The sequence below is a fragment of the Paraburkholderia sediminicola genome (genome assembly GCF_902859805.1).
GTDB classification, from domain to species: domain Bacteria; phylum Pseudomonadota; class Gammaproteobacteria; order Burkholderiales; family Burkholderiaceae; genus Paraburkholderia; species Paraburkholderia sediminicola.
Window position 1 is genome coordinate 230,687 of record NZ_CADIKC010000007.1, and the last position, 56,287, is coordinate 286,973.

The window sequence follows — 56,287 nt, forward strand, 5'->3', positions numbered from 1 at the left end:
GCAGGCCGTCAATCAATACCGGAGCCGAGGTTAATCATGGCAATCCGGGGACTTCTATGGCTCGCGTTGCTGTTCGCCGTCGCGGTGGTGCTGGCGGTGGTCGGACGCTTCGATATGGGGCAGGTGCTGCTGATCTATCCGCCGTACCGTGTCGACATCTCGCTGAATCTGTTTGTGGTCGGGCTGGTGGTGCTGTTCATCCTGCTGTACGCGCTGCTGCGCATCGTGCGCAACATCTGGCGCATGCCGCAACGCGTGGCTGCCTACCGTGCGCGCTCGCGTGTCGCGAAGGCGCACGCTGCATTGCGTGACGCGATCGGCAATCTGTACGCCGGGCGTTTCTCGCGCGCGGAAAAGGCCGCGAAAGATTCGCTCACGAATGGCGACAACAAGGGCGCGGCCGGTTTGATCGCGGCTACCGCGGCGCACCGCATGCATGAATATGCGCGGCGCGACGAGTGGCTCGCCCAGATCGACGAAGCCGACTGGCAGGACGCCCGTCTGATGGCCACCGCGGACATGCGTGCCGACGGCCGCGACGCGGACGGCGCACTCGCCGCGCTGACTGAAATGCAGTCGCAGGGCGCTCGGCGGATCCACGCGCAGCAGATCACGTTGCGTGCGCAACAGCAATTGAAGAACTGGGGCGAAGTGCTCAAGCTCGTCAAAACGCTGGAAAAACGCGAGGCGATCCATCCGGCAGTGGCGGTGCGTTTGCGCCAGCTTGCGGCGGAAAACCTGCTGCGCGACCGGCGTCATAACGCCGATGCGCTGCTGGAGTTGTGGAATTCGCTGTCGGCGACCGAGCGTCATTCGCCGCGTCTCGCCGATCTCGCCGCTGAACTGCTGGTAGCGCTGAATCGTCCGCAGGAAGCGCGCAAGATCGTCGAAGAAGCGCTGGCGCAGAACTGGGACGCGCGTCTGCTGCGCCGTTATCCGGACACGACGGGCGGCGACGCGTTGCCGCTGATCCAGAAGGCCGAAGGCTGGCAAAAGGATCGCCCGGAAGATGCGGACTTGATGTTTGCGTTGGGCCGTTTGTGCCTGCATCAGCAGTTGTGGGGCAAGGCGCAGTCGTTCCTCGAGCGTGCACTGAAACTGGCCGACAACGAGACGCTGAAAATTCGTTCGCATCGCGCGTTGGCGCGTTTGCATGAACAGATCGGCGATTCCGCCAAAGCGAGCGAGCACTATCGCGAGAGCGCGTTGGCGATGAATATCGTTTGATGCGTTGAGCGCTGCGGCACTTGTTTGATTGGGCGCTGCAGTAGATAAAAAAAGCCCCCGGCTTCGATGGATGCCGGGGGCTTTTTCGTTGGTGGCGCGACGCGTGACGCGCATTGCGTGAAACGTCAGCCGGGGCTCGTGCCCCGCAACTCATGACTCATGACTCAAGCCTCGTAACGAGCGGTGTTTGACGGCGCTTCCAGCCTCACGTCACGAAGCGAGCCGCCTCATTTATTGACCATCTTCGCCGGCACACTGATCGCCAGCAGGCCGCCGAGGATCATGAATGCCGCCAGCATATACATGCCAGAGTCGTTCGCGGCAGTGGCCTGCTTCAGCCAGCCGACCGCGTACGGGCTGAGAAAGCCCGCGAGATTGCCGATCGAGTTGATCATCGCGATGCCGGCGGCCGCGCCCGTGCCGGCGAGGATCGCCGTCGGCAAACTCCAGAACAGCGGCAGGGTGGTCAGAATGCCCATGGTCGCGAGCGTGAGCGAGGCCATCGCCAGCACCGTGTTGTGCGCCCACACCACGGAGAGCACGAGGCCGATCGCCCCGGCGAAGGCCGGCAATGCGATATGCCAGCGCCGCTCGCGTTTGCGGTCCGCGCTGCGCGACACGAACACCATTGCGACTACCGCCGCGGCAAACGGAATCGCAGACAGGATGCCGATCATGAATGCGTCCGTCACACCGGTCGCCTTGATAATGGTCGGAAGCCAGAAGCTCACGCCATAGAGGCCCATCACGAACGAGAAGTACGTGAGGCTCAGCATCAGCACGCGGCCGCTCGAGAGCACCTGACGAATCGGCATATCGTGCTTGGTGGCTTCTTCAGCCGACACCTGGCGCTCGAGCAGTTCCTTCTCTTCCGCGGTGAGCCACTTCGCCTTCGAGACGCGGTCGTCGAGCATCACGAACACCAGGACCCCGACGATCACCGACGGAATCCCTTCGAGCAGAAACAGCCACTGCCAGCCGTGCCAGCCGTTCATGCCGTTGAAGCTCTTCAGGATGTAGCCCGACACCGGGCCGCCGATCACGCCGGACAACGCGATTGCCGTCATGAACCAGGTGGTCATGCGGCCACGGCGGTGCGCCGGATACCAGTACGTGAGATACAGGATGATGCCGGGGAAGAAGCCCGCTTCGGCGAGACCGAGCAGGAAGCGCATCACGTAGAACATGGCCGGCGTGGTGACGAACATGGTCAGCATCGAGATCACGCCCCACGACACCATGATCCGCGCGATCCACACCCGCGCACCCACTTTGTGCAGGATCACGTTGCTCGGAATTTCGAAGATGAAATAGCCGACGAAGAAAATCCCCGCGCCGAAACCATAGACCGCGTCGCTCAAGCCCAGGTCGGTGGTCATCTGCAGCTTGGCGAAGCCGACGTTGACGCGGTCGAGATACGCGACCACGTAGCAGAGCATCAGGAGCGGCGCGAGCCGCCAGCTGACTTTGCGATAGGTCGCTTCTTCGAACGTGGAAGGTGGCGCCCCCGCGCCGGGATGGTGGAGCGGATTTGCGGGACTAGCCATGGTGTCTCCTTTTTTCTTGTGGAAATGAAGTACCGCCGTCGATCGCGATTCTAGCCGTGCTGGGCGATTTGCCTGACATGGCGTTTACACGCAGCGCCCGCCGTCCACTTCGAGGCACACGCCGGTGATGAACTCGGCCTCGTCCGAGGCGAGATAGAGCGCCGCGTTGGCGATATCCTGCGGCGTCGAGAAACGCCCGAGCGGAATGCCGGCGAGAAAGCGCTTGCGGTTCTCCGGCGTATCTTCGACCCCCATGAATTCGGTCAGCAGCGCCGTCTCGCCCATCACAGGATTTACGCAGTTCACCCGGATGCGGTCCGGGCCCAGTTCGACGGCAAGCGACTTGCTGGCGATGATCACCGCGCCCTTGCTGCCGTTGTACCAGACGAGCCCTGGGCGCGGCCGCACGCCCGCCGTCGAGGCGATATTGATGAAAACACCGCCGCCTTGCTGGCGGAAATACGGCACGAATTCCTGCACGCTCCAGTAGATGCTTTTGACGTTCACTGCATAGACGCGGTCGAACTCGGCTTCCGTCACGTCGAGCACCGGTTTGTTGCGATGCGTGGTGCCGGCATTGTTGACGACGATCTGCACGCTGCCGAAGTCTTCGAGTGCGGCCTCGCGCAGTTTTTGCCAATCTTCTCGTAGCGCAACGTTGCCGGCCACCGCGATCGCCTTGCCGCCGGCGATGGCGATTTCGCTCGCCACGCGTTCAGCCGCGGCGCCATTCAGATCGTTGACCACCACGTTCGCACCTTCGCGCGCGTAGGTCTTCGCGATGCCTTCGCCGAAACCCGAGCCGCCACCCGTGACGATGGCTGTTTTACCTGTCAACCGCATGATGTCTCCGTTGTTTGTTGTGGATGGTGATGCTTTGACTAATTTCGCTGCGAATTCAACCGCGTTAACTCAGCCTGCCTAACCATGACGGATCGCGATGGTTTTCAACACCGTGAAGCCATACAGCGCTTCGAAACCCTTTTCACGGCCGTGGCCCGAATGCTTCACGCCGCCGAACGGCAATTCGACGCCGCCGCCCGCGCCATAGTTGTTGATGAACACCTGGCCGGAGCGCAGGCGCCGCGCAAGACGCATCTGACGGGCGCCGTCGCGCGTCCAGATACCCGCGACCAGGCCGTACTGTGTGCCATTGGCGAGCGAAAGCGCCTCGTCTTCGTCGGCGAACGACATCGCGGCGAGGACGGGGCCGAACACTTCGTCGCGCGCGAGACGGTGGCTTGCGGGCACGTCGCGCAGCAGGGTGGGCGCCTGATAGAAGCCGCTTTCGGGCGCTTCGGGGATGACTTCGCCGTGGGCCGCCATCGGGATGCCGTCGTGTTGAGCGTCGGAGAGGAAATCCCACACACGCTGTTGCTGCTTCGCATTGATCAGCGGACCGCAATCGAGATCAGCGTGCGACGGCCCGACCCGCAGCGCGTGGAACGCGCCGCTCAGCCGGTCGAGCAACGGCTCGTAAATCGCCCGGTCGATCAGCACGCGGCTGCCCGCCGAACAGGTTTGCCCGGCGTTCTGCACGATCGCCGATACCAGCACGGGCAGCGCTGCGTCGAGATCCGCATCGGCGAACACGATTTGCGGCGATTTGCCGCCCAGTTCCAGCGTGACCGGCACGTGGTTCTCCGCGGCCATTTGCGTGACGAGTTTGCCGGTTTCGGGCGAGCCGGTGAACGAAATGTGATCGATGCCGGGATGACGCGCGAGCGCCGCGCCCGCTTCATGCCCATAACCGGTGACGATATTCAGCGCGCCCGCCGGCAAACCCGCCTCGGCCGCCAGTTCGGCGACGCGCAAGACCGAGAGGCACGCGTCTTCCGCCGGCTTGACGACGCACGCATTGCCGGTGGCGAGCGCCGCGCCGACGCTGCGGCCGAAGATCTGCATCGGATAGTTCCACGGCACGATATGGCCGGTGACGCCGTGCGGCTCGCGGATCGTCAGCACCGTGTAGCCGGCCTGGTAGGGCAGCGTTTCGCCGTGCAGCTTGTCCGCCGCGCCGGCGTAAAACTCGAAATAGCGCGCGAGCGCGGCCGAATCGGCGCGCGCCTGTTTGAGCGGCTTGCCGGTGTCGCGGGCTTCGAGTTGCGCGAGTTCTTCCTGATGGATGGCCACCAGCATCGACAGCCGGTACAGCACGCGGCCGCGTTCGGCGGCGCTTGCTGCGCCCCATGCGCCTTCGAAGGCGCGGCGGGCGGCATGGACGGCGGCGTCGATATCCGCCGCGGTGCCACGAGCCAGCAGAGTGAACGGCTGGCCGTCCGAGGGGTCGAGCACGGCGATCGTTTCGCCACCTGATGCAGCGGACCATTCGCCGCCGATGAAATGCCGGGCTTCTTCCATGCATGCTCCTTGAGGTGTCACGCAGCCATGATTCAAGCCGTGCTTCAGGCCGAGGTCAGATACGCGGTGTTCACAAACGAGAGGCACAATCGGGGAACGCCAGACGATTATCGCGCCGATCCAACCAGAGGTGCCATCGGCCGATTGGCTATAATGGCGTATTCCGTACTGTCCGGCCGTAGCGCCTCGGGCTGGCGAGTTTCACGCCGCTCGAGTTCACGCGCCGCACGCCGTGTTCCGAATTCCATCTGATCAGAGAGCGCTCATGAGCTTCAATAACGTCCCCGCAGGCAAAGACCTTCCGCAAGATTTCAACGTCATCATCGAAATCCCGGCGCAAAGCGATCCGGTGAAGTACGAAGCTGACAAGGAAACGGGTCTGCTCCACGTCGACCGTTTCATCGGCACGGGCATGCGCTATCCGGCGAACTACGGCTACATTCCGCAAACGCTGTCGGGCGACGGCGACCCGGTCGACGTGCTGGTGATCACGCCGTTCCCGCTGCTGGCCGGCTCGGTGGTCCGCGCACGCGCACTCGGCATGCTGCAAATGACCGACGAATCGGGCGTCGACGCCAAGCTGGTCGCCGTCGCGCATGACAAGGTCTGCCCGATGACCGCCGATCTCAAGTCGATCGACGACGTTCCGGCGTACCTGAAAGACCAGATCAAGCACTTCTTCGAGCAATACAAGGCGCTGGAAAAGGGCAAGTGGGTGAAGGTCGAAGGTTGGGCGGGCATCGAAGCCGCACACAAGGAAATCACCGAAGGCGTGGCGAACTTCAAGAAGTAAGCTGCCTTACATCGGTACTTGATGAAAAAACCGCGTGAGCCTGCAAGGGCCACGCGGTTTTTTCATGGGCGGCGTTTTCAGCGATTCCGCGCCCTACCCAGCGGGTCTTGCCGTCAGCGTGCCTGTCTGGCCGGGCGTTGCGGCGCATAGACACAACGCATCGAACGGATGAACCGAAGGCATTTTTATATATGAGTGTTAACCCTTATCATTCGGCGGCCGCGGCAGGTTTTCCGTCGTCGGCGTATTAATGCGCTGAGGTAGCGCCAACGTGCGTTTTTTGGAAGCCCACCGTCCGGATGCTGAATCGCAAGTCCAACCCTTCGTCGTTGCGCTGGCCGAGCCGCCTGTACGCGAGCCTGTACGCGCTCGTCACCGCGGTCTACCGCAAACGGCCGGTATGGATGGTGTCGTTTTCGACGAGCGAGGCCAATCTGTCGGAAGGGCTGAGAGCGGCCTGCGCATCCACCGCCATGCTGGTGCTCGGCAATCTGCTGCACGATCCGGTATTTGCATGGGCCGCGATCGGCGCTTTCTGGACCTGTCTCGCGGATGCGGCGGGCTCGAATCGCGCGCGCTTCGCCTCGATGATGGGCTTCGCGCTGCTGTCCACCGTGTGCGGCGGCGTGACCGCCTTCGCGTCGGGCGAGGGGACAGTGTTCGCCGCGCTAGCCATTCTGATATTCACGACGCTCGGCGCGTTCGGCAGGATCTGGGGCGCCGCGACGTCACAGGTGACGATTCTCGCGGCGACCGCCTGCGTGGTGATGGTCGACCGGCCGATGCACAACGTTCGCGAAGGGGCGGCCTTTCTCGGCGTCTATCTGGCCGGATGCCTGTTCGCCGTTGTGCTGAGCTTGACCGTCTGGCGCATTCATCCGTTCGGCACGAGCCGCGCTTCGCTGCGTGCGGTGTATCTGCGTCTTGCTGATATCGCCCTCGACAGCGCGCGCCTGCTCGAAGAGCGCGCAGCGCCTGGCGAGTGGGCCACGCATGCCGCGAAATTTCGCGCCGATGCGCGCGCTGCGCTGGAGCGCTCGCGCAAGGCGCTGGCGAACGTGCCGGGCTCGAGAACGGCCGGCCGGGAAGACTACGACAATTTGCTCGCCCTCCTGACTGAGAGTGAAGCGCTCTTTGCTTACCTGATTGCGGTCACCGGCGCCTGCGAAAAAACCCCGGAAGACGCACGTCGCGCGAGACGCGCGGCGCGGCTGCTGATCGGGCTCGGCGAGGTTCTGCGAAGAATCGGCACAGCCACCAACGACGCGCAATGGAACCGTCTCGCTGATCTGCAAGCCCGTTTGCGGCGCCTCGCGCGGCGACTCGAATCTGCGCTGATGGAACCTGTGACATTGAAGTTCGACTTCGAACTGGTCGATTTCGCGCCGACGACTGCCCAGCCGCTCGGGTGGTCGGACAGTGCCGCGAGACTGCTGACGCGGACGTGGTCGACCCTCAAGGCAAACTTTTCCGTTCAGTCGGTCGGCTTGCGCCACGCCGCCCGCGTGGGCGTCACGACCACGGCGGGTTTTCTGGTCATCCGGGCGCTCGGGCTTCCCTTCGGCTACTGGGCAACCATGGCGACGCTGCTGATCCTGCAACCGTCCATTGCCGCGACCTGGCCGCGGAGTATCGAGCGCGCTGCCGGGAGCATCGTCGGTGGTCTGCTGGCGGCGGTGATTGGCTATGCGATTCATTCGCCTCTGGGCATTTCGCTGGCGGTGTTTCCGCTCGTGGTGGCCACGATGGCGCTGCGTCCTGTCAGCTACAGCCTCTTCGTACTTTTCCTGACGCCGACCTTCGTGCTCGTAGCCGACTTCGCGACGCCCGGCGCCAGCGAATTCGCTTTCGCGCTCACGCGGCTCGGCAACAACGTACTCGGTTGTGTATTGGCGCTGCTGGCCACGTTCTATCTGTGGCCGACGCGGGAAAAGGTCGACTATCGCGCCTATCTGAGCGACGCGGTGCGGGCCAATCTTGCGTATCTGAGGGCGGCACTGGAGTCGCCGGACCGAAGCGAGAAAGACATGGAGCGCCTGCGCCGGGCGGCGGGTTTGGGCAGCAATAACGCCGAGGAGGCCATCGGCCGCATTCGCCTCGAAAAGCTCGAGGACTCAATGGTCGACACGGTGACGCTGACAGTGCTGAGCGTGTTGCGAAAAATGGCGGGAACGGCGACCCAACTGCGCTTAAGTACTAACCGGCGCAGCATGCACGATGATCTCGGCGCATGGATCGACACCACGAGTGCGGACATCGACGCGGCTTTGAACAGGACGTTGCGGCCGATTCGGCACGACCTTCCCCCGCGGGAGCGGTTGACGTCGCTCGAGGCGGACGCAGTGGGTGAAATCGCGCTGATGCATCGGCTGCTGACCGAGCGGATGCGTGAGGCGAGAGGTTAGGTGGAGGGTGGCTCGTCTGCGGCAACCGGCTCTGGTTCTGGGTCGGGCTCTGGATCGGGCACGGGTGCGGGCAGCACCGATTCGAGCGTGCGCAATCCTGCTCCTAGCGCACGCTTTTCGGCCGGCGGTAAACGCTTGACCCAATACTCGGCGCGCGAAGCGCTTGACCGGTCGGCCAACTCAAACGACACCAGCACCTGCACCGGCTTGCGCGAACGCGTATAGCGCGCGCCTTCACCGCTCACATGTTTGTCGAAGCGCGCCTGCACATCGGTGGCAATGCCGGTATAGACGCTGCCGTCCGAGCATTCGAGCAGATACAGAAACCACGCCATGGGGATGCTTCAGCCTTTGAACGGATTGTGTTCGCGCAGCTCGTCCACATACGCGTGGATGCTGTTCTTTTCGTTGTCGAGGAAGTGGCCGACCGCATCGGCGAAGGCCGGATGCGCGAGCCAATGCGCCGAGCGTGTCACAGTCGGCAAAAAACCGCGCGCCATTTTATGCTCGCCCTGGGCGCCGCCTTCGAACGCGCCGAGCTTTTCTTCGATGCAGAATTCGAGCGGCTGGTAGTACGCGGTTTCGAAGTGCAGGCAGGGCACGTGTTCCAACGCGCCCCAGTAACGGCCATAGAGCGTGCCGCCGGTTTTCCCGTCGCGCTGATAGACCACGAGCGAGCTGGCAATCGGCTTGCCTTCGTATTCGGCGATCACCAGCAGCAGATTTTCCGGCATCGACGCGCCGATCATCCGGAAGAAATCGAGGTTCAGATACGGACTCGAAAAGTGCTCGCGGTAGGTCTGCCGATAACACTTGCTGAAGAATCGCCAGTCGGCGTCCTGGATATCTTCGCCGCGAATCCGGCGCATCGTCACGCCGGCTTCCTGCACCTTGCGACGCTCCGCGCGGATGTTCTTGCGCTTCTTCTGTTCGAGCGTGGAGAGGAAATCGTCGAAGTCGCGATAGCCGTCATTCAGCCAGTGAAACTGCACGCCTTCGCGCTGCATCATGCCCATGTCGGTCAGCGCGTTTGCCTCCGTTTCGGTCGGAAACAGCACGTGCAGCGACGACACGTCCGCCTGCTCGGCGAACGCCATCAGCGTCGCGGCCAGATGCCGGAGCGCATGCGTATCCGCCGATAACAGCCGGTTGCCCTGCACTGGGGTGAATGGCACGGCGCACAGCAGCTTGGGGTAATACGGCAGACCGTTGCGTTTGTACGCGTCGGCCCAGGCCCAATCGAAGACATATTCGCCGTACGAGTGTCCCTTCAGATACACGGGCGCGGCGGCCGCGAGCTTGTCCGTGCGCGGGTCGGTGAGCGTGACGAATTGCGGCGCCCAGCCGGTATCGGCGACCGCGCAACGGGTCGCGTGCAGTGCGCTCAAGAACTCGTGCCGCAGAAACGGCGTGGGCTGCGCTTGCTGGGCGAGGAGGGCATTCCATTCTGCGGCGTCCACCTCGGAGGGCGACGCCAGAATGCCCGTGCGATAATCAAAGCGTTCCTGGTTCAATCTGTGTGACTGTTCCCAATGAGCGACGCGCAGCATGTAGCGGTGCGTCGTTCGTTTATCCGATTTGTCCGTTGCCGTCGAGCTAACCAGCCGCGGTACTCGCAAGCCGTCTGGCTTGCCTGTCGATCCTGCCATGAAGACCCGAATCGCTCTTGCTCAAATCAATGTCACCGTCGGCGACTTCGCCGGCAACGTCGCGAAGATTGTCGCTGCCGCGCGCGCCGCGCACAACGATGGTGCGAAGCTGCTGATTGCGCCTGAACTCGCGCTCTCCGGCTATCCGCCCGAAGATCTGCTGCTGCGTCCCGCGTTTTACACCGCGAGTGCGGCGGCGCTCGCCGATCTGGCCGCGCAACTGAAGCCCTTCGCCGGTTTGCATGTGATCGTCGGCCATCCGCTTCGGGATGTAGCGCACGGCCATGGTAATGCAAACGCGCCGATCGAGCGCGGCGTCCCGCCGGTCGATACCTTCAACGCGGCCTCGCTGATCGTCGACGGGGAAGTGGCCGGCACCTATCGCAAGCAGGATTTGCCCAACACCGAGGTGTTCGACGAGAAGCGTTACTTCGCTTCCGACCCGAAACCGTTCGTGTTCGAACTGGACGGCGTGAAGTATGGCGTGGTGATTTGCGAGGACGCGTGGCACGCGTCGGCCGCGCAAATGGCAAAGGCGGCAGGCGCACAAGTGCTGCTGATTCCGAACGGCTCGCCGTATCACCTGAACAAGGAAGCGGTGCGCTTCGACATTTTGCGCGCGCGGATTCGCGAGACCGGCTTGCCCATGGTCTACGTGAACATGGTCGGCGCGCAGGACGAACTGGTGTTCGACGGCGGCTCGTTCGTGCTAGATGAACAGGGCGACCTGGTCGCAAAGATGGCGCAGTTCGAAGAAGGCAACGCGATTGTCGAGTTCGACGGCGCCAAGCCGGTGCCCACGGCAATCGCGCCGGAGCTCTCGCTCGAAGCGCAGGTGTATGCCGCGCTCGTGATGGGCGTGCGCGACTACATCAACAAGAACGGCTTTCCGGGCGCGCTGATCGGCCTGTCGGGCGGCGTGGATTCGGCGCTGGTGCTGGCTGTCGCGTGCGATGCGCTGGGCGCCGACCGCGTGCGCGCGGTGATGATGCCGTCGCGCTACACCGCGGACATTTCAACCACCGACGCCGCCGAGATGGCGCGCCGCGTCGGCGTGCGCTACGACGAAATCGCGATCGCGCCGATGTTCGACGCGTTCCGCGGCTCGCTCGCCGAGGAATTTGCCGGCCGCGCCGAAGACGCCACCGAAGAAAACATTCAGGCGCGCATTCGCGGCACCTTGCTGATGGCGCTGTCGAACAAGTTTGGCTCGATCGTGCTGACCACCGGCAACAAGAGTGAGATGGCGGTGGGCTACTGCACGTTGTACGGCGACATGGCCGGCGGTTTCGCGGTTATTAAGGACATCGCCAAGACGCTGGTCTACAAGCTGTGCCACTACCGCAATCAGGCCACCACCTTCAGCAAGCAGAACGTGATCCCCGAGCGGATTCTGACGCGCGCGCCGTCGGCTGAGTTGCGCGACAACCAGACCGATCAGGACAGCTTGCCGCCGTACGAAGTGCTCGACGCGATCATGCGCATGTACATGGAAGAGGACCGCTCGCTGGCCGAAATTATCGCGGCGGGCTACGCGGTAGAAGACGTGAAGCGCGTCACGCGCCTCATCAAGATCAACGAATACAAACGCCGTCAGGCGCCGATCGGCATTCGCGTCACGCATCGCGCGTTCGGCCGCGACTGGCGTTATCCGATTACGTCGCGCTATACCGAGCCGGTGGAGTGATCTCCAGGCGAACGGCTGCGGACTTACTGACTTACCCCATAGCAGACCAGAAGCACGCGCCGGATTGCCGCAACGCATCCGGCGCGGCGTAGAATAAAAATCATCCATTTCCCTTTCAACCTTCCAATCACGAGATGAGGTCCGCCATGAAGCGCATCACTGCAGTCATCAAACCGTTCAAACTCGACGAAGTGCGCGAGGCGCTTGCTGAAGTCGGCCTCACGGGGTTGACCGTGACGGAAGTCAAAGGCTTCGGTCGGCAAAAAGGCCACACCGAGCTCTATCGTGGTGCAGAGTACGTGGTCGATTTTCTGCCGAAAGTGAAGATCGAAGTCGTGGTTGCGGACAACCAGTGCGATCAGGTGATCGACGCGATCATCGGTGCGGCGCGCACGGGCAAGATCGGCGACGGCAAGATCTTCGTCGCGGACGTGGAGCGTGTGATCCGCATTCGCACGGGTGAGGAGAACGAAGCGGCAGTTTGAGCGGTTCGACTCGCACTGTTGAAACGCAGAGTTAAAGCGCCGGTATTGACATCCGCGGCACGCACGCACCGATCAGGTGCGCCGGGGCAGTGGTAAAACCGTGCGCGCAAATAAAAAACGGTGCGATACCCTTTCGGACATCGCACCGATACGCGCCTCTCGCAGCAGCGTGAAAAAGATTCTCTTGAAGAACTTGTTGCTACGCCCCGAAGGAACTCCCCTCGGGGCACACTGTTCGATTAGAACGAGTGTTGAATACCTGCGTACACGCCGGTCTGGCTGTGACCCGGCAGCGGGTTCTCGTCGTACGAGCCTGCAGGCGACACATTCGGGTTGCCCGTACCACCAACACCTGCGGTGTTCGCGTCGAGGCCGAAGTTAGCCGTCTTGCTGTTACGTACCGTTGCAACCTGGATGTCCAGCAACGTGCGCTTGGACAGGTTGTACGAACCGCCGATCGTGTAGATCGTTGCGTTACCCGCGCCCTTGTTCGCGTTCACGTGATAGACCGCTGCGATCAGTGCGGCAGCCGGCGTGGCTTGCCACGTCACGCCACCCCATTCGTGATCGAGCGAGGTCGGTGCTGCGCCTGCTGCGGTGGCTGCGGCCGACGTGCGGATCGCCTGGTACGCGCCCTGGATCTTGAACTGACCGAGGAACACGTTGACTGCGCCCGTGTATTCACGCGAGAAGTTGAACGGGTCGGTGAATTGACCGTTTGCGCTGTTGCGGATTTCGTCGTACATACCGCGCAACTGGAACAGCGAGGAGGTGTACGTGAGTTGCAGACCGGCTTCGCGGCCTTGCGGCGTCGTGCCGTTACCGTTCCAGTTCGTTGCGTTCGACAGGGCGTACTGGCCGTACACGTCAAAGCCGTAGAGCTTCGGCGACTGGTACGAAATGTTGTTGCTCGATTGCGGCCAGTTGCGGCCACGCACCAGCGAAGCCGACGACCAGTTCGATTGACCGAACGGGTCGAAGTCCCACACGCCGTTCGAGATGAACAGTTCGCGACCCAACAGCAACGTACCGTATGCGTCGTTCGACATACCGACCGTTGCCCAACGATTGAAGAGACCGCCGCCGCCAGGACCCTGACCGTTCATGGTGTTGAACGAACCTTCCAACTGGAACAGGACCTTGTTGCCGCCGCCGATGTCTTCGACGCCCTTCATGCCCCACAAGCTCGTACCCCAGTCACCGCTTTCCGCACGGAAGCGCGACGTGGAACCGGTATAGCTGTTGTTCGGAAGGCCGCTGATGTACTCCAGGCCAGCGTCAAGGCGGCCGTACAGCGTCACGCTGCTTTGGGCGTGCGCAACTACACCGGCTGTCATCAACGCAGCGGCGAGCAAAGCTTTCTTCATCTTCTCCTCCATACCCTGTCAAAAAGTGAAACCTAGTACTGCGAATGGTGTTCGGACGCAAGCGCGCCGAACAGAAATCGGTACCAGGGAGATTAGCGGGTGGATTGGGTCTCCTGCCGTGACGGATAGCCTCAGCGGGCTATTCTTCGCGCCATGCCGATCCCTCGCCGACCGGTTCTCCTCTGTTGCTTTGAAGTGAAACTACTTTTAATGAACTTTGTTTTGCTACTTTGGTTACTAATTTATCAAAAATACCCTGGGGTGGGAGAAGAAATTAGTACCGGCTTGGGCCGGTGTCTCCAAATTGCAATACGAATGTGTGCAAGGAATCGTTGCGATGTCCCAAAAAAGGCGGGAAACCCTTATGCCGCAAGGGAATCACGGATTGGGACGGGCAGCGTTAAGGATTGCCACTATTGACGCTTCAAATGCGGCAGAGTAAGGCGGAAAGAGGGTGGTTCAGGACAGCTTCGTGCCCATTTTCGAGGCCAGAACGGCCCGAATGCAGAGGTGAGCGAAGTAAAAAAGGCGCTCGTAAGCGCCTTGTAATGTTACTTTGACTACAGCCCAAATACCAGGCTTTACGACAGTCTTATTTGAGGCTGCCGGAGAGGAACTGTTTGAGCCGTTCGCTCTTCGTGTTTTTGAAGACTTCGTCCGGATGGCCTTCTTCTTCGACCCGGCCTTGATGCAGGAACATCACGTGATTCGACACGTTGCGCGCGAACGCCATTTCGTGAGTGACGACGATCATCGTGCGGCCTTCTTCGGCGAGCGTCTGCATGACCTTGAGCACTTCGCCGACCAGCTCGGGATCGAGTGCCGAAGTCGGTTCGTCGAACAGCATCACGTCAGGGTGCATGGCCAGCGCGCGTGCGATCGCAACGCGTTGCTGCTGACCGCCCGACAGATGCGACGGGTACTGCTTCTCGAGACGCGGCGCAAGGCCCACTTTCTCCAGATACTCGCGCGCGCGCTCTTCGGCTTCCTTGCGCTTTAAGCCCAGCACGTTGACCGGCGCCTCGATGATGTTCTCGAGCACGTTCATATGCGCCCACAGATTGAAGTGCTGGAACACCATCGACAGCCTGGTGCGCACGCGCTGCAACTGCTTCGGATCGGACACGCGCAAAGCGCCGTTCTTCCCGATCTGCGTGCGGACTTCTTCGCCGTCGACGAAAATGCGTCCGGAGTTCGGCTGCTCGAGGAAGTTGATGCAGCGGAGCATCGTGCTCTTGCCTGAGCCGGATGAGCCGATCACGCTGATCACGTCGCCGGCGTTGGCCTTCAGCGACACGCCCTTGAGGACTTCGTTGTCGCCGTACTGTTTGTGAAGCTCGTCGACGAAGAGCTTTTGCTTCTTGGTGTTCATCGGGATCCTTGGCGGGCTTACTTGCTTGGGGGCGCAGCGCCCTTCTTGTTTACTTGCCTTGCGGCCGCAGGTAAGCGAGCCAGCGGCGCTCAGCGCGGCGGAACAGCCACACGAGCGCAAAAGAAATGCATAGATAGAGCAGGGCGGCGATACCGAACGCATTGAACGACTGATACGTGGCCGAGTTCACGTCGCGGGCAATCTTGAGAATGTCCGGCACGGTCGCGGTGAACGCGACGGTGGTGGCGTGCAGCATCAGGATCACTTCGTTGCTGTAGTACGGCAACGCGCGGCGCAGCGCCGACGGCAGAATCACGCGGCGGTACAGCGTGAACGACGACATGCCATACGCACGCGCCGCTTCGATCTCGCCATACGGCGTGGCCTTGATCGCGCCCGCGAAAATCTCGGTGGTGTACGCGCAGGTGTTCAGCGTGAACGCGAGCAGCGTGCAATGCATGCCGTCGCGGAAGAACGCGTTGGTCAGCTCGTGATTGCGAATGATCTCGAGACTGTACAAGCCGGTGTAGCAGAGCAGCAGTTGCACGTAGAGCGGCGTGCCGCGAAAAATGTACGTATACAGCCACACCAGACCTGCGAGCCACTTCTTCTTCGACACGCGCGCGACCGCGAGCGGAATCGACAGACAGAAACCGAGTCCGATCGACACCACCAGCAGCCACAGCGTGATCACGACGCCGGTGAGGCGGTAGCCGTCGGTATAAAGATAGTTGCGCCAGAATTGCTGAATGATCTCGATCATAGATCCGCCTTTCGTACGCCGGTCGAGTAACGCTTTTCGAGGTACATCAGCACGAAGTTGGACACTGTGGTGATGACGAGGTAGATCGCCCCTGCGAGCAGGGTGAAGAAGAAGAACCGCAACGTGCCCTTGCCCGCGTCCTGCGAGGCCTTGACTACATCGGCGAGGCCGATGATTGACACCAGCGCTGTGGCTTTCACCATCACCTGCCAGTTATTGCCGATGCCAGGCAGCGCGAAGCGCATCATCTGCGGGAACATGATTCGCGAGAACACTTGCCAGCCTGTCATGCCGTAGGCCGCGCCCGCTTCGAGCTGGCCGCGCGGCACCGCGAGGAACGCGCCGCGGAAAGTCTCGGTGAAGTACGCGCCGTAGATGAAGCCCAGCACCGCGACGCCGGCCACGAATGGGTCGATGTCGATCTGGTCCCAGCCGAGCAGGTCGGTCAGGTTATTGAGCCAGATCTGGATGCTGTAGAACAGCAGCAACATCAGCACCAGGTCGGGCACGCCGCGCACGAGCGTCGTGTAGACGGTGCCGGCGCCATAAGAGAAGCGGTTTTTCGACAGCTTCGCCGCCGCGCCGAGCAGGCCCAGCACGAAAGCGAACGCCAGTGACAACACCGCCAGTTTGACGGTTTGCCAGGTGCCGTTGAGAAGCAGCGGGCCGTAGCCTTGAAGGAACATATGGGGTCCTTGACGATGCGCTTGTGACGCACCGCGAAAGACGCGGCCAGCTCTGCACCGCGTTTGCGGCGAGCCTGGGCTCGCCGTTTCCTGCGGCGCACAGCGCACCGCTGTGCAAATCATGACTGCATGGCCGTTGCCGGTCTTGCAGCGCGCTTTTCGATTCTCGTTGTGAATCGGGGTTGAAGCTGCGTCTGAAACTGCCTGTTGAAGCTATCAGCGACTGTATTACGAAGCCTCGGGAAAGCCCATGCGGGCGAGCCCCGAGGTAATGAGCAACTCAACGACCAGGATAGATATCGACGTCGAAGTACTGCTTTTCCAGCTTTCTGAACGTGCCGTCCTCGCGCACTTGCGCCAACGCCTGGTTGAACATCGCTTTCAGCGCGACGTCATCCTTGCGCAGGCCGATGGCCGTGCCTTCGCCGATCGTCTTTGGGTCTTTCACTTCCGGGCCGGCCCATGCGAAGCCTTTGCCGCGCGGCGTCTTCAGGAAACCGGCGTCGGCCTGCAATTCGTCCTGCAAGGCGGCGTCAAGACGCCCCGATGCGATGTCGGCGTACACCTGATCCTGGTTCTGGTAGGACACCACGGTCACGCCTTTGGGCTCCCAGTAAGCCTTGGCGTAGGCTTCCTGAGTCGAGCCCTGCTCGACGCCGACATGCTTGCCCTTCAGCGATTCAGCCGTGGGCAGCAGCGGCGAGCCGGCTTTGGCGATCATGCGGGCCGGCGCGTCGAACAGCGTGTCGGAGAAATCAATCTGGTTGCGGCGCTTATCCGTGACGGTCAGCGACGACACGATCGCGTCGAACTTCTTGCCCTTCAACGCCGGGATGATCCCATCCAGGTCCTGCTCGACCCACACGCACTTGACGTTCATTTTCGCGCACAGCGCTTTCGTCAAATCGACGTCGAAGCCGACGACCTGGCCGCTGGCCGCCTTCGATTCGAACGGCGGGTAGCTGGCGTCCACCCCGATGCGCACGGTTTTCCACTCTTTCGCCATGGCGCCGGTGGCCATGACGGCAAGCGTCACGCACAGTGCGGCCTTCTTCATGTTTCTCCTGGATCAAACTGATCGTCGTGGTGTGCCGATCTCGACGATCGCCGGCTCGTGGCCGGCCGTCGCTATTCTAGGCGGTCAAAATTGTCGTGCCGCGTGCGCGTGTCGCTCCGGGCCCGGCTGGCGCGCCTTTGACGCCCACGCGCCTCGAAAAGGGCGGTATTTTACCCGATCAGGGGCCGCGCGCCAGTGCGGGACGCCGTCGGCGGCCGGTGGGCGCAGCATGCGTTGTGCATGCGCGACGGTGCCGGGGCGCGATTGCACGGATTTATAGAACGATCCAGTGCGTCGTTGCCGATTGTTTAGTGCGCCTCGCGCCCATACATTCTGTGCATCGCTAATTACTCACCGGGAGATCCCCCATGATCGAGATTCGCCGTTCCGACGAACGTGGCCACGCCAATCACGGTTGGCTCGACTCGTATCACAGCTTCTCGTTTGCCGACTACCGCGACCCGCAACACGTGCATTTCGGACCGTTGCGGGTGATCAACGAAGACCGCATCGCCGGCGGCCAGGGCTTCGGCACGCACGGCCATCGGGATATGGAAATCGTCACGTATGTGCTCGAAGGCGCGCTCGCGCACCGCGACAGCATGGGCAACGGCTCGACCATCCGTCCCGGCGATGTGCAGCGCATGAGCGCCGGCACGGGCGTGCAGCACAGCGAATTCAACGCATCGCAGGACGAACCGGCGCACCTCTTGCAGATCTGGGTGATCCCGCAGCGTGCGGGTGACCAGCCCGGCTACGAGGAAAAGCGCTTCGACGACGCCGACAAGCGCGGGCGTCTGCGCGTGGTCGCCTCGCCCGACGGCCGCGACGGCTCAGTGACGATTCACGCGGATGCATCGATATACGCGGGGCTGATCGACGGCGCGGAGCAGGCCACGTTTGCGTTGCCGAAAGGCCGGCTGGCGTATGTGCACGTGGCGCGGGGTGCGCTGACCGTGAATGGCCAGGCGCTTCAGGCCGGCGACGCCGCCAAGCTCAGCGAGACCGATACGGTGACGCTCGAAAAGGGCGATAACGCTGAAGTGCTGCTGTTCGATCTGGGTCCGCTCAACGGGTAAGGGCGGATCATCGGGCGTCACACAGCGCCCGTTGCTTGAGGGTGGCTGGTTGCAAGCGCAACGAGTCCCCTGGCTTGAAGTGTGAGCGGCACGCAAACAAAAACGCCACGGAAGTTTTTCCGTGGCGTTTTTTCATCCGGACGACGGTTGCGCGAGCCGCCTTCCGTCTGCGTCGACCCGCTTACTGATTCGCAGCCGGCGCCGACGCTGCACCCTTATTATGGTGTTCCCAGCGGTCACGCATCTTTTCGTGACGCGCTTCCATCTTCGCAAAACGCTGCTTCAGCGCCGTGCTGACGGTGGTCTTCTGCTGGTCGTTCAAGCCGTTATAGAACTTGAGCCATGCGTCCGAGGTTTGCTGACGCAGTTGCGCGTCTTTCTGCTCGACCTGCTGGTGCGCGGCAGCCATGGCGCTCAGATCCAGAATCGGCTGTTGCTGCGCCGCCTTCATCTGGTTCTTGATCTGTTCATGATTGGCGCGCATGGCCTCATGGTTCTGTTTCATGGTGTCGAGCGCGGCCTGCCATTGCTTTTCCTGATCCGCGTTCAGCTTCAACTGATCGTGCAGTTGCGTGAGTTCCTTCATGAAGTGGCCATGCCAGCCACCGGGGCCGCCGTGATCGGCGGGTTGAACGGCATAGGCAGCGCCCGCGCCAATGGCGAGGGCAGTGGCGGCAACGGCGAGAACGCGCGACATTTTTTTGGTGGACATGTAAGACTCCCTGTAATGGAATAGCCGACGATGCAACCGATAATGTGGACGGCCTGCATTCGGTAAGTCACAGCGTAGAGAACTGCGTCCGGCGCTGTGTTACGTGGCTTGATGCGGCTGTTACGGGTCATTACGTACGGCTTTCACCGTAACACCCGGTAACCCTTGCGGGCCGTCTGAAATCGAAAACCCTTCCTGCTGCGCGTTAAACTTCATCCCATGGCTACTCAAATACTGGTTGTCGACGACGACGTCGAATTGCGTGATCTGCTGCGCGACTATCTGGCCCGTCAGGGCATCGAAGTTTCGGTGCTGCACGACGCGGGCACGCTCGAGCGCAGGCTCGAACGCGAGCGTCCGGATCTGATCGTGCTCGATCTGATGATGCCGGGCGTAGACGGGCTGACCGCGCTGCGCAAACTGCGCGCGTCGGGCGACGACATCCCGGTGATCATGCTGACCGCACGTGCTGACGACGTGGACCGCATCGTCGGTCTGGAACTCGGCGCAGACGACTATCTCGGCAAGCCGTTCAACCCGCGTGAGCTGTTGGCGCGCGTGCAGGCGGTGCTGCGGCGGCGCCGCACGCTGCCGTCGGCGGCGGCGCCGGAGCAGCGCGAGCCGTTCAACTTCGGCCGCTTCACGCTGGATTTCCAGTCGCGCACGCTGCATCTCGAAGACAAGCCGCTCACGCTGTCGGGCAGCGAATTCGCGCTCCTGAAGATTTTCGTCAATCACCCCATGCGCACGCTCACACGTGAGCGCCTGCTCGAACTGCTGCATGGTCCGGAATACGACGGCACCGACCGCGGCATCGACGTCCAGGTGTGGCGTTTGCGTCGCATTCTCGAAACCGACCCGTCCACGCCGCGTTTCATTCAAACGGTGCGCGGACGCGGCTACGTGTTCGTGCCGGATGGCGAACAGCATGCGCCGGCCCATTGATTCGCTGTTCGGGCGCCTGGCGCTGCTAGTTATTGCGGTGCTGCTGCTGTCGCATTTCGCGTGGTACGCGTTGATGCGGCTCGAGCGCAGCCAACTGCAAACGCGCTACGCAGTCGAGGAAGCCACCTTCCTCGTCGACGCGGTGCGCCAGCACGTCGCCCGTACGCCGGACCAGCCCTTGCCGTCGCGCGTCAGGCTGGTCGATCCGTCGAGTCCGGATGTGCCGCCGGATAGCACCGCTCTGCCGGCGCCGCTCGAACGCTTCGTCGAGGACGTGCGCGATCGCATGCCCACCGGTACGCTGGTGCGGATCGGCCAGCCTGGCCGTCCGCCCACGCTATGGGTGCGCGCCACCACGGATCGAAGTTGGATCGTCGTGCCGGTGCAGCCACTGCGCACGCCTCGTTCCCTCGATCGCACGGTGCTGTGGCTCGCGATTATCTTTTCGTTCGCGGTGATGGCGGCGCTTTTTGCCGCGTGGGCGCTACAACAGCCATTGCGCTCGCTTGCCCAGGCGGTGGCGCGCTTTGGCCGCGGCCAGCCGGTACCGCCGGTGCCTGAGCGCGGTCCGCGCGAGTTGCGGCAGTTGACGCACGGCTTCAACCAGATGGTTCAGGAAGTGGCGCGCACCGAAAACGACCGGGCCGTGATGCTGGCCGGCGTCGCGCACGATCTGAAAACGCCGCTGGCACGCTTGCGGCTGCGCGCCGAAATGATGGAAGAAGTGAAGATGCGTGACGGCGTGGTGCGCGACGTCGATTCGATGACGCATATCGTCGAACAGTTTCTGGTGTTCGCACACGACGGCGCCGATCGCAGCGAGGCGGTCGAAGTGGATGGGCAGTGCGAGCGCGTGGTCCGTAGTTATCGTGCGGTCGCGTCCGGTGCGCCCACGGTGCAGACCGAACTCAACGCAGGGCCGGGTTTCCTGTTGCCGGCGGCAACGCTCGACCGGATCCTATCGAACCTGTTGGACAACGCGCATGCCTACGGCGCGCCGCCGATCGTCGTCGCCACGGCGCGCACGGCGCAAGGCTTCACGCTTTCGGTCAGCGACAACGGTGGCGGTATCGCCGCGCAAGACCTGATCAATGCCAGCCGGCCGTTCGTCCGGCTCGACCCGGCACGTGGCGGCAACGGTCATAGCGGGCTGGGGCTCGCGATCGTCGAGCGTCTGGTGCGGCGTGCGGGTGGGGAGTGGGAGATCGGCAACCACGAAGGTCGTGGCTTGCGGGTCTTGATGAGCTTTCCCTTCGACGTGGTTCCGCGTGCCGTGGCGGCTTCGGAAAGCGCCTGGGGTTGAGCGGGGCAAGGGCGGTAAGCGCCTGCCCCGCTATATATATGTCGCTATATGCCGCGATGAGATGTCCGAACGCAAGGTTCGGAATGCGGCGTCTGAGTCGCAATGCCGGATGCGCTGTCTGGAATGCGCTTCCGGCAAACTCTGCGCTAGTCTGAAAACAGCGTGTTCAACGCATTTGCCGCGTCACCATCCACCGTATTCCACGTTACCGTTTCGGCCTCGAAGATGTAGTGCGTGGTGTACTTGCCGAGACGCGTGAGTATCTCTTCCTGAATCAGTTCCGGTGCGACCTCCAGCTTCAGATACCACGTGGTCGACGACAAGCGCGTCTGGAACGCGCCATACTCGGCCAGCAGATGGTCGAATGCGTCAGCATCCTGATCGCGACAGACGATGACCAAATTTCCCTTCATGCGAATCTCCCGTTAGAGCGGTGGCGGCAACCTCAATGTCAGGGTTGATGATACCTGCTTCGTTGCGGGACGCCCGAGGCCGGGACTTGCTTTGCATCAGCGACCGTACGCATTGGGTTGCGGACGGCGCGCCGCGCGAATTGAATTTGGAGGCGACCGGCGCATTACCCATTACCTGGCGCTAGCCGGCGTCGCCAGTCATCACCAGGCGTTGACCACCGTCCGCGCGGGCGGTGCGGTGTCGTCGGGCGGAAGGGCTTCGGTGCGGTCGCGGCCGCCCGTCTTTGCCGCATAAAGCGCCGTGTCGGCGCGGCTCATGATGCGCTCGGGCAGATCGTCGGACGAGAGTTCGGTGATGCCGATGCTCACGCTCAAGCCCACCGAGGCCGGCAACTTCGGCGAAGGAATGGCCTTCAGGCGCAGGCGCAAGCGTTCGACAACTTCACGGCCGCCCGCCAGATCCGTGGCCGGCAACAGCAAGCCGAACTCTTCTCCACCGAGCCGCCCGATCGCATCGGTGCCGCGCAACTCGGCCCGGCAGGTATCGACGAAATGTTCGAGCGCGCGGTCGCCGGCGGCGTGGCCGAAGCGGTCGTTGATCTGCTTGAAGTGGTCGAGGTCGGCGATTGCCATGCACAGCGGCTCATTGCTCGCATGCGCGCGTTCGATCTCGTGGCGCAGCAGGTCGAGGAAGTAGCGCCGCGACAGCGCGCCGGTCAGCGCATCGTGGCGCGCCTCCGCCGAGAGTAGCGTGTTGGCCGATTGCAATTGTTCTGCAAGGTCGCGCGTGGCGCGATGGTGGCGCCGCTCGCGCACGTACGACACGGTGATGACCCACGCGAGCGCGACCGTGCCGGCCAGCGTCAGAAACACCAGCAGATGGTCGCGCTTGTGATTGCGCAGCAGTTCGGGCCAGGCCGCGAGCGGATCGACCAGATGCGCCGAGAGCCCCGAGTTCAGGCCGCTACGTGCCTGATACAGCGATGGCGACGGCTGCTCGCTCATGCCGAACAACTGTTCGGCGACACCTGCGGGTACCCAGTGCGCCTGTTCGCGCACGCGCGTATCGACCTGAATCTGGATGTCGGGGAGGATCTCGCGGCGATAGATGGTCAGGCGCTCGGCGGCGCTCATCTTTGTTACGCGCGAGTTCGGCAGTGCGTGGCCTTCGAGCGTGCTGTTGTGCGCCATGATAATGACGCCGTTTTCATCGGCGACGAAGGTGCCGGCATGCGCAACCCAGTGGCGTAACCGCGCGATCCCCACCTTGGCCACCACGACCCCCACCAGCATACCGTCGGCGTACACCGGCGCCGCGATGAAGATGCCCGGCTCACCGCTCTGGCGGCCGACGCCATAGGCTTCCGAAAACGCACCGAGCAAGGCATTCGTCAGGTAGCCGCGCATGCGCATGTCCGCGCCGATGAAGGTGTGCTCTGCCGCAAGCGGTCGATTGACGGAGTTGCTCGAAGCGACGCAGATGCCGTTGGTATTGACGAGCCAGATCTGGTCGAGCCCGGAGAAGCCTTGGGCGTCGTGCAGGAAATTGCTCACGGTGAGCATGCGCGGGTCTTTTAACAACGCGGCGCGCAGGGCGGGTTCCGCCGCTTCGCCGTTCGCGGCATAATTCTGCGATTGCACCAGCGCGTGCTGGACCACGTCCATTTCGGCCATGGTTGCGGGGATGGCGCGAGACATGGCGAGGTCGCTGGCGATCACCTCCGCCATGTTGTCGACGATCGACGTGGACATCTGGCGTTGCGTGCGCAAAGCCGCGTCCAGCTCTTGCTGTACCATCCGGTCCGCGACCATGCCGGCCACGAACCAGCAAACGAGCACGATCAGCGCGAAGCTGATCGGTCCGGTTGCCTGGCGCAAGGTTGTCCTGTTCATCGACCCTCTGATTCGTCTGGCTGTGACATGCAACTAGCTCATTCGTGGCAGCGCCCCGGCGCTGTTTCGCACCTGTGGAAACTGCTGGCGATACGCCCTCGGTGCGGGCCGCGTTGTAGACCGGCAAAACCGCAAAGAAGCATGCCGTCTCTTGATTTTAACCGTCATGGGGCCTGACGCCACCGTTATTGCGGGAATGCGAAGTGCATCCGCTTTGCCCATCAGGTTCTTAACGGCAGCGCATCAGCTTTCTGAATGGCTGCGTGGGTTTAACAGGTGTTTGAAACCCGATCCGCGCGGTGATCGCGATTGATGGGAAAGTGGCTGGCCGAAAGTAGATGGTTCGCTATACGTGCTTCAGCGTCGCCGGCGGAGGGTGGTTGCGGGGGTGTTCGGCGCTATTTGTTGCTATTTGCCGTGAAAGGTTGTGCCTGAAACATAGGATGGTGTAGTGTCGTGCCGTCCAAAACAAGGAAAGCCCGCCAGCCTTCGGGCGGCGCCTGCGGCGACAGGAGCCCGGCTTGACGGTTGCGGTCCCGGGCAGTCTTGCCCACGGCCCCGTCTGTCACCGGTCCACGTGTCTCCAACGCTAACGATTTACCGCGCACATGCGTTTTGCCATGCCTGATTTCCGCTGTCTGGACCGATCTACAGACTGCCGCGCCGAAGCCGCGGCCCCCTGCGTGCGTTTGAATACCTGTATGAATAGGGAGAGCGTCTGATGGATTTCAGCTTCAACCTGAAGCGCACCGCCAATGCCTCTGCATGGCGGGTGTTGCCTAATCGTTGGGACTTCGTCGCCTTTCCGCTGATCATCTGCATCATTGCGATGGCGGCGATCGGCTTTCACGAGACGCTGGCGCCGATGTCGACGCTCAAGACCCAGGCGATCTCGCTCGACCCGACGAATCTGCCCGAGTACGCCATGCGCACCACACTGCGCATGCTGGCGGCGATGGTCGCCTCGCTGATCTTCACGCTGGTGTATGGCACGCTGGCTGCCAAGAGCCGCCGCGCCGGCATGGTGCTGGTGCCGATTCTCGACATCCTGCAGTCGGTGCCGGTGCTTGGCTACATTTCGTTTACGGTCACGTTCTTCCTCGCGCTGTTCCCGGGCCGTGTGCTCGGCGCCGAGCTGGCGGCGATCTTCGCGATCTTTACGAGCCAGGCGTGGAACATGACGTTCAGCTTCTATCAGTCGCTGCGCACGGTGCCGCGCGATCTGGACGAAGTGTCGCGCGGCTTTCATCTGACTTCATGGCAGCGCTTCTGGAAACTCGAAGTACCGTTCTCGATGCCGGGCCTCATCTGGAACATGATGATGTCGATGTCGGGCGGCTGGTTCTTCGTGGTCGCGTCCGAAGCCATTACGGTCGGCAACAATACGATCACGCTGCCGGGGATCGGCGCCTATCTCGCGCAGGCGATTTCCGACAAGAACTTGCACGCAATCGGCTGGGTGATTCTGGCCATGACGGTCGTGATTCTTGCGTACGACCAGTTCATGTTCCGTCCGCTCGTCGCGTGGGCCGATAAATTCCGTATGGAAACCACCAGCTCGGGCAATGCGCCGGAATCGTGGCTGCTCGACCTGATCCGCCGCACCCATCTGATTCACCGTCTGCTGGTGCCGCTCGGCTGGATGTTCGCCAAGGCTGCGCGCGTGAACTTCACGCTGCCGGCGTTTGGCGGCCCGCGGTTCCATATTCCGCAGCGCGAGAAGACTTCGCGCATCGGCGACATTGTCTGGGCGGCGGTGGTGCTGATCGCCACGGTCTTCGTGGTGTACCGCGTGATCACGTACGTGCGAACCGGCGTGTCGCTCGACGAAGTCTGGCACGTGCTCGTATTGGGGCTCATCACGCTGCTGCGAGTGGTGGTGCTGATCGCGATCGCTTCCGTGATCTGGGTGCCGATCGGTGTGCTGATCGGCCTGCGGCCGGCGCTGGCCGAGAAGATGCAGCCGATTGCGCAGTTCCTCGCTGCGTTCCCGGCGAACCTGCTGTTCCCGGTGTTCGTGATCGCCATCGTGCGCTTTCATCTGAACCCGGATATCTGGCTGTCGCCGCTGATTGTGCTCGGCACGCAGTGGTATATCCTGTTCAACGTGATTGCCGGTGCGAGTTCGTATCCGAACGACTACCGGGAAGCGGCCAAGAACTTCCACATTCGCGGCTGGCAATGGTGGCGTCAGGCGATGCTGCCGGGCATTTTCCCTTATTACGTGACTGGCGCGATCACCGCGTCGGGCGGCGCGTGGAACGCCAGTATCGTTGCGGAATTCGTCCAGTGGGGCGATACCAAGGTTGCCGCGCATGGCTTGGGCGCTTACATCGCACAGACCACCGCAGCAGGCGACTATCCGAAGATCATTGTGGGCATCGCCGTGATGTCCCTGTTCGTGACCCTGTTCAACCGCCTGCTGTGGCGTCCGATGTACGCCTATGCCGAAGCGAAGCTCCGGCTTGATTGAGAATAAAGGCTAAACGCGATGCAAAATCCTAAAGCTGCTATGACCGCCGCGCCGATCCAGACCCCGCCGATGCCGCCGCGCCTCGGTGAGGAGATTCTGCGCGTCAAGGACGTGTGCCGCGGGTTCAACAAGTCGCAGGGCGAGCTGCTCGTCCTCGACGACGCGAATCTGTCGTTGCGCGAAGGCGAGATCGTCGGTTTGCTGGGCCGCTCGGGCTCGGGCAAGTCGACGCTGTTGCGCATCATCGCCGGGCTGATCGAGCCGACCGGCGGCGAAGTCACGTACATGGGAAAGCCGCTCGACGGCCCGGCCAAGGGTGTGGCGATGGTGTTCCAGACCTTCGCGCTGTTCCCGTGGCTGACCGTGCTGCAAAACGTGGAAGCGGGTCTCGAGGCGCAGGGCGTCGCCGCGAGCGAGCGACGCACGCGCGCGCTGGCCGCGATCGACCTGATCGGTCTCGACGGTTTCGAAAACGCGTATCCGCGCGAGTTGTCGGGCGGCATGCGTCAGCGTGTTGGTTTTGCGCGCGCGCTGGTGGTCGACCCCACGCTGCTGCTGATGGACGAGCCGTTCTCCGCGCTCGACGTGCTGACCGCCGAAACGCTGCGTACCGACTTGCTCGACCTGTGGACGCAAGGCCGCATGCCGATCAAGGCGGTGCTAATCGTCACGCACAACATCGAGGAAGCGGTGTTCATGTGCGACCGGATTCTGGTGCTGTCGTCCAATCCGGGCCGTGTGATCGCCGAGATCAAGGTGCCGTTCAAGCATCCGCGTAACCGTCTGGACCCGGCGTTCCGCCGGCTGGTCGACGACATTTACGCGAAGATGACGGCGCGCCAGACTGACGAAAAGACCAAGAAGGGCCTCGAGCTGCACAGCTGGCTGCCGCATGTGTCGACCAACCTGATGGCCGGTCTGATCGAAACGCTGGCCGCTGCGCCGTACCACGGCCGTGCGGACATGCCGGAAATCGCCCGCTCGCTGCACCTGGAGGTGGACGATCTGTTCCCGGTCGCCGAAGTGCTGCAGCACCTGGGTTTCGCCGACGTGCGCGAAGGGGATATTTTCCTGACGCCGCCGGCGCGCGTGTTCTCTGAATTCGGCACCCAGGAGCGCAAGATGATGTTCGCGGAACATCTGCTGCGCCACGTGCCGCTCGCTGCGCGGATCAAGAAGGTGTTGAACGAACGGCCGGGGCATCGCGCGCCGCGCGTGCGTTTCGAACAGGAGCTGGAGGATTTTCTGTCGGACAGCGCCGCGGAAGAGACGCTCGACGCAGTGATCAACTGGGGCCGTTATGGCGAGATCTTCTCGTACAACGACCAGACGGAAATTTTCAGTCTGGAAGACGTGGAGTCTTAAGCCCGGTTGAGTCGATTAAGACGCTTCAGGCAAAAAGCGGCAGGGGAGACCCTGCCGTTTTTTTATTGTAGAGCGCCCCAGCGCTCGACTGCCGGTTCCGCCGACGCCCACTTCCAGCCCTTGTCCTGCCGGCACGCGCTCGCCGTGTACCAGTCTTCGTGCGCGTCCGGGCCGTCGCCGTCCTGAACTGAGAACACGAAATCCTTGCACAGCGCGAGCGCCGAGCTGAACGCGCGCGTCACGCGCACCTGGCCGTGGCCGTTCTCGATCGGCAGCGTGTGCTTGACCGCCCAGGGCCGCGTCTCGCCGACCGGCATGGCGCCCGCCAGCGCGGCGATCAGGTTCTGCTGATCGGTGTGCATGGTGCGCATGTAGCGGCCGACGGCTTCGTCGGTCGCGGCCTGCACGGCGATACCGACGCCGATGCCGACTGCCGGGTTGGAGGTCACGAGGCCCGACGCGACGCCTGCCGCCGCGCCGCTCGCCGCGCCGACCGACGAGCAGCCGCTCGTCAGCAGGCTGGCGCCGACGCAGAGCGCACCGGCCAGCACGAGCCGCAGCCGGTTGCCGGAAAGCGTCGCTGCTGCCGTGCGTGGATTCAGTGCGGTACGCGCGCCATCGACGAAGCGCAGCCCTGGCAGCGAGTGGCTTTTCCTTGGACGTGGAAGCGTCAGCGCCTTCATTGCAGAGCGCCCCAGCGTTCGGTAGCAGGTTCGGCCGACGCCCATTTCCAGTTGTCGCCGTCGCGGCAGATCGACGCGACGTAGAACGCGCTGCTTGCCGGCACATTCTTGGTGGCGGTCTGATCGACCGAGAAGACGATTTCCTTGCAGTCGAGCGCACCGGCGCTGATCGTGCGGCTGACGGTGACGCGGCCGTGTTCGTCGTCTTCGATCGGCATCGAGTGGGTCACGCTCCACGGAGCGATTGCGCCGACGTCGAGCGGCCCGGCGATTTTGGCGATGCCGTCCTGCGTATTTTTGTGGACCACGCGTTCCGAGTACTGCACGCCGGCTCGGGCCGCGGCCACCGCGCCGAGGCCGATGCCGGTGGCGACGGCCGCGTTGCTGGTGACTTTGGCGGCGAGCGCTGCGCCCGCGATACCGGCGCCGGCGGTGGCGCCTTCCGAGTAGATTGAACTACAACCGCTCAACGCCGACGTGATCGCCACGGCTAATACGACGAGCGCCGTTGTATTCGGACGTCCGCGTTTTGCTGCGCTGGACGCGTTGGCGGATTGTTTCGCCCATTCGACCCACACCATACTTTTTTGCATTTCCCTGTCTCTGCTCCTGCAAGTGCCTTTCGCTCAAGCACTGTTCACACATGTGTTTCGTGTGTGTCTACGGTGCGTGAGCGAAAGGCACGTCTTCCTTATCATTGCGCGGTGCGCTGCCGCATTTTGCAGGATGCCATTTGTAATTGGCAGTGGGAAAGTGCAAGCAATTGCAAAAGATGGTGCGAGTCAGATCAGTTTCTGGTGAGAAACAATCGATTTGATTGGTGGTGCGAAGGGATTAATTATGAGATTAAAGGCCCGCAAAAAGGGCCGTTTCAGCGGAGCGGGGAACGCGCGGAAGGCGTACAAGGACCGTGCAAAAAGTAGTCGGCAAGCACAGAAGAAAACACCGGCTCACGCGAACGAATTGCGTGAGCGCCTGGCACGGCTTATTGCTCGGTTTCTTCGTCCGAACTCTCTTCACCGCCGTATGTGCTTAGACGGTTGTACAGCGTTTTCAGACTCACGCCGAGCGCTTTGGCCGCGCGCCGTTTGTCGCCGCCGCAATACTTGAGCGTGCCGAGAATGATCTGCTTTTGCGCATCGGCGAGCGGCGTGCCGATCCACACGCTCATCGCATCGCCTTGCGTCACGGGCTTTTTCACGCGCGATGCGAGATGTGGGTGCGGCAACTCGACCGTCTTCTCCGCGAGAATGAACGCGCGATACACCGCGTTCTTCAATTCGCGCACGTTACCCGGCCACGACCAGGTCCGCAGTGTTTCGATCGACCGTTTGCTGAAGCTCTTGCTCGCGTTTTCCTGCTGATTGAGCAAGGCGAGGAAGTGTTGCGCGAGCAGTTCGCGATCGTTTTCACGCTCGCGCAACGGCGGCGCGCGCAACGGGAAAACCGCGAGCCGGTACATCAGGTCTTCACGCAGACCATTTTCCTTCACCGCTACGGCGGGGTCGCGATTCGTCGCGGCGATCACGCGCACGTCACCACTAATCAGTTCGTTGCCGCCGACCCGAAAAAACGTGCCGGTCTCGAGCGCGCGCAGGAGTTTGACCTGGCGTACCGGCGCCATTTCAGTGATTTCGTCGAGAAACAGCGTGCCGCCATTCGCGTGTTCGAAGTAGCCGACACGGGCCTGGACCGCGCCGGTGAAGCTGCCTTTTTCGTGGCCGAATAATTCGGCTTCGATGAGTTCGTCCGGAATCGCGCCGCAGTTCACGGCGACAAACGGTGCGTTCTTGCGGCTGCTTTGATCGTGAATCGTGCGGGCGATCAGCTCCTTGCCCGTGCCCGATTCGCCGATGATCAGCGCAGTCGCGTCGGTGCTGGCGACGCGTTCGATCTGTTCGTACAGGTCGAGCATCACCGGCGACGAACCATATAACAGTCCGTACGATTTCAGTCCCGCGATGCCGTCCGCGACGCGCTGCTTCGCCTGTGCCGAAGCATTGCCGCCGGCGGAAACGGTGGGCGAGTCCAGCTCGATTGACGCCATAAACGGGAAGTCCTGTGCAAATTGGGGTTCGGTGTTGCGGCGCGCAGGCCTTGGGCAAGACGGACCCGTGCGGCCACTATCTCACAGAAATTCGATTTAACCACTTTGACGCCGCTTCCGGCAATCCATGTGACGGTCGGCGAAAAAGGCCGGCGCAGGCCCGGTCGAAAGTGCCTGGACCCATGCCGATGCTGAACCGGAGCGGCAAATTTACCGGGCACGGCGTTTGCGCCGTCAAGCCGATATGCGTGTGCTTTTGAGCGATTCTGGTCGAAGCGCGCCGGCGGCGAATGCGGCTCTCCGATTGTTCGCGACGTGCCGGAAACAGGATGCAAACAGGATGCAAACACCGAATTCAGACATAGGAGTGAATGATGACTGATACCACGCAACAGCTTGCACTCGGCAAGCAGAAGATTGTCGACGATCTGAGGGTGCTGCTGACGGACTCGGAAGAGATGCTGCGGCTTGCCGCCACCGTGCCGGGCGAAGGCGTCGATGCGCTGCGCGAGCGGCTGGGCGCGCATGTCGAAACGCTGCAATCGGCGCTCGGCGATGCGCAGGAGAGCGCCCAACGGCGCTACCGGGTCGCGACCGTCAATGCGGAACGCTATGTGCGGCGCAACCCGTGGCGCTCGATCGGCATTGCCGCGAGCGCCGGCTTCCTGCTTGGCGTCCTCAGCACGCGCTAACGCGCGGTGCCTGACGCCGATCCGCTTGACGAAAACAAGGAGTTCACGATGGGACGACCCAAAATTGGTATCTTCGGCGCGCTGATGGCCCTTGGCGGTTTTCTGGCTGTGCGCTACGTGCAGCGAAACCGCGCCGCGCAGGTTCCTGCGGCGCGTGAGCTGAGCCGTTGGGAAGGCGAGGGCGGTACGGTGGCGACGCCCTTGGCTGCGCCGTCCGGCAGCGTGACGGCGGCGAGTGTCGGCCCGTCCACGCCAGATACTGCGCATGGCGCAAATGGCTCGGCGCATCCAAATGGCAAAGACGGCGCATGGCCGTTTCCGCGCAGTTGAGGGTCAAAAACAGAGCCTTGCGGACGCCGTCGCATCGGCGCGCAGCGTCCGCAAGCGGACCTTGGCGTACATTACAAACTTGTCTCGATAAAGCCGTATAATAGGTTTATAGACAACAATGCCGCGCTTCCTCAGGTGTTTTTCCTATTGATTGTTGCGATATTGAGTCAAGTCAGAGGTCCGGCGCTGCTGCGAAACGTTAGCGTGTGCTCACATCCGGACGCACTCGCGGCGCGGCGGCAAGCTGCTGGCCAGCTTCCCATCATGCAGTTTTGCATGTCCCCCATTCACGCTTTCGGGCTTTCGAGACGCGATGCCACACGTACTGATTGTCGATGACGATGCCGGTACCCGCGAGGCGCTTTCCGCCATCATCGGGGAAGACGGTTTGACTACCGCCACTGCGGGCGATTTGCGCGAAGCGCGCATTCAACTGGTCCGGCAGATGCCGGACGTCGTCTTTACCGACCTGAAGCTGCCCGACGGCAGCGGAGTCGATCTGTTTGAAGATCTCGATCCGCGCTCCGGTGTGGAGGTGATCGTGATTACCGGTCACGCCACGGTGGAATCGGCGGTCAACGCGTTGAAGATGGGCGCCACCGACTACCTGGTGAAGCCGATCAACATGCAGCGCGTGAAGGCGATCCTGTCGCGCTTGCCGCGCGCCGGCGACCTGAAGGCGGAAATCGGCACGTTGCGCGGCGAGTTGCGCCGCATGGGCCGCTTCGGTTTGATGCTCGGCAACTCGCCGGCTATGCAGGAGGTTTACGACCAGATCGGCCGCGTTGCGCCGACGGCGGCCTCCGTCATGCTGGTGGGCGAATCGGGCACCGGCAAGGAAGTCGCCGCTCAGACGCTGCATCAGCTCAGCTTGCGCCGCAAGCATGCGTTCCTCGCGGTGAACTGTGGGGCGATCTCGCCGAACCTGATCGAATCGGAAATGTTTGGCCACGAGCGTGGTTCGTTCACCGGTGCGGACCGTCAGCACAAAGGCTATTTCGAACGTGCGAACGGCGGCACGCTGTTCCTCGATGAAATCACCGAAATGCCGATCGAGTTGCAGGTGAAGTTGCTGCGCGTGCTGGAAACCGGCATGTTCATGCGGGTGGGTACGACTAAGGAAATCGAAACGGATGTGCGGTTGATTGCGGCGACTAATCGCGATCCTGAGCAGGCTGTGCTCGAAGGCAAGTTGCGGCTTGATTTGTACCACCGCCTGAACGTGTTTCCGATCAGTCTGCCGCCGCTGCGCGATCGGGGTAAGGATGTTGAATTGCTGGCGCAGGCGTTTCTGGATGAACTCAACGAGCGGCACAGCACGAAGAAGCATTTTCCGGCTGCCGTGAAGGATATGTTGATGTCGTATCCGTGGCCGGGCAATGTGCGCGAGTTGAAGAACTATGTGCAGCGGGCGCACATCATGTCGGGGACCGATTCGGATAGCACGGCTACGGTGCCGCTGCAGATTACTTTGTCGAAGCCTGCGGCTGGCACGGCGATTACGATTCCGTTTGGGACTTCGCTTGCTGAGGCTGATCGGCAGTTGATTCTGGCTACGCTTGAGCAATGCGGTGGGGTGAAGACTCGCGCTGCTGAGATTCTTGGGATTAGCTTGAAGACGCTTTATAACCGGCTTGTTGAGTATGGGAATGATGCTCGGGATGAGGGGGAAGTAGGGGATGAGTCACGAGCTCTAGGGGGCGCTGGCGCTTGAGGTTTTTTGCCTGTTCGGCGCTTGTTTGTCCGTGTTCCTGGGGCTTTGGCCTTTCCTTGAATTGTTAGTGGTCTATTTGCGTTGCCCCTGTGCGGGGCGGCACCTACTTTTCTTTGCCTGCTGCAAAGAAAAGTAGGCAAAAGAAAGCAGCTCACACCACTCCTGCTAAGTGGGCGCCGTGGTCTGCATAGGGTAGTGGTGCATCTGGAATCTGGGGTCGTGCACCGGCATGCGCTTGTGACACGGGCGTCATTCTTCCGGCGGCGCTGCGCGCGCCGACGCGTAGGTCTTCGAACCGTTTGTTTGTCTTTTTCTTCTCCCTTTTTTTTCGGCATGGGCCTTGCTGCGGTTCTTTTGAACGCAAACGAGGGTAACCAATATGCCGGAATACACCACCGCTTTTTCGCTTCCCTTCCCGCAGTACGCTCATCGTCCTGAGCCTAACGATCCGCCGAATCCTGCGGAGCCCGACACCGTTCCAAGTCCGACTCCGGATCCTATCGAACCCGTTGCGCCGCCGATCGGTGATCCGCCCTCGCAGCCCACGCAAACGCCACAAGCCAGTCGGTGTCCGCCGTTACGAACCTAGAGCATGCAACTCTGACGTGTTCTGTGCGCTGGGACGCAGTCCGCCGCAGTGATTTTATGTACTTGTTACAAAGCCGGCGCATCTTTTACCGGCAATTTACCGTCGTGAACCCTACACTGAATTGACGCCGCTCACGATGGCGGCGGGCTTCCCCCGGAGGCATCAATCATGAGACACCCAGCACTGCGACGTTCCGCGCGCCACTCGAAGCGCGACTCCCGGCCAGGCAGCAAGGACGCCCCGCCGGAGTCGCCGGACCCGGCCGCGCAGAACCGCGTCGCGCCTAATGCGCCGCCAGACGGGGAGCACAACCAGGGCGGCGTGCGTCAGGAAGGGTTGGAGTACCAGCGCGATCTCGGTTCGGAGCAGGACGCCTGAGTCCGCTTGACGGCCGGTAAGAAGGGTTCCGGTTTCGTCACGCAAAGCAGAAAAAATTTCCTCGCGGTGCTCTGATGCCGCGTGTTTCTGCTCGTTCGTCACATTTACATACATTTTTATTTTCAACATCTCATAAAACGGCACGCGACTTGCATGCACCTCTTTGGCACATATCCGTATGCAACGAAACAACTGACTAGGTGGAGCACCAATGAGCAGACTGATCGTGGTATCGAATCGTGTGGCGCCGACCCAGGAAGGCCGACCCGCAGCAGGTGGCCTTGCGATCGGCGTGCTGGACGCGTTGAAGGAAACCGGCGGAGTCTGGTTTGGCTGGAGCGGTGAAACGGTAAGCGAGCCGTCCGCGCCGGTGATCGAAAAGCAGGGCAATGTGACGTACGCGACGGTGGGTCTCACCAAGCGCGACTATGACCAGTACTATCGCGGCTTTTCCAACGCGACACTGTGGCCGACGTTCCACTATCGCAATGACCTGTCGCGCTACGACCGGCAGGAGTACGCGGGTTATCAGCGTGTCAACGCGACGCTCGCGAAGCAGCTCAAGGAACTGCTCAAACCCGATGACATCATCTGGGTGCACGACTATCACCTTCTGCCGTTCGCGCGCTGCCTGCGCGAACTCGGCGTGAAGAATCCCATCGGCTTCTTTCTGCATATTCCGTTTCCGGTGCCGGAAGTACTCCGTACGATTCCGCCGCACGAGGAATTGGTCAAGGCGATGTGCAGCTACGACGTGGTCGGTTTCCAGACCGAAGCTGACCGTCAGTCGTTCGTCGACTTTATCGAGCGCGGCCAGCACGGCACCTCGAGCGAAGACGGCATGATGCACGCCTACAACCGTTTCCTGAAAGTGGCCGCGTACCCGATCGGCATCTATCCGGACGCGATCGCTAAGGCCGCCGACCAGTTCACCGACCGCAAGCCGGTGCGCAGCCTGCGTGACGGCATGCGCGGGCGCAAGCTGATCATGAGCGTCGACCGGCTCGATTATTCGAAAGGTCTGGTGGAGCGCTTCCAGGCATTCGAACGGCTGCTGCTGAATGCGCCGGGCTGGCACGGACGCGTCTCGCTGGTGCAAATCGCGCCGCCGACACGCGCGGATGTGCAGACGTATCAGCGCATTCGTCAGACGCTGGAGGGCGAAGCCGGCCGCATCAATGGCCGTTTCGCGCAACTCGACTGGACGCCGATTCAATACCTGAACCGCAAGTACGAGCGCAATCTGCTGATGGCGCTGTTCCGCCAATCGCAAGTCGGCTATGTGACGCCGCTGCGCGACGGGATGAATCTGGTCGCGAAAGAGTACGTCGCATCGCAGGATCCGGCCGATCCGGGCGTACTCGTTTTGTCGCAATTTGCGGGCGCGGCCGAGCAATTGCCGGGGGCGCTGGTCGTCAATCCGTTCGATCTGTCGCAGATGGCCGAGGCGCTGGAGCGCGCGCTGTCGATGCCGCTCGCCGAGCGTCAGGCGCGTCACGCGGACATGATGGCGCCGATGCGCGAGAACAATCTGTCGGTCTGGCGCGATACGTTCCTGGGCGATCTGCGCAACGTTGCGACCGCCTCTTCAGTAACGGCCAAAGCGGTAAAGCTCGCTGACGTGACGGCATCGTCGTCATAGTTGTATTAGCGGCGGCGCTGGGGCCTTCAGGAACCGCGCGTGCTGGTCACGTCGAACTGTTTGGGCAAGGATGATGAAGCATTGAGGAAGGGCGCGAACCGCAATATGCGATTCGCGCCCTTGTTGTATCCGGCGTTAGGCGGATAACCCGAGCAGGCGGGTCACGCGCTTAGGCCTGCAACCGTAGTCAGGCTCCGATCGGCTTGCATCGATGCCTGCAACGCACTCACGCCGCCTGCACGTTCACGCGCTGCCTCACGCGCATCATGCTGACCACGGCGGCGACCGCCGAAAAGCAGGCTGCCACATACAGCGTGATGGTCGGCCCATTCTGCGGCGCGATGCCGAAGATCAGCGCGACCAGCGCCGCGCCGAGCGTCTGTCCGGTCAGGCGCGCAGTGCCGAGCATGCCGCTCGCACCGCCGCTGCGCTCACGCGGCGCGGCGGACAACATGGTCCGATTGTTCGGCGACTGGAAGATCCCGAAGCCCGCGCCGCACAGCGCCATGCGCCACGCGATCTGCATGGGCTCGGGATGCGCACCGAGCGTGGCGAGCAGCAGCAGGCCCACCGTCATCGTCACGAGTCCGACGCCGCCCAGCCAACCAGACGACACCTTGTCCGACAGCACGCCGGCAATCGGCGCGGCGATGATGATCACTGCCGGCCACGGCGTCATCAGCAAACCGGTTTCCACCTGCGACAAACCCAGCGTGTCCTGCAACAGAAACGGCAATGACACGAAGGCCAGCATCTGCGCGCAGAACGAACACACCGAGGTGCCGATCGACAGCGCGAACACCGGAATCCTCAGCAAGTCGATCGGCAGCAGCGGCGCGGGTTGAGTCAACTGACGGCGCACGAAGAAGTAGCCGATCACAACCGCAACGAGCGCCTCGGCGACGACCCAGCGGATGTGCTCGCCGTGACCGAGGCCGTCGATTGCAAAGATCAGCAGGCCGAACACGAACGCGTTCATCACCGCGCTCAGATAGTCGTACGGAGACTCGTGGCCGGGATTCATCGGCAGCGCCTTGAAGCCGCCGACAATCGCCGCGATCCCGATCGGCACATTAATCGCGAACAGCCAGGGCCACGAGGCGATGGCGAGCACGCCGGAGGCGACCGTCGGCCCGACCGCGGACGATATCGCCACGACCATCGCGTTGATCGCAACGCCGCGTCCAAGCTGCGTGGGCGGATAGATCATGCGCACGAGCGCCGTGTTCACGCTCATGACGCCCGCTGCACCGAAGCCCTGGACCACGCGGGCGAGTGCGAGCGTCGGCAGCGAGGTGGACAACGCGCAACCGAACGATGCCACCGTGAACAGGATCAGCCCCGCCAGATAGATACGCCGGTAGCCGATGCGATCGCCGAGCGACGCAAGCGGCAGCAGTGAGATGGTGATGGCGAGCTGGTACGCGTTGACGACCCAGATCGAGCCGGCCGCGCTTGCATGCAGATTGCGCGCGATGGTCGGCAGCGCCACGTTGGCGATCGCGCTGTCGAGCACCGCCAGCGTGAGGGCGAGGGCGATAACCAGCATCGCCCAATAGCGTTGCGGAATCGGCAAGCCTTGTTCGGTGCTGTCCGCGAGCGGCGTGCCGGCGGCGAGTGGAGCGACGGAGGCGGCATCGGCCGGCTTCGAACCGTCCTTGCGCGATGGTTGTGCTTGCATCGTTCTTTTGATTTGGAATGGGGCGGCGCATCGATCCTGAGATGAGCCACGCGCGCTGCGTGCCGCCCTGGAAAGACAGGACGCCGCACAGCGATGACGCCGGCGCTGATACAGCGCGCCGGCATCGCGTCTCGCGCGTTATTTGAGTTCGTACAGACCGGTGTGGGTGGTCGAGTCGAGTTCGTTCAGATGCGTCATGAAGCGCGCAACCGCGTTGGTGGTCTCCGCATTGATCGGCAGATGCGGCACCTTCAGCGCGTGCAGGCGGAAGATGTAGCGATGCGTCTTGTCGCCACGCGGCGGCGCCGCGCCACCGAAGCCGACCGTGCCGTAGTCGTTGCGCAATTGCAGCGCGCCCTGCGGCAGCAGTGAGCCATCGGTTTTGCCGGCGTTGCGCGGCAGCGATCGGGCATCAGCCGGAATGTTGACGACGACCCAGTGCCAGAAGCCGCTGCCGGTAGGCGCGTCCGGATCGTGAACCGTGAGTGCGAAGCTTTGGGTATCGGCCGGCGGGGCATCCCACTGCAACGCGGGCGAAATATTCTCGCCGTCTACGCCGAAGGCCTTGTCGTGGTATTCGTGGGCTTTCGGCATAAAGCCGTTGGTAGGGAAATCGTCGGACCAGAGACGGAAATCAGCCATCGTGTGCCTCCCTTCTTGGTGGTTCTGGGATGGTCGGAGCGTGCTGTTTTTGCTATCGGCTTGCCATTGAACTGCCGGCGAGTTGCTGCCTGATTTCTGCAGCATCGGCACGCAAAAAATGCTCCGAGCTAGCCAATCGAGTGTATCACCAGCAGCTCTGGAGTTCCCTTCAGCCGGGCAGGCTACAAGCAGCTTTCAGCCGCGTTCCTCGAAGCTCGGCGCGTCGCTCTTCAACCACTCGACGAGCCGCTGCAACACGCCCTCGATATCGCGATTCGCGCCACGCAAAGCGCATTCCCATACCACTCCGACACGCCAGCCGCTCGCAAGCAGCGCCGCGCGAACTTTCTCGTCATTACTACGATTGCGGCCGATCTTGTCGCGCCAGAACTCGGGCCGGGTTTGCGGCCATTTGAACAGATGGCAATCGTGACCGTGCCAGAAACAGCCGTGCACCAGCACGACGGCGCGATAGCGCGGCAGCACGATATCCGGCCGGCCCGGCAGATCGCGCGCGTCTAAACGGAAACGAAAACCCCGGCCATGCAGCAGGCTGCGGATCAGGATTTCCGGCTTCGTATTGCGGCCGCGAATGCCGGACATCATCCGGCTACGCGTTGCGCTGTCGACGATATCGACCATCGTTAGCGTCTGGCTAGCGGATCGGGGCGCTCAGGAATAGAGCGAAAGGGCTTGCTTCGAACCATTGTGCGTCTCCACGGCGAGCAGGGTTTGCACATGCGGCAGCATGATGCGCGCCACTTCCCGCATCACCGGCATGACGACACTGTTGCCGAATTGCCGGTAAGCCTGCGTGTCGCTGACCGGAATCCTGAAGGTGTCGGGGAAGCCCATCAGCCGCGCACATTCACGCGGCGTGAGGCGCCGCGGCCGCAACTGCTCGCCCTGATAGACCAGAATCTCCGAGCCGTCCTTGTGATAACGCGCCGAGAGTGTGCGCGTGACGCTGTCGGGATAAGCCATGCCGAAGCCAAAGCCATTGCCCGCCGCGCGATGCTTCGCCGCGTAGTTTTGCAGATAGGTCCAGAGATTCGGGGTGAGCGTGTACTTCGGTTGCACGCGTTTGCTCGTGTGGTCGAAGAATCGATCATGGTCCCACGGCAGCACCGGTTCGCTGCCGTCTGTGCGATGCAGGATCGAACCAAGGCGCGGACCGCTTTCCGGTAGACGCAGATCGTCCCAGGAAAACGACGTCTTGCCGCGAAAGCCGACGATGATGATGCGCTCCCGATGCTGCGGCGTGAAATGCTGGCCGTCGACGACGCGGTAATGCACCTCGTAGCCCAGCTCGTCGCGCAGGGTCTGCAGGATCACGTCGAAGGTGCGGCCTTTGTCGTGCGAGAGCAGATTCTTCACGTTCTCCAGCAGGAATGCGGCGGGGCGCTTTGCCGCGATGATTCGCGCGACGTCGAAAAACAGCGTGCCCTGCGTCGTGCATTCGAAGCCGTGCGGGCGGCCCAGCGCGTTTTTCTTGCTGACGCCGGCAATCGAGAACGGCTGGCACGGAAAGCCGCCGAGCAGCACGTCGTGGCTAGGCACGTCTTCGGCGGGAAAGGAGACGATGTCGCCGATCAGCGCGTGGTCGCTGCCGGCAGGGTAGTTCTCGCGATAGGTCTTGGTGGAGAAATCGTTCCACTCGCTCGTGAAGACGCAGTCGCCGCCGTGCGCCTCGAAACCCATGCGAATGCCGCCGATGCCGGCAAACAGATCGATGAAGCGGAATTGAGCGTCGCCGGGGGCCGAGCCGGCCTTCGTCCGGCCGCTGCTGTGCAGCAGATCGCGCAAGGCCGGTTCGAGCATCGACGGACACGGTGTTTCGCCTTTTTCCCAGCGACGTACCGTCTTGATGTCCTTACCGACGTGCGCGGCGATTTCGCGTTGGGTGAAGCGGGCGCGCGCCTGTCTGAGCAGGTCGAGCGGTGCGGCGAGGGTCACGGATGTCCTTGCTGGGAATTTTTGCGGACATTATGACCTAAGGTCGTCCCTTTTTCCTATTTTCACTGAGTGTGAGCAGAAAATTTCTGGTCGCACGAAGACCGTTTTGTCTAAATGCGAATGTCACAGTTGGACGTGTAGGCTTACAGCGTGACGCGAAATCCCCGCGTTGCGACGTGTTCAGGCCGCGACAGGGTTCGCGGCCTTTTTTTAGCTGGGTTTTAGCGGGGAAGAGTAGGGCTGACCGGCGCGGAAGACCGGCCATCAAGACTTGCAGCGCGTCAGATCAGATATGACGGCTGCCGGCGATGTGCAAGGGCTGGAACGGGGCGGAGCTTGCCGCGGCCGGCCCCATCCATACGGGCGGGGGTTCGGCTTCGAACTGGTCCAATTGCAGCAGGAGGCTGTCGACCGCGCACAGTTGCGCGTGGGACAGATTGCCGGTGTCCAGCAATTGGTACAGACGCTTGCGCCAGTAGGTCACCGGCAGAATCGGTCCACCCAGATCGCCTTGTAAAGACGGTCGCATCACGCGCCCGATATGCGCGATATCCTGGTCGACCAGCGCCGCCTGGGATGACCCCGTCAGCGTAATGAGTGTGCGTTCCATAGCCCCTCCATGGCACCTTTACGGCAGGTCGCGGCAGGACTTTAGGGCTTTTTTGAAATATTTTTCGCGGCTGACTTCATCAGCAAAACCGGTTGGTGGCGGCGCGGGCACACCCGTTGCTGAATCGGGATACTGGCGTAATGACGCGCCGGCATTCCAGATATCGGAGCCAAATATGAACAAGGACCAAGTAAAGGGTGTGGGCGAGCAGATCAAGGGCAAGGTCAACGAAGCCGTCGGCAAAGCCACCAACAACCCCGGTAAGGAACTTAAGGGCGACCTCCAACAAGGCGCCGGCAAGGTGCAGAAGGCCTACGGCGATGCTAAGGAAGACGCCAAGGACAATGCAAAGCGCAACGCGCCGTAATTCGGCTCGCGGTGCTGTTTGACGGGGAAAGGCGCTTCGGCGTCTTTTTCTGTTTTTACGGGCAGGGTTGCCGTGCATTGGCTGTTGGACGTTAGTGCTTTTCCGCCAGACGCAGGGTGCGACGCCGTTTTGGCCTGGGAGTAACCCGGGTTCGGCGCCGTGGGCGCTCCGCACACTGTTCGCGGCCTTTAGACTTGGCGCATCCAACACGTAGGAGGCGCCTATGACACCCGAAAAAGTGCTTTCGATGTTCGAACGGCAGTACCTCGAGGGCAAGACGCCCGTCGACCTCGAAACCCTCTGTGCGAGTTTCGCCACGTGGCTGGCGGCGACGTGGGACCAACACGATGGCGAGCAGAAGACGCTGTTGCTGACGATCGGCGCGGCCTTGTGGCGCGAAGGGTATAACCTGCGCGCCGGTACTGCTACCAAGGATTTGTGGTGAGCCTGAGTGCCTTTGTGCGGTTGGGCGGTGGGGAAACGCGTCGCGCGGCAATGTTTGCGTTGGGGTGATTCGAGGCGAGCCGCACTGCGGCGCTCACGCACGCGTTCTGCCGAGTCGGTTTATATTTGGCGGTCGCGTGATCGGGTCTCTGTTTTCGGCCTTCCGGCTGATCGCTGATTCCCGATTCCCATTTTCAGCCGCAGCTTTCGCCACAAGGGTTACATCATCACCATGACCGATCTCTCCGCCTTCCCGATCACGAAGAAATGGCCTGCCGAGCATCCGGACCGGATTCAGCTGTATTCGCTGCCGACACCCAATGGCGTGAAAGTGTCGATCATGCTCGAAGAGACCGGATTGCCGTATGAGCCGCACCTTGTGCGCTTCGATACGAACGACCAGATGTCGGCGGAGTTTCTGTCGCTGAATCCGAACAACAAGATTCCGGCGATCATCGATCCGAACGGCCCGGACGGCAAACCGCTGCCGTTGTTCGAATCCGGCGCGATTCTGATTTACCTGGCGGACAAGGCAGGCAAATTCATTCCGCAGGATGCCGCTGGCCGTTATGAGGCGATCCAGTGGGTGATGTTCCAGATGGGCGGCATCGGCCCGATGTTTGGCCAGGTGGGTTTCTTCCACAAGTTCGCCGGCAAGGAATACGAAGACAAACGCCCGCGCGATCGTTATATCGGTGAGTCGAAGCGGCTGCTGGCGGTGCTGGATCAGCGGCTTGAGGGACGCGACTGGATCCTGGGTGACCAGTACTCGATCGCTGATATCGCGACTTTCCCCTGGGTGCGTAATATGGTCGGGTTCTACGAAGCTGGGGATCTGGTCGGGATTGACGAGTTTTCGAATGTGAAGCGCGTGCTGGCGGCGTTTGTTGCGCGTCCGGCAGTGGCTAGGGGATTGGATATTCCGAAGCGGCCTGCGTGATGGGGGGAGGGTGGGTTGTGCTGTGCTGTGATGTGATGGCAAGCGCGACCCAAGGGCGATCAGGGTAGCTCGGCCGGGTTGCCACCCATTGCTCGGTAAAGGTCGCGCACGAACTCCTCGCTGACGACGTTCCACTCAGGTGAGGCGTAGAGAACGTCTTCTGGATTCTTCTTGCCCTGCGCGTGGCGCAGGGTGCGCACGGTCAATTCGAGGGCCATCGCTTCTTCATATAGAGGATGGCCAGGGCGGAGGCGGTCGTCGTTTTCCATGCCTGATTTTCGGCGGGCGGTGGGAATACTTTAGGTGTTGGTGGGTGGTGCGGTTTTATAGGCTGCGTGGATTCTGTGGGTAGGATCAGGTGGGCACGGTCGGCACGAAAGGCGGCAGTGACGCTTAGCTTCAGCTTTTTTGTATTTGGCAGGCGTGGGTGATGACGGTTGCAAAAAAGCCCCGCCAGGCAGGGCCGAGCGGGGCTTTTTGAGGTGTCTGGATGTTGCTGTTTGGTCCCCCCGACAGGAATCGAACCTGTATCTAGCGCTTAGGAGGCACTTGTTCTATCCATTGAACTACGGGGAGATGGATATTTGCAAAGGGACGACTGGAGCCTTTACTGCTATTGGCTTCAGCCGTATCCCGTGAGCGTTTCCGGCATTTCTGCTTCTTCCTAAATGAAGCGCCGTGACAGCCTGTGAACCCCAGTTTATAGCAGCGTCTGCTACAAGTTGACCCTGTAGCGCGAAAGCGATCTTGCACTGCTACAGTTTCCGACGCGGATAAAACATGGCTTCAATCCTGCCAGCAGGCAGTCGCTGGCGTGCCCAGCTACGCAAGCGAGGGCAGAGTATAGCAAAAACGTTCAAAACGAAAGGCGCTGACGAAGCCCTGGCGCGGGACAAAGAAGTCGAGATCGACAAGGGCTAGAGCGCTGCCGACGCAGCCACTTTCATCTTGGGCGACCCGGTCAAAAAGTATCGCGAGGCACGTGCCGAATCTGGCCGCGCCATGACGCCGAAATCGCTCGAGCATTCGATCCTGCCGCGCCCGGATGATGCGTTCGAAGGTCACTTAGCCACACGCCTCACGATGCGTCGCCGTCGTTCATCACCGGTCGCCTTAGCTTTCCAACCAAAGATTGGTCGATCATCCATCACGGCCGGCCACGGCTGCGATTTCAGGTGAACGCCGGCTGGCTCCTGACGCTTGGCCGTTCCCGCATTCTCGCGTACCAGGCTAGAAGGGCTTCGCACTCCGCAGGCACGGGCAGTTCCACGATCGACGCAAAGACCAGGCCGCCAATGAGCGTGATGTCGGCCATCGAGAAGGCATCGCCAGCGACAAACGGCTGTTTTTTCAGAACGCCATTGAAGTAGCGCATGCCCCTCAAGGCTTTGTCGCGCTGACGAAACCCCCATTCGGAGTTCTGATAGAGCTCGACCTTGGGCCCAAGCCCTGGCGTGGCATGGTGGAAATAGACACTGATCGCATCGAGCAACTCCTGCTCGGCGCGCTTGCTCATCATGTGGATCACGCCCTTTTCGAGCGGTGTCCTGCCGGTCAGCGTGGGTGCGTCATCGAGCGTATCGAGGTATTCGGTAATGGCGGTGCATTCGGCGATGCAGGTTCCGTCGTTGAGTTCGAGGACCGGCAGCGTGCCCGAGTAGTTTTTCTCGGCGATGAACTCGGGCCTTTTGTGCTCCCCCTCGTAAAGATCGACCATCACGAACTCGACGCGCGATTGCAGATTTTTCTCAGCCAGGGCGATACGGACGCGTGTCGGATAAGGTCCTTTGGGGAAATCGTAAATCGTCATGATCGGGAGTGCGGTTACGTCAAAATTAATGGTGCTGGAAGTCATGCTTGCCTCGCTGTGCGCTCTGTTACATGGGATCGGACAATATAGGGAGGTATTGCCCACGACGACTACCTAACGTTCGTTAGGTTTACAGTAGAGGCTATACTTCCCTGTGTCAACAGTCATTCCAGTTTGCGGAGGCGGTAGTAGTGAAGAACGACTCAGGCTTGACGTCCAGGGAGCGAATCCTGGTGGCTGCCACAAAGATTGCGCAGGCGCACGGCTATGGCGGCTTGAATTATCGTGATCTCGCTGAGGACGTCGGCATCAAGGCTGCGAGCATCTACCATCACTTCGCAAGCAAGGCCGATCTCGGCGCAGCGGTGGCGAGGCGTTATTGGGAGGAATCAGCAGCTACCCTGGATGCGCTTTTGGCCGAATCCGCGGATCCGATCGACTGCCTGCGCCACTATCCCGATACGTTTCGCAAGGCGCTTGAGAGTGGCAATCGCATATGCCTTTGCAGCTTTATGGCCGCGGAATCTGATGACCTGCCGGAAACGGTGACGAAAGAGGTCCAGACCTTTGCCGATGTGAATGTTGCGTGGCTGAGCCGGGTGCTATCCGCCGCGGCCGTGGTCAGTTCTGAGGATAGCGAACGGCGTGCTCGCGCCATCTTCGCCGCCGTCGCTGGCGCTCAGCTCATTGCCAGGAGTCGCTCGGATATTTCTCTCTATGACGGGCTGATTGAAAGCTATCGCGTTGCTGGTCTTCTGCCGGCATAGCAGTAGTGAGGAACTCGGTCTACGCGGACTCACGTATCGGCGAAGTACGAACGGCCGCTGTTTCGCGGGGAACGGACCGACGAACCTCGGATAAGGCGTCATCGCCAATGTCGCTTCCTGGCCGATAGTCATCGAATGAACGCGTGCGAGCCGTGACTGTGTAACAGTCGGCTGATGTTCCAGGAGGGGAAGTTTCGCGTGCTACGGATTCGCTGCAGCAACGGTAGCAATCGATATCTGACGGGCGTTGCGCCTGTCATTCCATCCGCCTGAACTTCGGGGAGAGGACCAAACCAAAACAACCGCTGCAAACCCCGTCCCACAAAGCAAACGGCCCAGCGGGCATCACCCACTGGGCCGCGCGAACCGCCCGACGCACTGCACCAAGCAGCGCACCCCCGGCTCAATCGAGTTCGCTCAGAATTCCACCACCGCGAACTCCGCCTTGCCTACATCGCACAGCGGGCAGCGCCAGTCGTCCGGAATCGCGGCGAAGCGCGTGCCCGGGGCGATACCTTCTTCGGGAAGGCCTTCTTCTTCGTTGTAGATCCAGCCGCAAATCAGGCAGACCCAGCTCTTATATTCAATCAGTTCAATTACTTCGCTCACGACGTACTCTTCTTTGGTTCGGTGCATTGATCCGCCCAGTCTGCCCCTTTTTTGGGCATGGCGGCGACCTGCAATATTACCGGAATTTGTCAATTGGACAGATATTTACCCATGCGGCATCGCCGCAAAGTGCCTGACACATGTCCGGGCCCGCGTGACGGACCCGTCATACACAACGTGTATGCTTTGATCCGCAGCCAGTGGTTTGGACAGGCGCGCCGGGCGCCTGACATGCATTGCGACGATCGGTCTCAGGTCACAGGAGCCGCGATCGATGCCCGCATGGCCCGCGCATGACTCTTGTTTCCCAAAAAGGAGAAAAACGATGTTCAAAAACAAATGGTTGGCCGGAACTGTACTGGCCGGGTTGCTCGCGGTATCGGGCGCGGCTCAGGCCGCAGGCGTGTCTTTCGTGCAACCGGCGGACGGCGCGACTGTCACCAATCCGGTGCACGTGGTGTTCGGTGTCGACGGCATGAAGATCGCGCCGGCCGGCACGATGACGGAAGGCACGGGCCATCATCATCTGCTGATCGACGGTAAGCCGCTTCCCAAGGGCGAAGTGATTCCCGCCACCGACAAATCGCTTCACTTCGGCAAAGGCCAGACCGAAACCGATCTGACGCTGCCGCCGGGCGACCATACGCTGACGCTGCAATTCGGCGACGGCGCGCATCGTTCGTATGGCCCCGAAATGAGCAAAACCATCACGGTGCACGTGAAGTAACGTGACGAGTGAGGCGGCTGGACGTGCGCGAGCACCGTCCGGCCGCATTTTTCTGTTTTGTCTCCTAGCGTGCGCAGGGCTTGAACGCAGTCGAAACCGGTCTGCATAGGACTTGCGTACGGTTCATCCCCATTCCGCAAGCCGGTCATTCGGCCTATCTCTTCCGGCAGACAGGCACCCGCCCGCGCGCCCGGTACAATGAGCAGTTCCGACTCATCGCTGTCTTCTCCAATTCTCCATGTCGCTTTACACCATTACCGGGGCCCAACTGGCGTTCGGTCACGTCGCGTTGCTCGATCGCGCGGATTTCTCTCTCGAAGCGGGCGAGCGCGTTGGGCTGATCGGCCGTAACGGCGCGGGCAAGTCGTCGCTGCTGAAAATCGTCGCCGATCTGACCAAGCCGGACGACGGCCTCGTCACGCGCCAGCAGGGCCTGACCTCGGTCTACGTGCCGCAAGAGCCGGAGTTCGATACGGACGACACGGTGTTCGAAGCGGTCGCCGCCGGTCTGACCCACGCCCGCGAGCTGCTGGATCAATACGACGCGGTCGCCAATCAACTCGCCGACGAGCAGGATGGCGCAGAGCACGACGCGCTGATGTCGCGCATGAACACGCTGCAATCGGCGCTCGACCATTCGGACGCCTGGAACTGGAGCACGCGCGTGGCCACCACGCTGCAGCAGATTGGTCTGAATGGCGAGGCGCGGGTCGGTTCGCTGTCGGGCGGGATGCAAAAGCGCGTTGCGCTCGCGCGTGCGCTGGTCGTGCAGCCGGACGTGCTGCTGCTCGACGAGCCGACCAACCACCTCGACTTCGACGGCATCCGGTGGCTGGAGGAGTTGCTGGTCTCGTTGCGCGCGGGTCTGCTGTTCATCACTCACGATCGCGCGTTTCTCGACCGTGTCGCCACGCGCATCGTCGAACTGGATCGCGGACGTCTGCTGTCGTATCCGGGTAATTTCAGCGCGTATCAGACACGGAAGGCGCAGCAGCTTGAAGTCGAGCAGGTAGAAGCGGCCAAGTTCGACAAGCTGCTTGCCCAGGAAGAAGTGTGGATTCGCAAGGGCGTGGAAGCGCGTCGTACGCGCAGCGTCGGCCGGATCGCGCGGCTCGTGCAGATGCGTAATGAGCGCGCCGAGCGCCGCAACGTGCAGGGCAACGTCAAACTCGACGTAGGCCAGGGTGAGAAGTCCGGCAAGATCGTCGCCGAGCTGACCGACGTCACCAAGCGCTACGGTTCGCGCACGGTGGTGGATACCTTTACGGCCACGGTGATGCGCGGCGACAAGATCGGCTTTGTCGGTCCGAACGGTGCGGGCAAGACCACGCTGCTGAAAATGATCCTCGGCGAATTGCCGCCGGACGAAGGCACGGTGCGCGTCGGCACCAATCTGCAGGTTGCTTACTTCGACCAGATGCGCGCGCAGCTCGATCTGGACAAGAGCCTCGCCGATACGATCAGCCCGGGTAGCGAATGGGTGGAAGTCAACGGCCAGAAGAAGCACGTCATGAGCTATCTCGGCGACTTCCTGTTCGCGCCGGAACGCGCCCGTTCGCCGGTCAAGTCGCTGTCGGGCGGCGAGCGCAATCGCTTGCTGCTGGCGCGTCTGTTCGCGCGGCCGGCCAACGTGCTGGTGCTCGACGAACCGACCAACGACCTCGACATCCCGACGCTCGAACTGCTCGAAGAACTGCTCACCGAATACGACGGCACGGTGCTGCTGGTCAGCCACGATCGCGCGTTTCTCGATAACGTCGCGACCTCGGTGATCGCGTCGGAAGGCGGCGGCAAGTGGCGCGAGTACGTCGGCGGCTTTACAGACTGGCAGATTCAGCGCGACCGTTCGCAACAGATGGCGCAGGACGCACAGAAAGAAGCGGCCAAAGAAGTGGCGTCGAAGGACAGCGGCGCAAGCGGCGCGGGCCGCAATACGCAGCGCGCGGCCAAGCTGTCGTTCAAGGATCAGCGCGAACTCGAGGCGTTGCCGGCGAAAATCGCCGCGCTCGAAGCGGAGCAGAAAACCATCGGCGCCCAACTCGAAGACGGTTCGGTGTTCGCGAAAGACGCCCAGGAAGGCACGCGCCTGACCGAGCGCTACGCCGCGATCGATGAGGAACTGCTGATCGCGCTGGAACGCTGGGACGAGCTGGAAAACAAGCGCAAGTGATACACGGGGGCGGCGTGATCCGAGGTCGCGCCGAATTCATGCAGAGAGCGGGGGGCGTGGCTGCGCAGCGGGCCCGTCGCAGTTTTTTCACGGTCCCGTAGCGGTCTCATCGCGGTCGCATAATTGGTCGAAGCCGCGCGCCGCCCCTTATCTAAACGGCCAATCCTGCATCACGTGAATTGCCGCCCGTATCGAAATCAGTAAAATACCCCGCGAACAGGCTTCCCCCGGCGTTCGCACCGGCAGGCCGTTGCCGGGCTGTGGAGCCCGCACCGAGCCGCCGTCGAGCGCGCCCATGGGAAGCCAGGCGATAAAACACGTTGCCCGCGCTGCGGGCACCCCACCTAACCCCGTTGTTTCGTTTCGCTTTTTTTGAAAACTCAACGCATTGTCCACGGACTTATGAACAGGACCTGTGGACAACGATGAACCGACGCACCCGAGTCAACCATGTCTACGAAAAAGCCAAACGCCGCGTATAGCGAAGCGTCGATCAAGGTGTTGAAGGGCCTGGAGCCGGTCAAGCAACGGCCCGGGATGTACACCCGCACCGAAAATCCGCTGCACATCATTCAGGAAGTTATCGACAACGCGTCGGACGAAGCCCTCGGCGGCTACGGCCGGCAAATCACCGTCACGCTGCACGCCGACCATTCGGTTTCGGTCGAAGACGATGGCCGCGGCATTCCGTTCGGCCTGCATCCGGACGAAGGCGTGCCGGTCGTCGAAATCGTTTTCACGCGCCTGCACGCGGGCGGCAAGTTCGATAAAGCCGCTGGCGGCGCCTACACATTCTCGGGCGGCCTGCACGGCGTCGGCGTGTCGGTTACCAACGCGCTGTCCACTCGCCTCGACGTCACCGTGTGGCGCGACGGCAAAATCGCCGATCTGAGTTTCGCCAACGGCGACGTCGCCAAACAACTCGAAGTCCGCCCCGCAGCCAAAGGCGACAAGAAGTCCGGCACGCGTGTCACCGCGTGGGCTAATCCGAAATACTTCGATTCGCCGAATCTGCCGCTCGGTGAACTGCAGCGTCTGCTGCGCTCGAAAGCGGTGCTGTTGCCGGGCGTCGAAGTTACGCTGATCAACGAGAAAACCGGCGAGACGCAGACCTGGAAATACGAAGACGGTCTGCGCGGTTATCTGCTCGAAGGCATGAACGGCAGCGATCTGCTGATTCCGCTCTTCGAAGGCGAGCGTTATGTCGAAAACTCGCGCGCGAGCGAAGAGACGTTTGCCGAAGGCGAGGGCGCGACGTGGGTCGTCGCGTGGAGCGAAGAAGGTACGCTCATGCGCGAGTCGTACGTCAATCTGATTCCGACGCCCGCGGGCGGCACACACGAATCCGGTTTGCGCGACGGTCTGTTCCAGGCAGTGAAGAGCTTTGTCGAGTTGCACAACCTGCAGCCGAAGGGTGTGAAGCTGCTGGCGGAAGACGTGTTCGCACGCGTGTCGTTCGTGCTCTCGGCGAAGGTGCTCGATCCGCAATTCCAAGGTCAGATCAAGGAGCGCCTGAATAGCCGCGATGCGGTGAAGCTGGTGTCGTCGTTCTCGCGGCCGGCGTTGGAGTTGTGGCTGAATCAGCACGTCGAGCACGGCAAGAAGCTCGCCGACCTCGTCATCAAACAGGCCCAGGCGCGTACGCGCGCCGGCCAGAAGGTCGAGAAGCGCAAGAGCTCGGGCGTGGCCGTGCTGCCGGGCAAGCTGACCGATTGCGAATCGACGGAAATCGGCCGCAATGAACTCTTCCTCGTCGAGGGTGACTCGGCGGGCGGTTCGGCGAAAATGGGCCGCGACAAGGAATATCAAGCGATCCTGCCGCTGCGCGGCAAGGTGCTGAACACGTGGGAAACCGAGCGCGACCGGCTGTTCGCTAATAACGAAGTGCATGACATTTCGGTGGCGATCGGCGTCGATCCGCACAGCCCGGACGACAAGGTCGATCTGTCGAATCTGCGCTACGGCAAGATCTGCATCTTGTCGGACGCTGATGTCGACGGTTCGCACATCCAGGTGTTGCTGCTTACGCTGTTCTTCAAGCATTTCCCGCAGCTGATCGAACGTGGGCATGTGTGCGTGGCGCGTCCGCCGCTGTTCCGGGTCGATGCACCCGCGCGCGGCAAGAAGCCGGCGCAGAAGCTCTACGCGCTCGACGAAGGCGAACTCGAAGCAATCCTCGACAAGCTGCGCAAAGACGGTGTACGCGACACGCAATGGTCCATCAGTCGCTTCAAAGGCCTCGGTGAAATGAGCGCAGAGCAGTTGTGGGACACCACGATGAACCCTGATACGCGGCGCCTGACGCCGGTGGCGCTCGGCGAACTCGACTACGACGCCACGGTGGCGCGTATGACGATGCTGATGGGCAAGGGCGAAGCGGCGTCGCGGCGCAGCTGGCTGGAAGAAAAGGGCAACGAAGTAGAAGCGGATATCTGAGCGAGCGTTCTTAACAACGCTCTGCCTTCGCACGAAACTTCAAGCCAAACACGGATACGGAATCTAGATGGACGACGATAACACTCTCGACCTTTTCACCGAGCCGCCGCCCCCGGAAGGCGACTTCCTGACGCTCGGCAACTACGCGGAACGCCAGTACCTCGACTACGCGGTGAGCGTGGTCAAGGGGCGCGCGCTGCCTGACGTGTGCGACGGCCAGAAGCCGGTGCAACGCCGCATCCTGTTCGCCATGAACGACATGGGCCTCGGCGACAACGCCAAGCCCGTCAAGTCGGCGCGCGTGGTCGGCGACGTACTGGGTAAATACCACCCACACGGCGACCAGTCGGCGTACGACGCACTGGTGCGTCTCGCGCAAGACTTTTCGATGCGCTATCCGCTGATCGACGGCCAGGGCAACTTCGGTTCGCGCGACGGCGACGGCGCAGCGGCCATGCGGTACACCGAAGCGCGCCTGACGCCGATCGCGAAGCTGCTGCTCGATGAGATCGACCAGGGCACGGTCGACTTCATGAAGAACTACGACGGCGAGTTCGAAGAGCCGAGGCTGTTGCCCGCGCGCTTGCCGTTCGTGCTGCTGAACGGCGCGTCCGGCATTGCAGTGGGTCTCGCCACGGAAATCCCGTCGCACAATCTGCGCGAAGTCGCAGCGGCTGCGGTGGCGATGATCCGTAATCCGAAGATCGAACACGCCGAGTTGATGCAGCACGTCGTCGGGCCGGACTTCCCGGGCGGCGGCCAGATTATTTCGAGCGACGCCGAGATTTCCGCAGCCTACGAAAGCGGCCGCGGCAGCCTGAAGGTGCGCGCTCGCTGGAAGATCGAGGAGCTCGCGCGCGGTCAGTGGCAGCTCGTGATCACCGAACTGCCGCCGAACACGGCCGCGCAGAAGGTGCTCGAAGAAATCGAAGAGCAGACCAATCCGAAGATCAAACTCGGCAAGAAGGCGCTCACGCCCGAACAGTTGCAGACCAAGCAGACCATGCTCGCGCTACTCGACGCCGTGCGCGACGAGTCGGGCCGGGACTCGCCGGTGCGTCTCGTGTTCGAACCGAAGTCGAGCCGTATCGACCAGACTGATTTCGTCAACACGCTGCTCGCGCATACGAGCCTCGAATCAAACGCGTCGCTCAATATGGTGATGGTGGGCGGCGATGGCCGGCCGCGTCAGAAGGGCTTGAGCGAGATCATCCACGAGTGGATCGCGTTCCGCTTCGCGACGGTTACGCGCCGCACGCGTCATCGCTTGAGCAAGGTCGACGACCGGATCCATATTCTTGAAGGCCGGATGATCGTCTTTTTGAATATCGACGAAGTCATCCGCATCATCCGCGAATCGGATGAGCCGAAAGTCGCGTTGATGGCTGCGTTCGGCTTGTCGGACCGGCAGACCGAAGACATTCTCGAAATCCGCTTGCGTCAGTTGGCGCGACTCGAGAAGATCAAGATCGAGAAGGAACTGTCCGAACTGCGCGACGAGAAGGCCAAGCTCGAAGAACTGCTCGGCAGCGAATCTGCGATGAAGCGTCTGCTCATCAAGGAAATCGAAGGCGATGCGAAGCAATACGGCGACGAGCGCCGCACGCTGATCCAGCAGGAAAAACGCGCGACGTTTGAAGCGCGCGTGGTCGACGAGCCGGTGACGGTGGTGGTGTCGCAGAAGGGCTGGGTCCGTGCGCTGAAGGGCCACGGTCTGGATGTGGCCGGCTTCACGTTCAAGGCCGGCGACGGGCTCTATGCGGCGTTCCAGTGCCGCACGCCGGACACGCTGGTCGCGTGGGGCAGCAACGGTCGCGTTTATTCGGTGGCGGTTGCGATGCTGCCGGGCGGGCGAGGCGATGGCGTGCCGGTTACGTCGCTGATCGAGCTCGAGTCGGGCAGCCACCTGATGCATTACTACGCGGCGTCCGCGGATCAGGCTTTGCTGCTCGCGTCGAGCAACGGCTTCGGCTTTGTCGCCAAGGTTGGCGACATGGTGAGCCGCGTGAAGGCGGGTAAGTCGTTCATGACGATCGACGCAGGCGCCACGCCGCTCGCACCGATGCCGATGCTGCCGGATGCGACGCACATCGCATGTCTGTCTTCGGGTGGACGCCTGCTGGTGTTCGGCCTCGACGAAATGAAGACGCTTTCGGGCGGCGGACGCGGTGTCACGCTGATGGCGCTCGACGACAACGAAACGCTGGTGCAGGCGCTGTCCATCAACAAGGCGGGTGTGGTGTTGATCGGCACGCGTCGCGGCGGCCGTGTCGATGAAGAGAAGCTGAGCGGCGCTACGCTCACGCCGCACGTCGGCAAGCGGGCGCGCAAGGGGCGTGCGCCTGAGAGCAAGATGAAGCTCGACGGGATGCGTCCGGTACTCGCCGCGTAATCGTAGTAGTTAGCAGCTAGTAGATGGAAGTGGAGTAGAACCAGGCATTAACGCGGCGTGTGCTTTGGAGCACAAACAGCAACAACGTGCACCTTGAAGCACACGCCGCGCGCAGCAAAAATCCGGGGTGCAGTACCGTCGCGGTATCGGGCGCGCTGCAATAACAACTACAAAGAATGTTAAGACGCCGTCAAGCCATGGAACTGCACGCATAGCGCGCGGTCGAATGCGCTCAATAGCCGCTGCTAATATCATTCGTAATAAGCGGTGTGGCGTCGTCGGGAGAGGAAAACAACATGAACAAAGCTATCGAACTCGCGCTGTTTCTACATCTGCTCGCAGTCGCCGTGTGGGTGGGTGGGATGGTATTCGCGCATTTCTGTCTGCGCCCGGCCATTGCCGATCTTTCGCCGCAACTACGCTTGCCATTGTGGGAATCGGTGTTCAGCCGCTTCTTCAACTGGGTCGCCGCAGCCGTGCTGGTGATTCTCCTCACCGGAGGCTTCCTGCTGATGCAATTCGGCGGCGGTCACGCCACATGGCCGTTGCATGCCATGGCCGGCCTCGGCATTGTGATGATGCTGATCTTCGGGCACATTCGTTTCGCCGTGTTCCCGCGCATTCGCCGTGCGGTGCAGGCGCAGAAGTGGCCGGATGGCGCGCAGGCTGTCGGTACGATCCGGCGTCTGGTGCTGGTGAATATCGTGCTGGGCGTGGTGACGATCGGCGTCGCTGTGCTGTCGCGCGGTTTCTGACGCCCGGCTTGTCTACTGCATGGCGCCGTAGGCAAGCCACAATCCACACACGACCGCCACGGTCCCGTACACCACATACACCGGCACCTTGAGCTTTGCGAAGCACATGCCGGAGAACAGCGCCGTCACCAGATACACAGGTTTAAACGGCACATGCACCGCGATGCGCAGCACGGCAACCGCCAGAAACGCGGTGGTGACCGCGCGCAAGATCCGCATGCCGTGCTCGAAACGCGGATTGGCCTTCAACTGATGCAGATGCCGCTGCGCCAGTACGACGAGGCAGCCCGACGGCACAAAGAGCGCGAGCGTAGCAATCAGCGCGCCTGCCCAGCCATCCACCAGATAGCCGAAGAACGGCACCACATTCAACAGCGGCCCCGGCGACAACGGGGAGAGCGAAAACGCCAAGGTGAAGTCGTTATCCGACACGCCGATCGCCGGCGTGACGAACAATGTCTTAAGTACCGGCAACGCCGAGAAGCCACCGCCGAACAAGGTCATGCCCGCGCCGGCCAGCCGCGGCCATAGCAGTGCCAGTTCATAGCGATGCGGCAACGGCAGGGCGAACAACACCAGCAACACGCTCAGTGCGGCCAGCAACTGCCAGTCGCCGCGACCGATCGACACCTCGATGCGAGTATTGCGAACCGGACTGACGAACCAGCCGGTGCCGAAGGCCGCGCCGAGCATCACCACATAGGCCGCGGGACTGCGAGCATAGAAAAGCGCCACGCAACCAATTGCCGCCGCGATCCATTCGAGCTTGCCACGCACCAGCGCGCGCGTCTGTTTGTACCAGGTGATCGCGATCAGCGTGGCCAGCACCACGCTGAAGTGATTGAGCAAGGTTTGGGAAGCGGCGGCGCGCACCAGCGGCGTGCGATAGAAGATCGCGAACAATGTCATCAGCGTGAAAAAGGGCAGCACGCTCGCGACGCCCGCCACCCAGGCGCCGGCGCGTCCACGCAGCGCATGTCCCAGTTGCACGGCGACATTGCAGCCCACCGGTCCGGGCACCATCCAGGCAAGCGCGATCAGATCGGAAAACGCCACGCGCGAGAGCCGCCCCTCACGCTCCACGTAGTGGTTTTCGAGTTGCGCCATCAGCGCGAGACCGCCCCACGACAGCGCCGACAGGCCGAACACGACCCGGAACAGCGTCCATAACGGTTCCCGTTTCCCTCGCCTGGCGGCATTCTGGCTCGTGATCGACTGCATGGCGACGCGAGCCCCCGCACGCGGGCGGCCCGCCCTCTGAGATCATTGTTGTGTGTATTGGCGCGGCCCGCAGACGGCATCGCGCTCTGGCGCATTACAGCGTGAATGTAGCCGGTTTTGCGATGCCGTGGTTGGATAAGCGCGGGGCTGCGGCACTTACGCTTACAGGCTGCACGTGGCGCGCCTGTGCGTGACAGGCGCGCCACCGCCGGGCCGCATTCAGCTATTGGTGCTTGTCGTGCTGGTGCTGGACAAGCTGCGGGTGCTGTCGACATCGTGCACGGGGCGGTGCCCCTTCATGCCGCATACGCCGAAGCGTTCGAGCAGCGCAGGAATCGCTTCGACCGGCACCGGACGCGAGAACAGGAAACCCTGCGCCTCGATATGGCCGAGCGCGGCGAGCCACGCAATCTGCTCTTCGGTCTCCGTGCCTTCGACCACCACCGTGAGTCCGAGCGAACGCGCCAGGTTGACGATTGCGGTGACCATCACGCAGACACTGCGGTCGCCGGGAATCGCCTGGACGAACGAACGGTCCACCTTCAGCGTGTCGACCGAGAAGCGGTTCAGGTAGGAGAGCGACGAATAGCCTGTGCCGAAGTCGTCGAGCGCGATGCGCACGCCGAGGCGCTTCAACGCGAAGATTTTCTCCGACACGAGTTCGGGATATTCCATCATCGCCGTCTCGGTGATTTCGAGTTCGAGGCGGCGTGCGGAGATGCCGCTCTCCTCGATCGCGTGCGAGATGGTTTCGTACAGATCGCCGCGCCAGAACTGCACCGCGGAGATGTTCACCGCGAGCGAGAGCGTGTCGTAGCCCTGTTGCTGCCACAACGCCAGTTGACGGCAAGCGGTCTCGATCACGAAGTCACCGATCGGCACGATCAAACCGGTCGATTCGGCGACCGGAATGAATTCGTTCGCCGGAATCAAACCGTGTTGCGGATGGTTCCAGCGCACCAGCGCTTCGAAACCGGTGATGCAGCGGCGCGTTAGATCGATCTTCGGCTGATAGGCGAGGAACAATTGACCTTCGGCGAGCGCGACGCGCAGTTGCTGCTCCCACTTCATCAAATGGTCCGCACGGTGCGACAACTGCGGCG

53 protein-coding genes and 1 tRNA gene (2 of these 54 cut by a window edge) are annotated in these 56,287 nt (G+C 62.0%); 26 read left to right on the forward strand and 28 right to left on the reverse strand.

Annotated features, from left to right (window positions below; translation table 11 throughout):
• Together hemDX and R8871_RS24130 are read left to right on the forward strand one after the other, a co-directional pair.
• Positions 1–34: the 3' portion of a fused uroporphyrinogen-III synthase HemD/membrane protein HemX gene (gene hemDX, locus R8871_RS24125; RefSeq protein ID WP_175052726.1), read on the forward strand. It extends 1,988 nt beyond the left edge of the window; the window shows 34 of its 2,022 coding nt (coding positions 1,989–2,022); its start codon lies beyond the left edge, outside the window; the stop codon is at positions 32–34.
• Between the two features lie 2 nt (positions 35–36).
• Positions 37–1,227, forward strand: a complete 1,191-nt coding sequence (locus tag R8871_RS24130) for a heme biosynthesis protein HemY (protein WP_175052727.1) — start codon at positions 37–39, stop codon at positions 1,225–1,227.
• Positions 1,228–1,454: 227 nt separating this feature from the next.
• On the opposite strand, the gene R8871_RS24135 is transcribed toward R8871_RS24130, so the two are convergent.
• From R8871_RS24135 to R8871_RS24145, 3 genes are all read right to left on the reverse strand, one after another.
• Complete coding sequence (locus R8871_RS24135) at positions 1,455–2,774, reverse strand: MFS transporter (RefSeq protein ID WP_175052728.1); 1,320 nt, start codon at positions 2,772–2,774, stop codon at positions 1,455–1,457.
• An 84-nt stretch (positions 2,775–2,858) separates the two neighbouring features.
• Positions 2,859–3,617, reverse strand: a complete 759-nt coding sequence (locus tag R8871_RS24140) for an SDR family oxidoreductase (protein ID WP_175052729.1) — start codon at positions 3,615–3,617, stop codon at positions 2,859–2,861.
• A 78-nt stretch (positions 3,618–3,695) separates the two neighbouring features.
• Positions 3,696–5,135: an aldehyde dehydrogenase family protein gene (locus R8871_RS24145; protein ID WP_175052730.1), complete on the reverse strand. Its 1,440-nt coding sequence runs from the start codon at positions 5,133–5,135 to the stop codon at positions 3,696–3,698.
• A 265-nt stretch (positions 5,136–5,400) separates the two neighbouring features.
• Here R8871_RS24145 and ppa point away from each other — a divergent pair, with 265 nt between their 5' ends.
• Together ppa and R8871_RS24155 are read left to right on the forward strand one after the other, a co-directional pair.
• A complete protein-coding gene (ppa, locus tag R8871_RS24150) occupies positions 5,401–5,928 on the forward strand; it encodes an inorganic diphosphatase (RefSeq protein WP_175052731.1) in 528 nt (175 codons plus the stop codon).
• Positions 5,929–6,227: 299 nt separating this feature from the next.
• Positions 6,228–8,333, forward strand: coding sequence for an FUSC family protein (locus R8871_RS24155; protein WP_175052732.1), 2,106 nt, complete (start codon positions 6,228–6,230; stop codon positions 8,331–8,333).
• Here the strand turns inward: R8871_RS24155 and R8871_RS24160 are convergent.
• Together R8871_RS24160 and R8871_RS24165 are read right to left on the reverse strand one after the other, a co-directional pair.
• On the reverse strand, positions 8,330–8,668 hold the full coding sequence (locus R8871_RS24160; RefSeq protein ID WP_175052733.1) for a GIY-YIG nuclease family protein: 339 nt from the start codon (positions 8,666–8,668) through the stop codon (positions 8,330–8,332). The genes R8871_RS24155 and R8871_RS24160 overlap by 4 nt on opposite strands.
• Positions 8,669–8,677: 9 nt before the next feature.
• A complete protein-coding gene (locus tag R8871_RS24165) occupies positions 8,678–9,847 on the reverse strand; it encodes a GNAT family N-acetyltransferase (protein ID WP_175052895.1) in 1,170 nt (389 codons plus the stop codon).
• Positions 9,848–9,980: 133 nt separating this feature from the next.
• On the opposite strand from R8871_RS24165, the gene R8871_RS24170 reads away from it, so the two are divergent.
• Together R8871_RS24170 and glnK are read left to right on the forward strand one after the other, a co-directional pair.
• Positions 9,981–11,669: an NAD+ synthase gene (locus R8871_RS24170; RefSeq protein WP_175052734.1), complete on the forward strand. Its 1,689-nt coding sequence runs from the start codon at positions 9,981–9,983 to the stop codon at positions 11,667–11,669.
• A gap of 146 nt (positions 11,670–11,815) precedes the next feature.
• Positions 11,816–12,154 (forward strand): P-II family nitrogen regulator, encoded by a 339-nt coding sequence (glnK, locus tag R8871_RS24175; RefSeq protein ID WP_006048444.1) that lies wholly within the window; start codon positions 11,816–11,818, stop codon positions 12,152–12,154.
• Positions 12,155–12,393: 239 nt separating this feature from the next.
• Here the strand turns inward: glnK and R8871_RS24180 are convergent, their stop codons facing one another.
• The 5 genes from R8871_RS24180 to R8871_RS24200 form a co-directional block, all read right to left on the reverse strand.
• Positions 12,394–13,521 (reverse strand): porin, encoded by a 1,128-nt coding sequence (locus R8871_RS24180; protein ID WP_175052735.1) that lies wholly within the window; start codon positions 13,519–13,521, stop codon positions 12,394–12,396.
• A gap of 592 nt (positions 13,522–14,113) precedes the next feature.
• Positions 14,114–14,893, reverse strand: a complete 780-nt coding sequence (locus R8871_RS24185; protein WP_054035062.1) for an ABC transporter ATP-binding protein — start codon at positions 14,891–14,893, stop codon at positions 14,114–14,116.
• Positions 14,894–14,942: 49 nt separating this feature from the next.
• Complete coding sequence (locus tag R8871_RS24190) at positions 14,943–15,656, reverse strand: ABC transporter permease (RefSeq protein ID WP_175052736.1); 714 nt, start codon at positions 15,654–15,656, stop codon at positions 14,943–14,945.
• A complete protein-coding gene (locus R8871_RS24195) occupies positions 15,653–16,342 on the reverse strand; it encodes an ABC transporter permease (protein WP_120298324.1) in 690 nt (229 codons plus the stop codon). Before R8871_RS24195 ends, R8871_RS24190 begins: the two co-directional genes overlap by 4 nt.
• A 280-nt stretch (positions 16,343–16,622) precedes the next feature.
• Positions 16,623–17,399, reverse strand: a complete 777-nt coding sequence (locus R8871_RS24200; protein WP_175052737.1) for an ABC transporter substrate-binding protein — start codon at positions 17,397–17,399, stop codon at positions 16,623–16,625.
• Positions 17,400–17,767: 368 nt separating this feature from the next.
• Between R8871_RS24200 and R8871_RS24205 the strand changes: the two genes are divergently transcribed.
• Positions 17,768–18,478: a pirin family protein gene (locus R8871_RS24205; RefSeq protein ID WP_175052738.1), complete on the forward strand. Its 711-nt coding sequence runs from the start codon at positions 17,768–17,770 to the stop codon at positions 18,476–18,478.
• A 181-nt stretch (positions 18,479–18,659) separates the two neighbouring features.
• On the opposite strand, the gene R8871_RS24210 is transcribed toward R8871_RS24205, so the two are convergent.
• Positions 18,660–19,190 (reverse strand): periplasmic heavy metal sensor, encoded by a 531-nt coding sequence (locus R8871_RS24210; protein ID WP_175052739.1) that lies wholly within the window; start codon positions 19,188–19,190, stop codon positions 18,660–18,662.
• A gap of 219 nt (positions 19,191–19,409) precedes the next feature.
• Between R8871_RS24210 and R8871_RS24215 the strand changes: the two genes are divergently transcribed.
• Positions 19,410–20,135: a response regulator gene (locus R8871_RS24215; protein WP_054035058.1), complete on the forward strand. Its 726-nt coding sequence runs from the start codon at positions 19,410–19,412 to the stop codon at positions 20,133–20,135.
• Complete coding sequence (locus tag R8871_RS24220) at positions 20,119–21,438, forward strand: ATP-binding protein (protein ID WP_175052740.1); 1,320 nt, start codon at positions 20,119–20,121, stop codon at positions 21,436–21,438. The genes R8871_RS24215 and R8871_RS24220 overlap by 17 nt, the downstream gene beginning before the upstream one ends.
• Before the next feature lie 146 nt (positions 21,439–21,584).
• Here the strand turns inward: R8871_RS24220 and R8871_RS24225 are convergent, their stop codons facing one another.
• Both R8871_RS24225 and R8871_RS24230 read right to left on the reverse strand, forming a co-directional pair.
• On the reverse strand, positions 21,585–21,851 hold the full coding sequence (locus R8871_RS24225; RefSeq protein WP_175052741.1) for a hypothetical protein: 267 nt from the start codon (positions 21,849–21,851) through the stop codon (positions 21,585–21,587).
• A gap of 201 nt (positions 21,852–22,052) precedes the next feature.
• The gene (locus R8871_RS24230) at positions 22,053–23,744 is read right to left on the reverse strand and encodes a sensor domain-containing diguanylate cyclase (RefSeq protein ID WP_175052742.1); all 1,692 of its coding nucleotides are present in this window, start codon (positions 23,742–23,744) and stop codon (positions 22,053–22,055) included.
• Positions 23,745–24,465: 721 nt separating this feature from the next.
• On the opposite strand from R8871_RS24230, the gene R8871_RS24235 reads away from it, so the two are divergent.
• Both R8871_RS24235 and R8871_RS24240 read left to right on the forward strand, forming a co-directional pair.
• Positions 24,466–26,217 carry an ABC transporter permease gene (locus R8871_RS24235; protein ID WP_175052743.1) on the forward strand — a complete coding sequence of 584 codons (1,752 nt, stop codon included), beginning with the start codon at positions 24,466–24,468 and terminating at the stop codon, positions 26,215–26,217.
• 18 nt (positions 26,218–26,235) lie between these two features.
• Positions 26,236–27,582 carry an ABC transporter ATP-binding protein gene (locus R8871_RS24240; RefSeq protein ID WP_175052744.1) on the forward strand — a complete coding sequence of 449 codons (1,347 nt, stop codon included), beginning with the start codon at positions 26,236–26,238 and terminating at the stop codon, positions 27,580–27,582.
• A 62-nt stretch (positions 27,583–27,644) separates the two neighbouring features.
• Here R8871_RS24240 and R8871_RS24245 read toward each other — a convergent pair whose 3' ends face one another.
• From R8871_RS24245 to R8871_RS24255, 3 genes are all read right to left on the reverse strand, one after another.
• On the reverse strand, positions 27,645–28,265 hold the full coding sequence (locus R8871_RS24245; RefSeq protein ID WP_246287682.1) for a hypothetical protein: 621 nt from the start codon (positions 28,263–28,265) through the stop codon (positions 27,645–27,647).
• Positions 28,262–28,858: a hypothetical protein gene (locus R8871_RS24250; RefSeq protein WP_175052745.1), complete on the reverse strand. Its 597-nt coding sequence runs from the start codon at positions 28,856–28,858 to the stop codon at positions 28,262–28,264. The genes R8871_RS24245 and R8871_RS24250 overlap by 4 nt, the downstream gene beginning before the upstream one ends.
• A 392-nt stretch (positions 28,859–29,250) precedes the next feature.
• Positions 29,251–30,312, reverse strand: a complete 1,062-nt coding sequence (locus R8871_RS24255; RefSeq protein WP_175052746.1) for a sigma-54 interaction domain-containing protein — start codon at positions 30,310–30,312, stop codon at positions 29,251–29,253.
• 374 nt (positions 30,313–30,686) lie between these two features.
• Here R8871_RS24255 and R8871_RS24260 point away from each other — a divergent pair, with 374 nt between their 5' ends.
• The 6 genes from R8871_RS24260 (at position 30,687) to otsA (ending at position 35,657) form a co-directional block, all read left to right on the forward strand.
• Positions 30,687–31,004 carry a DUF883 family protein gene (locus R8871_RS24260; protein WP_175052897.1) on the forward strand — a complete coding sequence of 106 codons (318 nt, stop codon included), beginning with the start codon at positions 30,687–30,689 and terminating at the stop codon, positions 31,002–31,004.
• Between the two features lie 48 nt (positions 31,005–31,052).
• A complete protein-coding gene (locus R8871_RS24265) occupies positions 31,053–31,334 on the forward strand; it encodes a hypothetical protein (RefSeq protein ID WP_175052747.1) in 282 nt (93 codons plus the stop codon).
• Between the two features lie 313 nt (positions 31,335–31,647).
• Entirely contained in the window at positions 31,648–33,048 is a 1,401-nt protein-coding gene (locus R8871_RS24270; RefSeq protein WP_175052748.1) for a sigma-54-dependent transcriptional regulator, read from the forward strand.
• A 379-nt stretch (positions 33,049–33,427) separates the two neighbouring features.
• Entirely contained in the window at positions 33,428–33,637 is a 210-nt protein-coding gene (locus R8871_RS38515; RefSeq protein ID WP_246287685.1) for a hypothetical protein, read from the forward strand.
• 168 nt (positions 33,638–33,805) lie between these two features.
• Complete coding sequence (locus R8871_RS24275) at positions 33,806–34,015, forward strand: hypothetical protein (protein WP_175052749.1); 210 nt, start codon at positions 33,806–33,808, stop codon at positions 34,013–34,015.
• A 211-nt stretch (positions 34,016–34,226) separates the two neighbouring features.
• Entirely contained in the window at positions 34,227–35,657 is a 1,431-nt protein-coding gene (gene otsA, locus R8871_RS24280; protein ID WP_175052750.1) for an alpha,alpha-trehalose-phosphate synthase (UDP-forming), read from the forward strand.
• Between the two features lie 226 nt (positions 35,658–35,883).
• On the opposite strand, the gene R8871_RS24285 is transcribed toward otsA, so the two are convergent.
• The 5 genes from R8871_RS24285 to R8871_RS24305 form a co-directional block, all read right to left on the reverse strand.
• The gene (locus tag R8871_RS24285; protein WP_175052751.1) at positions 35,884–37,338 is read right to left on the reverse strand and encodes an MFS transporter; all 1,455 of its coding nucleotides are present in this window, start codon (positions 37,336–37,338) and stop codon (positions 35,884–35,886) included.
• 138 nt (positions 37,339–37,476) lie between these two features.
• Positions 37,477–37,980: a YbhB/YbcL family Raf kinase inhibitor-like protein gene (locus tag R8871_RS24290; RefSeq protein WP_054035050.1), complete on the reverse strand. Its 504-nt coding sequence runs from the start codon at positions 37,978–37,980 to the stop codon at positions 37,477–37,479.
• A 195-nt stretch (positions 37,981–38,175) separates the two neighbouring features.
• Positions 38,176–38,622 carry a very short patch repair endonuclease gene (locus R8871_RS24295; RefSeq protein ID WP_175052752.1) on the reverse strand — a complete coding sequence of 149 codons (447 nt, stop codon included), beginning with the start codon at positions 38,620–38,622 and terminating at the stop codon, positions 38,176–38,178.
• A 30-nt stretch (positions 38,623–38,652) separates the two neighbouring features.
• Positions 38,653–39,936, reverse strand: coding sequence for a DNA (cytosine-5-)-methyltransferase (gene dcm, locus R8871_RS24300; protein WP_175052753.1), 1,284 nt, complete (start codon positions 39,934–39,936; stop codon positions 38,653–38,655).
• A 286-nt stretch (positions 39,937–40,222) separates the two neighbouring features.
• The gene (locus R8871_RS24305) at positions 40,223–40,546 is read right to left on the reverse strand and encodes a hypothetical protein (RefSeq protein ID WP_175052754.1); all 324 of its coding nucleotides are present in this window, start codon (positions 40,544–40,546) and stop codon (positions 40,223–40,225) included.
• A 175-nt stretch (positions 40,547–40,721) separates the two neighbouring features.
• On the opposite strand from R8871_RS24305, the gene R8871_RS24310 reads away from it, so the two are divergent.
• The 3 genes from R8871_RS24310 to R8871_RS24320 all read left to right on the forward strand — a co-directional run bounded on the left by R8871_RS24310 (position 40,722) and on the right by R8871_RS24320 (position 42,297).
• Positions 40,722–40,913, forward strand: coding sequence for a CsbD family protein (locus R8871_RS24310; protein ID WP_035552219.1), 192 nt, complete (start codon positions 40,722–40,724; stop codon positions 40,911–40,913).
• 223 nt (positions 40,914–41,136) lie between these two features.
• Positions 41,137–41,358 carry a hypothetical protein gene (locus R8871_RS24315; RefSeq protein ID WP_054035047.1) on the forward strand — a complete coding sequence of 74 codons (222 nt, stop codon included), beginning with the start codon at positions 41,137–41,139 and terminating at the stop codon, positions 41,356–41,358.
• A 231-nt stretch (positions 41,359–41,589) separates the two neighbouring features.
• Positions 41,590–42,297 carry a glutathione S-transferase N-terminal domain-containing protein gene (locus R8871_RS24320; protein ID WP_175052755.1) on the forward strand — a complete coding sequence of 236 codons (708 nt, stop codon included), beginning with the start codon at positions 41,590–41,592 and terminating at the stop codon, positions 42,295–42,297.
• Between the two features lie 59 nt (positions 42,298–42,356).
• Here the strand turns inward: R8871_RS24320 and R8871_RS24325 are convergent, their stop codons facing one another.
• The 4 genes from R8871_RS24325 to R8871_RS24340 form a co-directional block, all read right to left on the reverse strand.
• Positions 42,357–42,566: a hypothetical protein gene (locus R8871_RS24325; RefSeq protein WP_175052756.1), complete on the reverse strand. Its 210-nt coding sequence runs from the start codon at positions 42,564–42,566 to the stop codon at positions 42,357–42,359.
• Positions 42,567–42,798: 232 nt separating this feature from the next.
• Positions 42,799–42,873 (reverse strand) — tRNA-Arg (locus R8871_RS24330).
• Between the two features lie 246 nt (positions 42,874–43,119).
• Positions 43,120–43,362 carry a hypothetical protein gene (locus R8871_RS24335; protein WP_175052757.1) on the reverse strand — a complete coding sequence of 81 codons (243 nt, stop codon included), beginning with the start codon at positions 43,360–43,362 and terminating at the stop codon, positions 43,120–43,122.
• A gap of 106 nt (positions 43,363–43,468) precedes the next feature.
• The gene (locus tag R8871_RS24340; RefSeq protein WP_175052758.1) at positions 43,469–44,152 is read right to left on the reverse strand and encodes a glutathione S-transferase; all 684 of its coding nucleotides are present in this window, start codon (positions 44,150–44,152) and stop codon (positions 43,469–43,471) included.
• A 146-nt stretch (positions 44,153–44,298) separates the two neighbouring features.
• On the opposite strand from R8871_RS24340, the gene R8871_RS24345 reads away from it, so the two are divergent.
• Positions 44,299–44,874 carry a TetR/AcrR family transcriptional regulator gene (locus R8871_RS24345; RefSeq protein ID WP_175052759.1) on the forward strand — a complete coding sequence of 192 codons (576 nt, stop codon included), beginning with the start codon at positions 44,299–44,301 and terminating at the stop codon, positions 44,872–44,874.
• A gap of 417 nt (positions 44,875–45,291) precedes the next feature.
• Here R8871_RS24345 and R8871_RS24350 read toward each other — a convergent pair whose 3' ends face one another.
• Positions 45,292–45,483, reverse strand: coding sequence for a rubredoxin (locus tag R8871_RS24350; protein WP_097391768.1), 192 nt, complete (start codon positions 45,481–45,483; stop codon positions 45,292–45,294).
• Between the two features lie 325 nt (positions 45,484–45,808).
• Here R8871_RS24350 and R8871_RS24355 point away from each other — a divergent pair, with 325 nt between their 5' ends.
• From R8871_RS24355 to R8871_RS24375, 5 genes are all read left to right on the forward strand, one after another.
• Complete coding sequence (locus R8871_RS24355; RefSeq protein WP_054035043.1) at positions 45,809–46,210, forward strand: DUF4399 domain-containing protein; 402 nt, start codon at positions 45,809–45,811, stop codon at positions 46,208–46,210.
• Positions 46,211–46,448: 238 nt separating this feature from the next.
• Positions 46,449–48,380 (forward strand): ATP-binding cassette domain-containing protein, encoded by a 1,932-nt coding sequence (locus R8871_RS24360; RefSeq protein ID WP_175052760.1) that lies wholly within the window; start codon positions 46,449–46,451, stop codon positions 48,378–48,380.
• Positions 48,381–48,830: 450 nt separating this feature from the next.
• Positions 48,831–50,816 (forward strand): DNA topoisomerase IV subunit B, encoded by a 1,986-nt coding sequence (locus R8871_RS24365; protein WP_175052761.1) that lies wholly within the window; start codon positions 48,831–48,833, stop codon positions 50,814–50,816.
• A gap of 67 nt (positions 50,817–50,883) precedes the next feature.
• A complete protein-coding gene (gene parC / locus R8871_RS24370; RefSeq protein WP_175052762.1) occupies positions 50,884–53,208 on the forward strand; it encodes a DNA topoisomerase IV subunit A in 2,325 nt (774 codons plus the stop codon).
• 296 nt (positions 53,209–53,504) lie between these two features.
• Positions 53,505–53,963, forward strand: coding sequence for a CopD family protein (locus R8871_RS24375; RefSeq protein ID WP_097391773.1), 459 nt, complete (start codon positions 53,505–53,507; stop codon positions 53,961–53,963).
• A gap of 12 nt (positions 53,964–53,975) precedes the next feature.
• Here the strand turns inward: R8871_RS24375 and R8871_RS24380 are convergent, their stop codons facing one another.
• Entirely contained in the window at positions 53,976–55,184 is a 1,209-nt protein-coding gene (locus R8871_RS24380; protein ID WP_175052763.1) for a chromate transporter, read from the reverse strand.
• Between the two features lie 219 nt (positions 55,185–55,403).
• Positions 55,404–56,287, reverse strand: the end of a protein-coding gene (locus tag R8871_RS24385) for a bifunctional diguanylate cyclase/phosphodiesterase (RefSeq protein ID WP_175052764.1). It continues 1,486 nt past the right edge of the window; only the last 884 of its 2,370 coding nucleotides appear in the window; its start codon lies beyond the right edge, outside the window — the gene reads right to left on this strand; its stop codon occupies positions 55,404–55,406.

What these genes read in the sequence shown, in the direction of transcription:
- R8871_RS24130 (WP_175052727.1), top strand. Translation starts at nt 37, where the DNA reads ATGGCAATCCGGGGACTTCTATGGCTCGCGTTGCTGTTCGCCGTCGCG.
- R8871_RS24135 (WP_175052728.1), bottom strand. Translation starts at nt 2,774, where the DNA reads ATGGCTAGTCCCGCAAATCCGCTCCACCATCCCGGCGCGGGGGCGCCA.
- R8871_RS24140 (WP_175052729.1), bottom strand. Translation starts at nt 3,617, where the DNA reads ATGCGGTTGACAGGTAAAACAGCCATCGTCACGGGTGGCGGCTCGGGT.
- R8871_RS24145 (WP_175052730.1), bottom strand. Translation starts at nt 5,135, where the DNA reads ATGGAAGAAGCCCGGCATTTCATCGGCGGCGAATGGTCCGCTGCATCA.
- ppa (WP_175052731.1), top strand. Translation starts at nt 5,401, where the DNA reads ATGAGCTTCAATAACGTCCCCGCAGGCAAAGACCTTCCGCAAGATTTC.
- R8871_RS24155 (WP_175052732.1), top strand. Translation starts at nt 6,228, where the DNA reads ATGCTGAATCGCAAGTCCAACCCTTCGTCGTTGCGCTGGCCGAGCCGC.
- R8871_RS24160 (WP_175052733.1), bottom strand. Translation starts at nt 8,668, where the DNA reads ATGGCGTGGTTTCTGTATCTGCTCGAATGCTCGGACGGCAGCGTCTAT.
- R8871_RS24170 (WP_175052734.1), top strand. Translation starts at nt 9,981, where the DNA reads ATGAAGACCCGAATCGCTCTTGCTCAAATCAATGTCACCGTCGGCGAC.
- glnK (WP_006048444.1), top strand. Translation starts at nt 11,816, where the DNA reads ATGAAGCGCATCACTGCAGTCATCAAACCGTTCAAACTCGACGAAGTG.
- R8871_RS24180 (WP_175052735.1), bottom strand. Translation starts at nt 13,521, where the DNA reads ATGAAGAAAGCTTTGCTCGCCGCTGCGTTGATGACAGCCGGTGTAGTT.
- R8871_RS24185 (WP_054035062.1), bottom strand. Translation starts at nt 14,893, where the DNA reads ATGAACACCAAGAAGCAAAAGCTCTTCGTCGACGAGCTTCACAAACAG.
- R8871_RS24190 (WP_175052736.1), bottom strand. Translation starts at nt 15,656, where the DNA reads ATGATCGAGATCATTCAGCAATTCTGGCGCAACTATCTTTATACCGAC.
- R8871_RS24195 (WP_120298324.1), bottom strand. Translation starts at nt 16,342, where the DNA reads ATGTTCCTTCAAGGCTACGGCCCGCTGCTTCTCAACGGCACCTGGCAA.
- R8871_RS24200 (WP_175052737.1), bottom strand. Translation starts at nt 17,399, where the DNA reads ATGAAGAAGGCCGCACTGTGCGTGACGCTTGCCGTCATGGCCACCGGC.
- R8871_RS24205 (WP_175052738.1), top strand. Translation starts at nt 17,768, where the DNA reads ATGATCGAGATTCGCCGTTCCGACGAACGTGGCCACGCCAATCACGGT.
- R8871_RS24210 (WP_175052739.1), bottom strand. Translation starts at nt 19,190, where the DNA reads ATGTCCACCAAAAAAATGTCGCGCGTTCTCGCCGTTGCCGCCACTGCC.
- R8871_RS24215 (WP_054035058.1), top strand. Translation starts at nt 19,410, where the DNA reads ATGGCTACTCAAATACTGGTTGTCGACGACGACGTCGAATTGCGTGAT.
- R8871_RS24220 (WP_175052740.1), top strand. Translation starts at nt 20,119, where the DNA reads ATGCGCCGGCCCATTGATTCGCTGTTCGGGCGCCTGGCGCTGCTAGTT.
- R8871_RS24225 (WP_175052741.1), bottom strand. Translation starts at nt 21,851, where the DNA reads ATGAAGGGAAATTTGGTCATCGTCTGTCGCGATCAGGATGCTGACGCA.
- R8871_RS24230 (WP_175052742.1), bottom strand. Translation starts at nt 23,744, where the DNA reads ATGAACAGGACAACCTTGCGCCAGGCAACCGGACCGATCAGCTTCGCG.
- R8871_RS24235 (WP_175052743.1), top strand. Translation starts at nt 24,466, where the DNA reads ATGGATTTCAGCTTCAACCTGAAGCGCACCGCCAATGCCTCTGCATGG.
- R8871_RS24240 (WP_175052744.1), top strand. Translation starts at nt 26,236, where the DNA reads ATGCAAAATCCTAAAGCTGCTATGACCGCCGCGCCGATCCAGACCCCG.
- R8871_RS24245 (WP_246287682.1), bottom strand. Translation starts at nt 28,265, where the DNA reads ATGAAGGCGCTGACGCTTCCACGTCCAAGGAAAAGCCACTCGCTGCCA.
- R8871_RS24250 (WP_175052745.1), bottom strand. Translation starts at nt 28,858, where the DNA reads ATGCAAAAAAGTATGGTGTGGGTCGAATGGGCGAAACAATCCGCCAAC.
- R8871_RS24255 (WP_175052746.1), bottom strand. Translation starts at nt 30,312, where the DNA reads ATGGCGTCAATCGAGCTGGACTCGCCCACCGTTTCCGCCGGCGGCAAT.
- R8871_RS24260 (WP_175052897.1), top strand. Translation starts at nt 30,687, where the DNA reads ATGACTGATACCACGCAACAGCTTGCACTCGGCAAGCAGAAGATTGTC.
- R8871_RS24265 (WP_175052747.1), top strand. Translation starts at nt 31,053, where the DNA reads ATGGGACGACCCAAAATTGGTATCTTCGGCGCGCTGATGGCCCTTGGC.
- R8871_RS24270 (WP_175052748.1), top strand. Translation starts at nt 31,648, where the DNA reads ATGCCACACGTACTGATTGTCGATGACGATGCCGGTACCCGCGAGGCG.
- R8871_RS38515 (WP_246287685.1), top strand. Translation starts at nt 33,428, where the DNA reads ATGCCGGAATACACCACCGCTTTTTCGCTTCCCTTCCCGCAGTACGCT.
- R8871_RS24275 (WP_175052749.1), top strand. Translation starts at nt 33,806, where the DNA reads ATGAGACACCCAGCACTGCGACGTTCCGCGCGCCACTCGAAGCGCGAC.
- otsA (WP_175052750.1), top strand. Translation starts at nt 34,227, where the DNA reads ATGAGCAGACTGATCGTGGTATCGAATCGTGTGGCGCCGACCCAGGAA.
- R8871_RS24285 (WP_175052751.1), bottom strand. Translation starts at nt 37,338, where the DNA reads ATGCAAGCACAACCATCGCGCAAGGACGGTTCGAAGCCGGCCGATGCC.
- R8871_RS24290 (WP_054035050.1), bottom strand. Translation starts at nt 37,980, where the DNA reads ATGGCTGATTTCCGTCTCTGGTCCGACGATTTCCCTACCAACGGCTTT.
- R8871_RS24295 (WP_175052752.1), bottom strand. Translation starts at nt 38,622, where the DNA reads ATGGTCGATATCGTCGACAGCGCAACGCGTAGCCGGATGATGTCCGGC.
- R8871_RS24305 (WP_175052754.1), bottom strand. Translation starts at nt 40,546, where the DNA reads ATGGAACGCACACTCATTACGCTGACGGGGTCATCCCAGGCGGCGCTG.
- R8871_RS24310 (WP_035552219.1), top strand. Translation starts at nt 40,722, where the DNA reads ATGAACAAGGACCAAGTAAAGGGTGTGGGCGAGCAGATCAAGGGCAAG.
- R8871_RS24315 (WP_054035047.1), top strand. Translation starts at nt 41,137, where the DNA reads ATGACACCCGAAAAAGTGCTTTCGATGTTCGAACGGCAGTACCTCGAG.
- R8871_RS24320 (WP_175052755.1), top strand. Translation starts at nt 41,590, where the DNA reads ATGACCGATCTCTCCGCCTTCCCGATCACGAAGAAATGGCCTGCCGAG.
- R8871_RS24325 (WP_175052756.1), bottom strand. Translation starts at nt 42,566, where the DNA reads ATGGAAAACGACGACCGCCTCCGCCCTGGCCATCCTCTATATGAAGAA.
- R8871_RS24340 (WP_175052758.1), bottom strand. Translation starts at nt 44,152, where the DNA reads ATGACTTCCAGCACCATTAATTTTGACGTAACCGCACTCCCGATCATG.
- R8871_RS24355 (WP_054035043.1), top strand. Translation starts at nt 45,809, where the DNA reads ATGTTCAAAAACAAATGGTTGGCCGGAACTGTACTGGCCGGGTTGCTC.
- R8871_RS24360 (WP_175052760.1), top strand. Translation starts at nt 46,449, where the DNA reads ATGTCGCTTTACACCATTACCGGGGCCCAACTGGCGTTCGGTCACGTC.
- R8871_RS24365 (WP_175052761.1), top strand. Translation starts at nt 48,831, where the DNA reads ATGTCTACGAAAAAGCCAAACGCCGCGTATAGCGAAGCGTCGATCAAG.
- parC (WP_175052762.1), top strand. Translation starts at nt 50,884, where the DNA reads ATGGACGACGATAACACTCTCGACCTTTTCACCGAGCCGCCGCCCCCG.
- R8871_RS24375 (WP_097391773.1), top strand. Translation starts at nt 53,505, where the DNA reads ATGAACAAAGCTATCGAACTCGCGCTGTTTCTACATCTGCTCGCAGTC.
- R8871_RS24380 (WP_175052763.1), bottom strand. Translation starts at nt 55,184, where the DNA reads ATGCAGTCGATCACGAGCCAGAATGCCGCCAGGCGAGGGAAACGGGAA.